The 57,484-nt window shown below is 47.4% G+C and carries 58 protein-coding genes, 1 tRNA gene and 1 riboswitch (2 of these 60 only partly in view); of the genes, 19 read left to right on the plus strand and 40 right to left on the minus strand.

Annotated elements, in window-relative coordinates; genetic code table 11:
• The 7 genes from ACG2F4_RS07005 to ACG2F4_RS07035 form a co-directional block, all read left to right on the plus strand.
• Positions 1-730: the 3' portion of a YpdA family putative bacillithiol disulfide reductase gene (locus tag ACG2F4_RS07005; protein WP_395259507.1), read on the plus strand. 227 nt of this gene lie to the left of the window's left edge; only the last 730 of its 957 coding nucleotides appear in the window; its start codon lies beyond the left edge, outside the window; its stop codon occupies positions 728-730.
• Between the two features lie 421 nt (positions 731-1,151).
• Positions 1,152-1,400: a phosphoribosylformylglycinamidine synthase subunit PurS gene (purS, locus tag ACG2F4_RS07010; RefSeq protein WP_395259508.1), complete on the plus strand. Its 249-nt coding sequence runs from the start codon at positions 1,152-1,154 to the stop codon at positions 1,398-1,400.
• A gap of 94 nt (positions 1,401-1,494) precedes the next feature.
• Positions 1,495-1,752 (plus strand): ATP-dependent Clp protease adaptor ClpS, encoded by a 258-nt coding sequence (locus ACG2F4_RS07015; RefSeq protein WP_395259564.1) that lies wholly within the window; start codon positions 1,495-1,497, stop codon positions 1,750-1,752.
• 2 nt (positions 1,753-1,754) lie between these two features.
• Positions 1,755-2,456 carry a phosphoribosylformylglycinamidine synthase subunit PurQ gene (gene purQ, locus ACG2F4_RS07020; protein WP_395259509.1) on the plus strand — a complete coding sequence of 234 codons (702 nt, stop codon included), beginning with the start codon at positions 1,755-1,757 and terminating at the stop codon, positions 2,454-2,456.
• 164 nt (positions 2,457-2,620) lie between these two features.
• Positions 2,621-3,379 (plus strand): LPS export ABC transporter ATP-binding protein, encoded by a 759-nt coding sequence (gene lptB, locus ACG2F4_RS07025; RefSeq protein ID WP_395259510.1) that lies wholly within the window; start codon positions 2,621-2,623, stop codon positions 3,377-3,379.
• A gap of 162 nt (positions 3,380-3,541) precedes the next feature.
• A complete protein-coding gene (locus tag ACG2F4_RS07030) occupies positions 3,542-3,871 on the plus strand; it encodes a rhodanese-like domain-containing protein (RefSeq protein ID WP_395259511.1) in 330 nt (109 codons plus the stop codon).
• A gap of 60 nt (positions 3,872-3,931) precedes the next feature.
• Positions 3,932-4,669, plus strand: a complete 738-nt coding sequence (locus ACG2F4_RS07035) for a ThuA domain-containing protein (RefSeq protein WP_395259512.1) — start codon at positions 3,932-3,934, stop codon at positions 4,667-4,669.
• Positions 4,670-4,701: 32 nt separating this feature from the next.
• Here ACG2F4_RS07035 and ACG2F4_RS07040 read toward each other — a convergent pair whose 3' ends face one another.
• The 9 genes from ACG2F4_RS07040 to ACG2F4_RS07080 all read right to left on the minus strand — a co-directional run bounded on the left by ACG2F4_RS07040 (position 4,702) and on the right by ACG2F4_RS07080 (position 14,860).
• Positions 4,702-5,913 carry a PQQ-dependent sugar dehydrogenase gene (locus ACG2F4_RS07040; RefSeq protein WP_395259513.1) on the minus strand — a complete coding sequence of 404 codons (1,212 nt, stop codon included), beginning with the start codon at positions 5,911-5,913 and terminating at the stop codon, positions 4,702-4,704.
• Positions 5,914-6,032: 119 nt separating this feature from the next.
• Positions 6,033-7,760: a gamma-glutamyltransferase gene (gene ggt / locus ACG2F4_RS07045; RefSeq protein WP_395259514.1), complete on the minus strand. Its 1,728-nt coding sequence runs from the start codon at positions 7,758-7,760 to the stop codon at positions 6,033-6,035.
• A 156-nt stretch (positions 7,761-7,916) separates the two neighbouring features.
• Complete coding sequence (locus ACG2F4_RS07050) at positions 7,917-8,375, minus strand: hypothetical protein (protein WP_395259515.1); 459 nt, start codon at positions 8,373-8,375, stop codon at positions 7,917-7,919.
• Between the two features lie 214 nt (positions 8,376-8,589).
• Positions 8,590-9,933, minus strand: coding sequence for a murein hydrolase activator EnvC family protein (locus ACG2F4_RS07055; protein WP_395259516.1), 1,344 nt, complete (start codon positions 9,931-9,933; stop codon positions 8,590-8,592).
• On the minus strand, positions 9,930-10,691 hold the full coding sequence (locus ACG2F4_RS07060) for a DUF4292 domain-containing protein (protein WP_395259517.1): 762 nt from the start codon (positions 10,689-10,691) through the stop codon (positions 9,930-9,932). The genes ACG2F4_RS07055 and ACG2F4_RS07060 overlap by 4 nt, the downstream gene beginning before the upstream one ends.
• A gap of 11 nt (positions 10,692-10,702) precedes the next feature.
• Positions 10,703-12,406 carry a tetratricopeptide repeat protein gene (locus ACG2F4_RS07065; protein ID WP_395259518.1) on the minus strand — a complete coding sequence of 568 codons (1,704 nt, stop codon included), beginning with the start codon at positions 12,404-12,406 and terminating at the stop codon, positions 10,703-10,705.
• Positions 12,407-12,508: 102 nt separating this feature from the next.
• Positions 12,509-13,249 (minus strand): helical backbone metal receptor, encoded by a 741-nt coding sequence (locus ACG2F4_RS07070; RefSeq protein ID WP_395259519.1) that lies wholly within the window; start codon positions 13,247-13,249, stop codon positions 12,509-12,511.
• Between the two features lie 132 nt (positions 13,250-13,381).
• Positions 13,382-14,248, minus strand: coding sequence for a fructosamine kinase family protein (locus tag ACG2F4_RS07075; protein WP_395259520.1), 867 nt, complete (start codon positions 14,246-14,248; stop codon positions 13,382-13,384).
• Between the two features lie 96 nt (positions 14,249-14,344).
• Positions 14,345-14,860 (minus strand): low molecular weight protein-tyrosine-phosphatase, encoded by a 516-nt coding sequence (locus tag ACG2F4_RS07080; protein WP_395259521.1) that lies wholly within the window; start codon positions 14,858-14,860, stop codon positions 14,345-14,347.
• A gap of 376 nt (positions 14,861-15,236) precedes the next feature.
• On the opposite strand from ACG2F4_RS07080, the gene ileS reads away from it, so the two are divergent.
• From ileS to ACG2F4_RS07095, 3 genes are read left to right on the plus strand one after another with little or no spacing between them, the layout of a single operon-like run.
• On the plus strand, positions 15,237-18,407 hold the full coding sequence (ileS, locus tag ACG2F4_RS07085; protein ID WP_395259522.1) for an isoleucine--tRNA ligase: 3,171 nt from the start codon (positions 15,237-15,239) through the stop codon (positions 18,405-18,407).
• Positions 18,408-18,424: 17 nt separating this feature from the next.
• Positions 18,425-18,835, plus strand: coding sequence for a TraR/DksA family transcriptional regulator (locus ACG2F4_RS07090; protein WP_395259523.1), 411 nt, complete (start codon positions 18,425-18,427; stop codon positions 18,833-18,835).
• A 25-nt stretch (positions 18,836-18,860) separates the two neighbouring features.
• Positions 18,861-19,583 (plus strand): signal peptidase II, encoded by a 723-nt coding sequence (locus ACG2F4_RS07095; protein ID WP_395259524.1) that lies wholly within the window; start codon positions 18,861-18,863, stop codon positions 19,581-19,583.
• Positions 19,584-19,766: 183 nt separating this feature from the next.
• Here ACG2F4_RS07095 and ACG2F4_RS07100 read toward each other — a convergent pair whose 3' ends face one another.
• From ACG2F4_RS07100 to ACG2F4_RS07120, 5 genes are all read right to left on the minus strand, one after another.
• On the minus strand, positions 19,767-21,035 hold the full coding sequence (locus ACG2F4_RS07100; protein WP_395259525.1) for a bifunctional 3,4-dihydroxy-2-butanone-4-phosphate synthase/GTP cyclohydrolase II: 1,269 nt from the start codon (positions 21,033-21,035) through the stop codon (positions 19,767-19,769).
• 6 nt (positions 21,036-21,041) lie between these two features.
• The gene (gene yajC, locus ACG2F4_RS07105; protein WP_395259526.1) at positions 21,042-21,353 is read right to left on the minus strand and encodes a preprotein translocase subunit YajC; all 312 of its coding nucleotides are present in this window, start codon (positions 21,351-21,353) and stop codon (positions 21,042-21,044) included.
• A gap of 476 nt (positions 21,354-21,829) precedes the next feature.
• On the minus strand, positions 21,830-22,582 hold the full coding sequence (locus ACG2F4_RS07110) for a class I SAM-dependent methyltransferase (protein ID WP_395259527.1): 753 nt from the start codon (positions 22,580-22,582) through the stop codon (positions 21,830-21,832).
• A 72-nt stretch (positions 22,583-22,654) separates the two neighbouring features.
• Entirely contained in the window at positions 22,655-24,778 is a 2,124-nt protein-coding gene (gene fadJ / locus ACG2F4_RS07115; RefSeq protein ID WP_395259528.1) for a fatty acid oxidation complex subunit alpha FadJ, read from the minus strand.
• Positions 24,779-24,925: 147 nt separating this feature from the next.
• Positions 24,926-26,230 (minus strand): acetyl-CoA C-acyltransferase, encoded by a 1,305-nt coding sequence (locus ACG2F4_RS07120; RefSeq protein ID WP_395259529.1) that lies wholly within the window; start codon positions 26,228-26,230, stop codon positions 24,926-24,928.
• A gap of 288 nt (positions 26,231-26,518) precedes the next feature.
• Between ACG2F4_RS07120 and ACG2F4_RS07125 the strand changes: the two genes are divergently transcribed.
• A tRNA-Val gene (locus ACG2F4_RS07125) sits at positions 26,519-26,593 on the plus strand.
• Positions 26,594-26,775: 182 nt separating this feature from the next.
• Here ACG2F4_RS07125 and ACG2F4_RS07130 read toward each other — a convergent pair.
• From ACG2F4_RS07130 to ACG2F4_RS07220, 19 genes are all read right to left on the minus strand, one after another.
• Complete coding sequence (locus tag ACG2F4_RS07130) at positions 26,776-27,177, minus strand: type II toxin-antitoxin system death-on-curing family toxin (RefSeq protein ID WP_395259530.1); 402 nt, start codon at positions 27,175-27,177, stop codon at positions 26,776-26,778.
• An 8-nt stretch (positions 27,178-27,185) separates the two neighbouring features.
• Positions 27,186-27,338 (minus strand): hypothetical protein, encoded by a 153-nt coding sequence (locus tag ACG2F4_RS07135; protein WP_395259531.1) that lies wholly within the window; start codon positions 27,336-27,338, stop codon positions 27,186-27,188.
• Positions 27,339-27,490: 152 nt separating this feature from the next.
• On the minus strand, positions 27,491-27,691 hold the full coding sequence (locus ACG2F4_RS07140; protein ID WP_395259532.1) for a hypothetical protein: 201 nt from the start codon (positions 27,689-27,691) through the stop codon (positions 27,491-27,493).
• Positions 27,692-27,693: 2 nt separating this feature from the next.
• On the minus strand, positions 27,694-27,978 hold the full coding sequence (locus tag ACG2F4_RS07145) for a hypothetical protein (RefSeq protein ID WP_395259533.1): 285 nt from the start codon (positions 27,976-27,978) through the stop codon (positions 27,694-27,696).
• 2 nt (positions 27,979-27,980) lie between these two features.
• On the minus strand, positions 27,981-28,463 hold the full coding sequence (locus ACG2F4_RS07150; protein WP_395259534.1) for a hypothetical protein: 483 nt from the start codon (positions 28,461-28,463) through the stop codon (positions 27,981-27,983).
• 382 nt (positions 28,464-28,845) lie between these two features.
• Entirely contained in the window at positions 28,846-29,463 is a 618-nt protein-coding gene (locus ACG2F4_RS07155; RefSeq protein ID WP_395259535.1) for a hypothetical protein, read from the minus strand.
• A 15-nt stretch (positions 29,464-29,478) separates the two neighbouring features.
• On the minus strand, positions 29,479-29,931 hold the full coding sequence (locus tag ACG2F4_RS07160; RefSeq protein WP_395259536.1) for a hypothetical protein: 453 nt from the start codon (positions 29,929-29,931) through the stop codon (positions 29,479-29,481).
• A gap of 114 nt (positions 29,932-30,045) precedes the next feature.
• Positions 30,046-30,207, minus strand: a complete 162-nt coding sequence (locus ACG2F4_RS07165) for a hypothetical protein (RefSeq protein WP_395259537.1) — start codon at positions 30,205-30,207, stop codon at positions 30,046-30,048.
• A gap of 4 nt (positions 30,208-30,211) precedes the next feature.
• Positions 30,212-30,559, minus strand: coding sequence for a hypothetical protein (locus ACG2F4_RS07170; RefSeq protein ID WP_395259538.1), 348 nt, complete (start codon positions 30,557-30,559; stop codon positions 30,212-30,214).
• Complete coding sequence (locus ACG2F4_RS07175; RefSeq protein ID WP_395259539.1) at positions 30,556-30,786, minus strand: hypothetical protein; 231 nt, start codon at positions 30,784-30,786, stop codon at positions 30,556-30,558. The genes ACG2F4_RS07170 and ACG2F4_RS07175 overlap by 4 nt, the downstream gene beginning before the upstream one ends.
• Positions 30,773-31,288, minus strand: a complete 516-nt coding sequence (locus ACG2F4_RS07180) for an HGGxSTG domain-containing protein (RefSeq protein WP_395259540.1) — start codon at positions 31,286-31,288, stop codon at positions 30,773-30,775. The genes ACG2F4_RS07175 and ACG2F4_RS07180 overlap by 14 nt, the downstream gene beginning before the upstream one ends.
• Before the next feature lie 83 nt (positions 31,289-31,371).
• The gene (locus ACG2F4_RS07185) at positions 31,372-32,079 is read right to left on the minus strand and encodes a hypothetical protein (protein WP_395259541.1); all 708 of its coding nucleotides are present in this window, start codon (positions 32,077-32,079) and stop codon (positions 31,372-31,374) included.
• Between the two features lie 19 nt (positions 32,080-32,098).
• Positions 32,099-32,392: a hypothetical protein gene (locus ACG2F4_RS07190; protein ID WP_395259542.1), complete on the minus strand. Its 294-nt coding sequence runs from the start codon at positions 32,390-32,392 to the stop codon at positions 32,099-32,101.
• 423 nt (positions 32,393-32,815) lie between these two features.
• On the minus strand, positions 32,816-33,928 hold the full coding sequence (locus ACG2F4_RS07195; protein ID WP_395259543.1) for a hypothetical protein: 1,113 nt from the start codon (positions 33,926-33,928) through the stop codon (positions 32,816-32,818).
• 179 nt (positions 33,929-34,107) lie between these two features.
• Positions 34,108-35,424, minus strand: a complete 1,317-nt coding sequence (locus ACG2F4_RS07200) for a DnaB-like helicase N-terminal domain-containing protein (RefSeq protein ID WP_395259544.1) — start codon at positions 35,422-35,424, stop codon at positions 34,108-34,110.
• Positions 35,421-36,221: a hypothetical protein gene (locus ACG2F4_RS07205; RefSeq protein WP_395259545.1), complete on the minus strand. Its 801-nt coding sequence runs from the start codon at positions 36,219-36,221 to the stop codon at positions 35,421-35,423. Before ACG2F4_RS07205 ends, ACG2F4_RS07200 begins: the two co-directional genes overlap by 4 nt.
• A gap of 399 nt (positions 36,222-36,620) precedes the next feature.
• A complete protein-coding gene (locus tag ACG2F4_RS07210) occupies positions 36,621-36,851 on the minus strand; it encodes a helix-turn-helix transcriptional regulator (RefSeq protein ID WP_395259546.1) in 231 nt (76 codons plus the stop codon).
• A 77-nt stretch (positions 36,852-36,928) separates the two neighbouring features.
• A complete protein-coding gene (locus ACG2F4_RS07215; RefSeq protein WP_395259547.1) occupies positions 36,929-37,687 on the minus strand; it encodes a hypothetical protein in 759 nt (252 codons plus the stop codon).
• A 2-nt stretch (positions 37,688-37,689) separates the two neighbouring features.
• Positions 37,690-38,925, minus strand: a complete 1,236-nt coding sequence (locus tag ACG2F4_RS07220) for a tyrosine-type recombinase/integrase (protein ID WP_395259548.1) — start codon at positions 38,923-38,925, stop codon at positions 37,690-37,692.
• Positions 38,926-39,410: 485 nt separating this feature from the next.
• Between ACG2F4_RS07220 and ACG2F4_RS07225 the strand changes: the two genes are divergently transcribed.
• Positions 39,411-39,857 carry a hypothetical protein gene (locus ACG2F4_RS07225; RefSeq protein WP_395259549.1) on the plus strand — a complete coding sequence of 149 codons (447 nt, stop codon included), beginning with the start codon at positions 39,411-39,413 and terminating at the stop codon, positions 39,855-39,857.
• A 79-nt stretch (positions 39,858-39,936) separates the two neighbouring features.
• Here the strand turns inward: ACG2F4_RS07225 and ACG2F4_RS07230 are convergent, their stop codons facing one another.
• Entirely contained in the window at positions 39,937-40,086 is a 150-nt protein-coding gene (locus ACG2F4_RS07230; RefSeq protein WP_395259550.1) for a hypothetical protein, read from the minus strand.
• 50 nt (positions 40,087-40,136) lie between these two features.
• Between ACG2F4_RS07230 and ACG2F4_RS07235 the strand changes: the two genes are divergently transcribed.
• The 5 genes from ACG2F4_RS07235 (at position 40,137) to ACG2F4_RS07255 (ending at position 47,615) form a co-directional block, all read left to right on the plus strand.
• Positions 40,137-40,478 carry a Fic family protein gene (locus ACG2F4_RS07235; RefSeq protein WP_395259551.1) on the plus strand — a complete coding sequence of 114 codons (342 nt, stop codon included), beginning with the start codon at positions 40,137-40,139 and terminating at the stop codon, positions 40,476-40,478.
• A 285-nt stretch (positions 40,479-40,763) separates the two neighbouring features.
• Complete coding sequence (locus ACG2F4_RS07240) at positions 40,764-41,351, plus strand: RNA polymerase sigma-70 factor (RefSeq protein WP_395259552.1); 588 nt, start codon at positions 40,764-40,766, stop codon at positions 41,349-41,351.
• 275 nt (positions 41,352-41,626) lie between these two features.
• Positions 41,627-42,571: a FecR family protein gene (locus tag ACG2F4_RS07245; RefSeq protein WP_395259553.1), complete on the plus strand. Its 945-nt coding sequence runs from the start codon at positions 41,627-41,629 to the stop codon at positions 42,569-42,571.
• A 126-nt stretch (positions 42,572-42,697) separates the two neighbouring features.
• Positions 42,698-46,141, plus strand: a complete 3,444-nt coding sequence (locus ACG2F4_RS07250) for a SusC/RagA family TonB-linked outer membrane protein (protein WP_395259554.1) — start codon at positions 42,698-42,700, stop codon at positions 46,139-46,141.
• A gap of 25 nt (positions 46,142-46,166) precedes the next feature.
• Positions 46,167-47,615, plus strand: a complete 1,449-nt coding sequence (locus ACG2F4_RS07255; protein ID WP_395259555.1) for a SusD/RagB family nutrient-binding outer membrane lipoprotein — start codon at positions 46,167-46,169, stop codon at positions 47,613-47,615.
• Positions 47,616-47,915: 300 nt separating this feature from the next.
• Here ACG2F4_RS07255 and ACG2F4_RS07260 read toward each other — a convergent pair whose 3' ends face one another.
• Positions 47,916-49,733, minus strand: a complete 1,818-nt coding sequence (locus tag ACG2F4_RS07260; RefSeq protein ID WP_395259556.1) for a metallophosphoesterase — start codon at positions 49,731-49,733, stop codon at positions 47,916-47,918.
• A 544-nt stretch (positions 49,734-50,277) separates the two neighbouring features.
• On the opposite strand from ACG2F4_RS07260, the gene ACG2F4_RS07265 reads away from it, so the two are divergent.
• Positions 50,278-51,231 carry a hypothetical protein gene (locus ACG2F4_RS07265; protein WP_395259557.1) on the plus strand — a complete coding sequence of 318 codons (954 nt, stop codon included), beginning with the start codon at positions 50,278-50,280 and terminating at the stop codon, positions 51,229-51,231.
• Positions 51,232-51,362: 131 nt separating this feature from the next.
• On the opposite strand, the gene ACG2F4_RS07270 is transcribed toward ACG2F4_RS07265, so the two are convergent.
• From ACG2F4_RS07270 to ACG2F4_RS07290, 5 genes are all read right to left on the minus strand, one after another.
• Positions 51,363-51,698, minus strand: coding sequence for a PRC-barrel domain-containing protein (locus ACG2F4_RS07270; protein ID WP_395259558.1), 336 nt, complete (start codon positions 51,696-51,698; stop codon positions 51,363-51,365).
• A gap of 99 nt (positions 51,699-51,797) precedes the next feature.
• The gene (locus ACG2F4_RS07275; protein WP_395259559.1) at positions 51,798-52,400 is read right to left on the minus strand and encodes a hypothetical protein; all 603 of its coding nucleotides are present in this window, start codon (positions 52,398-52,400) and stop codon (positions 51,798-51,800) included.
• A 139-nt stretch (positions 52,401-52,539) separates the two neighbouring features.
• Positions 52,540-54,174, minus strand: coding sequence for a chaperonin GroEL (gene groL / locus ACG2F4_RS07280; RefSeq protein ID WP_395259560.1), 1,635 nt, complete (start codon positions 54,172-54,174; stop codon positions 52,540-52,542).
• Positions 54,175-54,302: 128 nt separating this feature from the next.
• The gene (locus ACG2F4_RS07285) at positions 54,303-54,953 is read right to left on the minus strand and encodes a phosphoribosyltransferase (RefSeq protein ID WP_395259561.1); all 651 of its coding nucleotides are present in this window, start codon (positions 54,951-54,953) and stop codon (positions 54,303-54,305) included.
• Between the two features lie 239 nt (positions 54,954-55,192).
• Positions 55,193-56,176: a magnesium transporter gene (locus ACG2F4_RS07290; RefSeq protein WP_395259562.1), complete on the minus strand. Its 984-nt coding sequence runs from the start codon at positions 56,174-56,176 to the stop codon at positions 55,193-55,195.
• 2 nt (positions 56,177-56,178) lie between these two features.
• Positions 56,179-56,274, minus strand: a riboswitch (TPP riboswitch).
• A gap of 984 nt (positions 56,275-57,258) precedes the next feature.
• Between ACG2F4_RS07290 and ACG2F4_RS07295 the strand changes: the two genes are divergently transcribed.
• Positions 57,259-57,484 carry the beginning of a L,D-transpeptidase gene (locus ACG2F4_RS07295; RefSeq protein WP_395259563.1) on the plus strand. The gene runs 437 nt beyond the window's last position, so the window shows 226 of its 663 coding nt (coding positions 1-226); its start codon is at positions 57,259-57,261; its stop codon lies beyond the right edge, outside the window.

A 57,484-nucleotide genomic window follows, 5' to 3' on the forward strand; every position in this document is an offset into this window, starting at 1 on the left:
CCGGCGGGCGGCCGAAAGCTATGAGTTGCCGATTCACCTGTATGAAGAGGTCCGAAATATTGACGGCGAGGATGGCCGTTATACCGTGACAACGGACAAAGATGAGTATGCGGCCTCCAAGGTCGTGGTCGCAACAGGATTTTACGACATCGCCCGCAAGATGGATGTTCCAGGGGAAGATCTGCCAAAAGTCAGTCATTATTACGATGAAGCTCACGCCTACGCCTGGCAGGATCTGCTTGTTGTAGGGGCTGGAAACTCGGCGGTTGACGCCGCTCTCGAAACCTACCGCGCCGGGGCCAACGTAACGATGGCCATTCGCGGAGACGGCATCAAGGAGACGGTTAAATACTGGGTAAAACCGGATATCGAGAACCGCATCAAAAAAAATGAGATCAAGGCCTATTTTAACACCGAGGTGGCAGAATTTCGTGAAAAAGAGGTCGTCCTCGATACCCCGGAAGGCAAAAAGATAATTCCGAACGATTTTGTGCTGGCCCTGACTGGCTACAAGCCAAATTTCAACCTGATGGAAAAGTTTGGCATTGAGCTGACTGATGACGAAACGAGGATGCCGATCTATGACGATGACACCCTGGAGACCAATCGCGCGGGCATGTACGTGGCCGGAGTGGTCTGCGGGGGCATGGATACCAACAGCCTCTTTATCGAAAATACCCGGATTCACGCCAAGCATATTGCTGACGATATCCAACAGAAACTCGCATAGCCGCTGTGTTTATTGGATACAGGGACAAATAAACAGAGTGTAAAGAGGAAAAATTGCGGTCTGTATCCCCCAAATAACTACTAGGGACCGTTGCCGAACCTGCTATTTTGTTGGGAGGGAGTTGTACTACCGACCTTGGTGACCTTTTAACGGGAGTACAAATCCCTCAGAACGAGGAATTGAGGGTTTTACAAAGCCCTCGACTACACTAATTGTCCCATAACCAGACTGGCACTTGGGCTGTTGCCGTCCCAACATTTGTGAAAAAACCTGGCCCGGCCCTGCGGTAAAATTCAGGTTAGCAGCTAAGCATCAGAACTATTAACTTTGACAACTGATTTTCCCGAATTTTACAACCAAAGCATATATCTTCAGGTGGCGGACTTCACCTGGCAATATTGAATATTGAATAACCTTATTTATGTACAAAGCAACCGTTAACGTCACGCTCCGCAAATCGATTCTTGATCCACAGGGAAAGGCAACCCATCACGCCCTCCAAAACTTGGGTCTCAGTGAAGTGAATGAGGTCCGAATCGGCAAACTTATTGAGCTCGATATCGATGCGGAAGACAAGGAAAAAGCTCATGAAATTGCTGAAACAGCCTGCACAAAACTGCTGGCCAACGAGGTAATGGAAGATTTTGAAATAACGATCAATGAAAACTAGCGGAATGCCTATGGTAGATCCGTTCTCTATCGATTCGGCAGACAACCCCAGGCCCGATCCCGGTACTCCGGAAGAGACTCCCTCGGTCGAGGTAATGACAGAGGAAAAAGAGGAAGACAAGGAGAAGACACCCTGGCGCGTTATACTGTACAACGACGAAGAGCATACATTTGATGAAGTAATCAACCAGATTATGAAAGCAACCGGCTGCAGCCGTTCAAAAGCGGAAAAATTGACCTTCAAAGTACATAACGAGGGCAAGGCCAATGTGTATGAGGGATCGTTCGAAGAATGCTTCCAAGTGAACAGCATACTCAAGGAAATTCAACTAATCACCGAAATTAAAGGATAACCGTGTCTTCAACTTTTGGCGTAATCTCGTTTCCGGGTTCCAACTGCGACCATGATGCCTATCATGCGCTGGCCCATATCATGAATGTAGAAACTCAATTCCTGTGGCATAAGGATACCGACCTGTCGGGCATCGACTTTTTGCTGATTCCCGGCGGTTTCTCCTACGGCGACTATCTCCGCTGCGGGGCGATTGCCCGTTTTTCTCCCATCATGCAGTCGGTCGTGGAATTCGCCGAAAAGGGCGGCCCGGTACTGGGTATCTGCAATGGATTCCAGATCTTGCTGGAAGCCGGGCTGCTGCCGGGAGCCATGCTTCACAACAAGGAACTGCGGTATGTCTGCAAGCAGGTGCACCTGCGGTGTGAGTCAACAAACTCTATCTACACGCGCGCACTTTCAAAAGGGCAAGTGCTCAAAATTCCCGTTGCCCACGGCGAAGGCAATTACTTTATCGATGAAGAGGGACTGCGTGACCTGCAGGAGAACGACCAGGTGATATTCCGGTATTCCGATGAACAGGGGAACGTCAGCGAAGACACCAATTTTAACGGCTCGGTTGATAACATCGCCGGAATCTGTAACAAGCAGCGCAACGTGCTGGGCATGATGCCCCATCCGGAACGTGCCGTGGAGAACATGCTCGGCTCCGACGACGGCAAGCTTATTTTTGAGTCGATTTTAAGTGAAATGGTAGCGGTATAGCGAAAGGTCGACCACAGGTTATTTTTGAACCTGGTCTCGATACGTATCGCGTATTCCGTGTCCGGTGCAACCAAGCTCTTTTCTACGCAATACGCAGTACGCACTACGTTTTAAAAACACAGAAACACCTCTCACTTTAATCACCAAACCAGGTAAGCCAGGCAATGCCCGATTATTCAAAAAAGATGAAGCTTTACAGCCAGGGCCTGGTCAAGCGCTACCGGAAGCGCGAAGTGGTTTCGGATGTTTCGATCGATGTGCAACAGGGCGAAATCGTGGGATTGCTTGGTCCCAATGGCGCTGGTAAAACGACAACCTTCTACATGTTTGTGGGGCTGATTGAGCCCAACGAGGGGAAGATCTTTATGGATCAGAAGAATATAACCAATCTGCCGATGTACAAACGGGCCCGCATGGGAATCGGGTATCTATCGCAGGAAGCCAGTGTTTTCCGCAATCTTACCGTACGGGAAAACCTGGAATCGGTTCTCCAGTTTTTTGATATGTCGAAACAGGATATCCGCCGGCGTGCCGATCAGCTTATCGAAGAATTTGGGCTGGAACGGGTCGTTGACAGCAAGGGATACAGCCTGTCGGGCGGCGAGCGGCGGCGCACCGAAATTGCCCGCGCCCTGGTTACCGATCCCAAATTTATATTGCTTGACGAACCGTTTGCCGGGGTCGATCCTATTGCGGTTGAAGATATCCAGGAGATTGTAGCCCAACTCAAATACCGCAACATCGGGATCTTTATTACCGATCACAATGTGCATGAAACACTGGCGATAACCGATCGCGCCTACCTGATGTTCGAGGGCAAGATTTTAAAAGAGGGGTCGGCCGACTACCTGGCGGAAGATGAAGAGGCCCGGCAGCTGTACCTGGGCAAGCAGTTTCGGCTGGACCGGTATGACAACGATTGATAGTGGTGTGATCCAGGAAGAAATATGGATGTCGACCCGTTTTCCCGGTTCAAGCACGAAAAAAGCGGGGAATATATCACCGCTGGGAAATGATCCTTGCCTGGAACTATTTTTATAGCATCATTAAACAATCGCAAATATATATACCCGACGCATCACATTATGGAAGAGATTACCGTTCAACAACTGAAACAAAAAATAGATGACGGCGACGCCCTTTTGGTGCTGGATGTTCGCGAACCGTTTGAAAAATACCAATCCGATATAGGTTATGAGCAGACGGTATTAATACCGGTGGATAGCCTGCAAGACCGTGTTGGCGAGCTCGAGGAATACAAAGACAAGGAGGTCGTATGCCTCTGCCGGAGCGGATCTCGCAGTGCCAGGGCCTGCCGTTTCCTGGAGCAACAGGGATTTACCGATGTCAAAAACCTAAAAGGGGGGATTAATCAATGGGCTCGAGATATCGATTCCCGCCTGCCGATTTATTGATTTGGTTATGTTGCCCTGATTCCACAAATTTACCATTCATTTTAATCAATCCATGTAATTATGTATAAATCTGTTTCTTTTTTGGTCCTTTTTTTATTGGGAGCCGGGTCTTTCGGCCTTCAGGAAGCCGGGGCCCAACAGGCTGATGAAGCACAACTGCTTGTTTTTACCAAAACCGAAGGTTTCCGCCATGCTTCTATTCCGGCCGGTGTGGAGGCTCTCAAAGAGATTGCCGCCGAGCACAATTATTCAATCGATCACACCGAAGACGCCGCTCTTTTTACTGAAGAAAATCTGGCAGGATACCAGGCCGTGATCTTTCTCAATACTACCGGAAATGTTCTCAATGACGAACAACAGCAGGCTTTTGAGCAGTATATTACCGCAGGCGGGGGATTTGCCGGTATTCACTCGGCCAGCGACACCGAGTACGACTGGTCCTGGTATAACAAGCTTGTGGGCGCCTACTTCAATGGGCACCCGGCTGTACAGGAAGCCACCGTCCGGGTGGTCAACCAAGATCATCCATCTACCGAACATCTTCCTGAAGAGTGGGTGCGGACGGATGAGTGGTACAATTTCAAGAGTATCCAGGATCACATAAATGTCCTGGCGTTTCTGGATGAGTCGACCTACGAGGGGGGCACCAACGGAGATTATCATCCGGCCGCCTGGTACCATGAAACGCTGGGGGGGCGTGCCTTCTATACCGCCGGGGGGCATACCAACGAATGTTATGCTGATCCGGCTTTTCGTCAACACCTGGCAGGTGGAATTGAATATGTTCTTGGTGAATAACTAATAACTATGCATGTGTGGATCGGCGGTCCTCAGGAAGCCGGTACCAGCTTGTGAATTTTCCCGTCGAAACCGCAAATATAAAGTTCATTATCCTGGTCCACGCCGAAAGAGGATATCCCGAAGTCGGCTCTATACAGCAGGGTATTGACGGGATTATCCATATCCGAGAAATCTAAAGCCCATATACGCCCCGATTCGTAGTCGGCATAAATGTACTGGCCGGTGAGCTCGGTCAAAGAGGGACCGCGATACACAAAACCGCCCGTCACCGATCGGTCGCCGTTGCTCTGGGAGTATTCGAGGACAGGAAGTTCCAGGCCGGATTGGTCGCATCCTTCCCGGGGATCAAAACAGTGATTGCCCTCCATGGTATTCCAGCCGTAATCCCCCCCGTTTTCAATGATATCGATCTCTTCATAGGCGTTTTGTCCCACATCCCCGGTCCACAGCTGGCCTGTTTCGGCATCAAAACTGAATCGCCACGGGTTTCGCAGTCCATACGCGTAGATCTCTTCGCGGTATCCCTGGCTGTTGTCGTAAAACGGGTTATCCGGGGGAATAGCATAGTTCCTGTTTCCTTCCCGCCGGTCCACATCGATACGGAGGATGGTTCCCAGCAGGGTAGAGCGATTTTGACCATGTTCCTGGGGATCGCCGCCCGCCCCGCCATCTCCAACAGCGATGTAAAGATACCCGTCCGGTCCAAAGGAAACCTGCCCGCCATTGTGGTTGCCGTAGGGCTGCTCAAACGAGAGGATAACCTTCTCTGATGCCGGATCCGCCTGTTGCGGATTGTCGTCTGACAACGTAAACCGTGAAATACGGGTAGTCGAATTATTGGTGGTATAGTTCAGGTAAAAGTAGCCGTTCTGCTCAAAGTCGGGATGAAAGGCCAGCCCCAGCAATCCCTCTTCATTGCCCCGGTCATCTACACGCTCCTCGATATCCAGGAACGGGGTCTTTTCTGCTGTTTCGGCGGTATTTTCAAAAAATGTGATAACGCCCCGCTGTTCCACCACAAACAACCGGTTGCTGCCATCCGGGGGATACTGCAAGTCCACCGGACGTGTAAACGAGAGATGGGGAAAAGCCTCGGTCAGCTCATATGACGAATTGGGGTCCATGGTTCCCGGCCCGTTGCCGTCGGGTCCTGTTGACTCATTTGACTTGGCGCACGCAATGGTTGAGGCGATGACCAGGAATGCACTTAGAAAATAGTGGAAACTCTTTAATATATTCATGCTTATATAGGGTTACGTTGGGAAAATCACTTGTTTAAGTATCAATCTACAACTTATTCAGTATCCGCTCATTAAATTAGTTCAGCTTGGCAAAATAAAAGAGACGGTAATTTTTCTTTTCAATAGCCGGCTGCGTGACCATCCTTGCGCGATTCAGACGCGCCAAAATAGACGCCGTTTTCCGCATCATACATAATCGCCTGGTAGCCGCCGTAGCCACCCACGCTGTATTCCACATCATGGCCGCGCATCATGAGTCCACGAACAGACTCCCAGTCATAACCCGATTCCAGGCTGACGGTACCCCCATCCTGCAGGTAAGTATCAGCTGCACCGGTTGGCTGGGTGGAACCCGCATGACGCCACCGTGCCGCATCGCCGGCTTCCTGCAGGTTCATGCCAAAGTCGATGATGTTAGTCAGGATCTGCAGGTGTCCCTGCGGCTGCATTCCTCCTCCCATCACGCCGAAACTCATAAACGGGACGCGGTCTTTCATCACAAAAGCGGGGATAATGGTGTGAAACGGTCGCTTGCCGGCCTCATATACGTTGGCATGCTCCGGATCCATTGAGAAAAGCTCACCGCGATCCTGGAATACAAATCCCGTGCCCGGTACCACGATACCGGAGCCCATGCCGCGGTAATTGCTCTGGATCAGTGAAACCATATTGCCGGCCGAATCGGCGGTTGTCAAGTATATCGTGTCCCCCTCTTCCAGAATACTCATTCCGGGTTCTACGGTGTTGGCCGACTGGCTGTCAATCTGCTTTCGGCGCTGTGCGGCGTATTCCTCCGAAATCAGTTCAGCCACCGGTATATCTGCAAAATCCGGATCGGCATAGAGTTTGGCGCGATCTTCAAAGGCCAGTTTTTTGGCCTCCAGCATATAGTGAAGCGCCTCTTCGCTGCCGTATCCCATCGATTCCAGGTCATATTCTTCCAATATCTGAAGCATTTGCAGGGCGGCAATGCCTTGCCCGTTGGGCGGGAGCTCATACACATCATACCCGCGATAGTTGACCGAAACCGGTTCCACCCAGGTGGAACGGTGTTCCTGCAGATCTTTTTTACGGAGAAAGCCCCCGTGTTCCCGCATAAACCGGTCGATTTGGTCGGCAATTTCGCCTTCATAAAACGCATCGCGTCCCTCGCTGGCCAGGATGCTGAGCGTGTTGGCAAGGGTGGGTCGACGCACGATTTCCCCTTTTTCAGGTCCCCGTCCGTTGATCGTCATCTCTTCTCTGAAACCACCCGGGCGATCCCTGTGAATGCGGGCCCCTATATCCCAGTAAAAGGCGATGAGCTCACTTACGGGGAATCCCTCTTCGGCGTACTCAATAGCGGGTTGAAGAATTCGGTCCATCGGCATGGATCCCAGCTTCTCATGCATCTGGAACCAGCCATCGACTGCGCCGGGTACCGAGATCGGGAGAAATCCGTAGGGAGGAATTGATTCGCGGTCCCGTTTTCTCAATTCTTTTTTCATCTGCTGGTAGCTGAGTGCCAGCGGAGAGCGCCCGCTGGCGTTTAACCCGTAAAGCCGCTGATCTTCGGCGGACCAGATAATGGCAAACAGGTCGCCCCCGATACCGTTACCGGTCGGTTCCATTACACCCAGTGCCGCGTTTGTGGCGATGGCAGCGTCAACAGCGTTGCCGCCATTTTTGAGAATATCTAGCCCCACCTGCACGGCCAGCGGTTGACTGGTCGCCACCATGCCGTGTTTCCCGATAACTTCTGAGCGGGTGGCGAACGGTTCTCCGGTGAGCCGGTCGGGCTGGGCGTGCACCTGTAAACTGAGCAGCAACGAGACAATAAAGAGCAGAAAAGAGGTTCGTTTTGTCATACAAGCAGCAATTTGGTTGAAGAGCATCAAAAACAATAATACACAGGAAACGGGAATGATGTAAAACTTTTTGAGATCTGGCGGATCAATAAAGGGGAAATTGGTCTCCAAACCAACCAGATAAAAGGTTCCCGGCCGACTGCTATTCCGGGGCCGTCAATTTTTATTCAAATCATCGTGGGGACGCTGGAGATCTTCCGGTAACTGCTCCCCCTCTTCCCGCAGCTTTCTCAGGTAGTCTTCCCGTCGTTTCATCCCGGCTTTTGTGCCGTAATAAGCACCGAGATAGACGGCAAAAATGGCTGTCAGGGTAAATACCATCCGGCTTTCAGCAAGTGCCGTCTCCTTGGTATAGATCCAGACGAGGGTAGGCAGAACAAGAAGTGTAGCCATCACATAACTGGTGGTTGACGGGAACTTGAGTTTTTTGTTATACCGCCGGCTCATTCCATAGCTGAGATTGACGAATACCAGTCCATATGCCAACAGTGTTACATATCCTGTCCAGCCGGGATAATTCACATAGGTCAGAAAACTGTTGGTAAATATGATAAACAGGAGACCGAATACAAGTGAGGCGGTGACATAGGCGAAAGTACGATACCAGCTGTCCATGAATGAAAGTTCAATACTGTTGAATAGGTTGCCAGTTGAGAGGGAAAATAAGAAATGGGATCGGAAATGGATACCAAGACTTTTTGTGGATGGAGTTGCCTTATGCCTTCCTCACGTCTTTTTCGTTTTTGTGGCACAATCCAAACGTTCCCTCTGGAGAGGAAGAACCCAATGCATAAAGAGAGCTATCATTTTACCGCTGACCGCCCTTACACTATTTATTGGCCAGCCATGCTTCTGGATTAAGATTTGTGTTGCCTTCCCGAACCATGAAAAAGACCGATTCTCCCTTGGCCGAGTTTTGATCACCCGAAAGCCCGATGATGTCGCCGGCGTTCAATACCGCATTTTTGCGCACCATCACCTCGCTCAAGTTGCCGTAAGCGGTAATGTACTTGCCATGTTTGACCACTACGACATCTCCATAGCCCGGCAGCGGCTGCACCGCCACTACATATCCGTCATGGACCACGCGAACGGCATCTTTGGGCTTGGTCACAATTTCCACCCCCAGGTTTTCAGTGACGGTTCCGTAGACCGGGTGGCGGCGGCGGCCAAAATGTTCCGAAATGGTGCTGCTTTCCACCGGCCAGCGCAGTTGCCCCTTCTGGTTTGCAAACGATTGCTCCAGGGTAGAGAGCCTCTCATCGGTAATATAGCTTTCGGGTTCAACGGGTTCTGAATACTTGGCCATCTCCCGGTTTCGCTCGGCTTCATTTTCAATTGATTTGGCGGCCGCCAGCTTCTGCTTGCGTTCGGCTTCCAGCTCATTGATGCGCGCTTCCATCGCCTTCCGGACCTTTTCTTCTTCCATGATAAGGGAGGTCAGCGTGCGGTCCAGTTCATCTTTCTGCTGCTTTTTTTCAGCCAGCTGCTCCTCGATCTGCTCGCGGTCGCGCCGAAGGAGTTTCACATTTTCGGCCTGTTTATCCCGTTTTTCAGCCAGCTCCTGCTTTTCTTCGCGTATTTCAGCGAGTACAGCCCTGTTCTTTTTTCGGGCCTCCTCGAGCTGTGTTTTTGAGACCTCAAGCTGGGCGGTGGTCTCCCTGATCTCCCGCGTCTGCTTCAGCCGGTGTTCCTCAAACTTGTTCAGGTAATAGGCTCTTACGAGCATCTGGTTGACAGACCCGGATGAAAAGATGAGCGCCAGGTGCGATGTACGCCCGTGCTTGTAGACATACGTAAGCGTTTCTTTATAGTTTTCTACCAGTCGTTGCAGTTCCTTCTCGTTTTCCTCGATCTGTTGTTCATTGACGGTTATCTCTTCGCGGATATGGGTCAGTTCGGTTTCAAGCTTGGATATTTTTTGATCCTGAAGTGCAATGAGTCGTTTTAGATCTTCATACTGGTTATACAGTCGCTCATATTTCTCTTCCGCCAGCACCAGCCGCTCTTCATACTGATCGATCTGCTTGTTGATCTCGTCAATTTCCGATCGCGTGGCCTGCTGTTTTTGGATCAGCTCCTGGCGCATCTCCCTGTACCTGTCGGCCTGAGCCGCTCCCGCAAGGGGTATCAGCCACAAGAATGTAAATAGTATGAGCGTTATCCGTTTCATTGCGTTACAAGTTTTACGTCGCTCGGCAGATCAATGTCCAGGTCGAGTTCACCGGGATTAATCTCGAGCGACTGTATTAACAGCGCTACTTTTGACTCTGCATCCGCACTAAAGATAGTAACTCTCCGCGGAAGTTTGAATCCGTTGATAGTGCCATAGGCTTCATAGATAATCCGTGAATATGGCAGGTTGGCGCTCGTCGGCTGGTCGACACGGCGCACGTTGTAATTATTCTTGTCGATATACACTTTTGTTCCGCTCTTCATAACCACGAGGTAGCGGTTCTCCGACTCGTAGACCCGGAGGGTCCGGCCTTGACGGGGCACAAAATTGATCATCTCCAGTACATTGACCGAGGCCAGGTGGCCAATGCTGGTCACATTACGGTCCAGGACAGAAATTTTCCGGGCTGTCCTGTCCACCTTGTTGTAGATCAGCAGAGAGTCGCCCTCCGAGAGGAGCTGTCCCCCTTCGATACCCAGCGCATTTTTTATGGTGACAAGACTTTTCCCCCTGTTGCCCGAAAAATAGACAGTAACGCGCTCGGAATTTCCGGGTTCACTTACAATAGCCTTTCCCTTTCCCCGGATCGTGTTAAGGGATGCAGAATAATCCGGGAGATGGGCCAGCAGCGTATCGCCCCGTACGGGAGAACGCTCGAAGTCCCGGTCAGTATCTACCGTGGCAATCCGCGGAGAAGAACAGGCCGCGGAGAGGGCGACCAGGAAACAAACGGCAAGTATGGTTCTTGTCTGCACCAGGATATCCTTTAGTTTATTTTCTCTTTCAAATGGGTCCGGGAGGGATCTTTCTTTAGGGCCTTGTTCCACCATTGACGGGCCTGCTCGGGGTTACCCAGTTTCTGCATCACATCCCCCATGTGTTCAAGCACTTCTGCGCTGGCCGATCCGGTATCGATGGAAGCTTTGATATAGCGACGGGCCTTTTCGAAGTCTCCTTTCTTGTAATAGACCCATCCCACAGTATCGAGGTAGGAGGGGTTCTCCGGCGCCTGTTCAATCGCTTTGAGCGCCATTTTTTCAGCTTCATCCAGCCTTTCGTCGCGCTCCGACAGGTAGTAGGCGTAGTTGTTCAGCACGTTGTGGTTCTGGGGATCCAGCGACAACGCCTGTTCGTAGGCTTCCACGGCTTTGTCCCACTGGTCTAGTGCGGAGTAGGCATCGCCCATGGAGCCGTATATTGCCGATTTAAACGGTTTGCGGGAGGGCGTACGGGAGGCTTTTTCGAACCATTCAAGCGCCTGTTTCTCTTCCCCCTTGCCCAGATGGGCATTGCCCACAAAGTAGAGTACAAATGGATCCTGCGGGATATGCTCGTCCGCCTTTTTCCCTGCCTCAATTACAGCATCGTACTGCCCCTCGGCCAGCAGAAGCTGGATGCGTTGCCGCCAGGCCATATCGTTGCCCGGGTCCAGTTCATTGGTTTTGGCAAGCGCTTCCAGCGCCCGGCCGTTGTTATTTTCATTCAGGTGGTAGTCGGCGGCCAGGGCGTGAGCCGCCCCATATTCCGGTTCCGAAGCCGTAAACTTTTCCAGTATGCGCTCCAGAGATCGTTTCAGGGAAGGATTGTTGGGATCCTGCTGGTAGCGAGAAAACAGGTATTGAGTGACATCCAGCTTGGCCTGCCGTTCAATAACGGGATCCGAAACCACGTTTCCGAGCAGGGTGCCCACGCTGTCCCACTGGGTCTCCTCAACATATATATCGGCCAGCATGACCAGTGTTTTGGGATCGCGCCGGTTTTTTTCGAGGGCCTCCCTGAGCATCTGCTTGGCCTGATTTGTCTGGTTTACCTCCAGGTAATAGTTGCTGAGCATCTGCAGGGTGGAGAGGTTGTCGGGGTCGAGCCGGCGTATTTTTTTGAGCTGTACGATTGAAGAGTCCCGCATGTTCAGCTCATTAAAGTTTTGTAGCTTCTGCAGGTAAATACCGATATCAGGACCGGTTCTGTTCAGCAGCTGGTCATATATTTTATTGGATTCAAGATACTCACCATGCTGTGAGTATACGCTGGCCAGCTCCGACATCACATCAGTTGCGTTGGGGTGGTATTTGAGCGCCAGTTTGAGCTCGTCGATAGTTGCCTGGTTTCTGCCCGCCCGCCGGTATATGTTAGCCAGCTTCAGGTGGTACCATTTATTTTTGGGATTAAGTTTGGCCGCCTTTTTGCCATAAAAAGCCGCGTTGGAGAGGTCATCTACCGCCATGTAGGCATCGGCAAGGGCGTAGTTGAGCCCGGGATTGTCAGGCAGCTCCATGTAGGCAGTCGTCAGATGATCGAGGGCCTCCTCGTAGTTTTCATTTTCAAACTCCTCGAGTCCCTTGATGTACTCGGCATGGGCCCTGACCTGCTTCTTTTCGGTTGAATCGCCTGTGACCGGACTCTGCGCCTGGAGCGAAAAGGGAAGCAGCAGTCCCGCCATCAATAAATAGAATAGGTTTTTCTCGTGCATGGTTTGAATCATATTTGTAAAATCTGCCCGTAGATTTTTTTCAACGGTGACAAAAGGTTAATAGTACAACTTAGATGGCTGGAAATCTAGGAGAGTAGCAGATCAGGCAATAGCTTTTCTCCAGACGTTCAATTTTTCAAATGCCGGCAACATGCGCGAGCCGTACCAGCTAAACCATTCGCCTTCGACGAGCAGAATGCGGGTATCGGGCAGCTGTTCTTTTACTTCGTCTACATGTTTCTTTTTAAAAGGATAAGGCTCACTGCTGAGCAGAAGGAGGTCCGGGTCCCGCTGCCCGATCTGCTGGAGTGTTATTTGCGGGTATCGCTGCTGGTCGTCAAACACGTTGATCAACCGCCAGTGATCCATCACATCGCGGATGTAGGTATCCGCCCCGACCGTCATCCACGGGTCGCGCCATATGAGGTAGGCGGTGCGGAGCGGAGGTTCTTCGGGGCGCTGTTCCAGGGATGCGGCAATTTGGCCTGCCAGCTGATCCGATTCCACCTCTTTACCAAACCGCTTGCCGATCTCGTGGATAGTGATCAGGGCATCTTCAATGGTCGTAATATCGGTCAGCATGACCTTGACATCCTTTTCCAGGCTCTTGATATCCTCTTTCCTGTTTTCCTCCCGGTTGGCCAGAATAATGTCAGGCACGGCTTTTTTTATCTCTTCCAGCCTGGGATTTTTGGTGCCCCCGAAAATCGGGATATCCTTGATTTCATCGGCCGGATGAATGCAAAAACGGGTGCGTCCCACCAGTCGTTCTTTTAAACCGAGGTGAATCAGCAGTTCCGTCAGGCTGGGCACCAGGCTGACGATACGTTGGTAAGTGCTCATCCTGCTGTAGCTGTCGGGTTAGTGGTGATAGGGTTATCTGAAAACATGTAAATAGAATATGGAGCTTAAAAGTGATTGGTAGAATTTGAATTTATTCCTGTTTCCGATTTAGTCCGTACCGGGGCGGCCATATCAAAATTGCCGGACGACCGACACCACCTGCCGGGCGTAGTGTCCGCCGAAAAGGTTCGCATGCACCAGCAGCGGGTAAAGATTATAGATATCCTTGCGGCTGTTAAAATCCGGGCTCAGGGGCCACACGTCATTATATGCCCTGTAAAATTCGGGAGAAAATCCGCCGAACATCTTCGTAAATGAGATCTCCATCTCCCTGTTGCCGTAATAAACAGCGGGATCGTAAATTGCGGCTTTTCCATCGGAGTTGAAAAAATAATTGCCCCCCCAGAGGTCGCCGTGCAGGAGGCTGGGCGGTTCATCCGGAAAAATACCGGGTAACCGTTGGTACATGCGCTGGAAGGAAGAGTGAACAGAACCCGAAAGCTTGCCGGCATCTACCGCCATGCTCACCTGTGGTTCCATCCGTTCCTGGATAAAAAAGTCGATCCACTCATCATGCCAGTAGTTGGACTGCGGCAGTTTGCCGATGTAGTTGTTGTGATCCAGTCCATACCGGGTGTGACGTGTCTTGTGCAGTGCCGCCAGCTCCCGCCCAAATGCTTTTGAAGAAGCGGGGCTGCCACTTCCCTCCTCTATATATTCCAGCAGGAGGTATCCCTTGTCGCCGTTGTAGGTGGCCTGCTCAATAACGCGAGGCACAATCAAGTCCGTTTCCGCAGAGCGCAGAAGTGCCAGTCCCCTGACCTCCTTGGCAAACAGATCGGCCTCGGTGGCGGTATTCCATTTCAGGAAACAGCGGCCCGTATCTTCCAGTTCAATCAGTGCGGCCTGGTTGATGCTTCCGCCGGAAACGCGCCTGCTGGAAGTGATGGACTGGCCGGTCTGTTCGACGATATGGTCTTTAAGAGAATCTGGAATCATGTTGTTTTGTGGGTCTTGCGTCTTGCGTCTTGGGTCGTGGGTCTTGGGTCGGGAGCTTCAGCCCCAACCTTTAACTTTCGATCTTCACCCTCTTATTTAATCTTCAATTTGTTGCTCAAGCTCGTCCAGCAGCGACTCGCAACTGCGTTTGACCACCTGGAATACATTCTCAAATCCCCGCATTCCCCCGTAGTAGGGATCGGGGACGGCTCCGTCTCCCGGTTGGGGATCAAACGAACGCAACAAGGTAATTTTATCGGAAAAGCGATCCTTTCGGTCCAGGCTCTGTATATTTTTAAGATTATCGTGATCCATTGCGAGAATAAGGTCGTAGTATTCCAGGTCCCCGTATTCAAATTTCCGGGCTCGCGACTGGAGCTGGACGCCGTACCTGCCGGCCACCTGCCGGCTGTTGCTGTTGGGGGATTCTCCCACATGATAAGCCGAAGTTCCAGCTGAGTCGATTTCAAAATAGACCTCTAAATTCCGCTCGTTGACCAGGTGCTGGAAAACGCCCTCAGCAGTGGGGCTGCGGCAAATATTCCCAAGGCATACAAAAATGATTTTATACGGATTCTCTTTTGTTATCTCTTTCTCCAGGGCTGACTCCATAAGTCTGAAATATTTTCAGGTTCTTTTTTAATTCAAAATATGGCAAGCTGCACAAATCATCTTTTAACATCCCGCACAGGGTATAGGGATGCTTCACAGTCGTTCAAAGGTACGTTGCCAAATCAAAAAAATAAAAGCGATATATCGCTCTCTGCGTTCATCTACCTTGATTATTTATCTTCTAATCTGTTTTATTGGTCCACTGTTTCAACGATTTAGAATGAAATAATATGAACAGAACCGTCAAATCTTGTATCTTAATCGCTATTTTCACCTGAATGTTCAATAACCTGGAGTGATTTCACGTGGTAAAATGAACGTGAAACTTTGTATATTTCAGGTTTTATAAAAATAATTGTCGACCAAAATCGACCTTATGGCTAAACAGTTTGAAGAAGTAAAGCAGCTCAATTTTTCCAGGCTTGAAGTCGAAACGCTTAAGTGGTGGAAAGAGAATGAGATCTTTCGGAAAAGTGTGACAACGCGTGAAGAGGGAATCCCTTTCACCTTTTACGAGGGACCGCCCACAGCCAATGGCAAGCCGGGTATTCACCATGTGATGTCCCGGACTGTGAAAGATCTTTTCTGCCGCTACAAAACGCTCAAGGGGTATAAAGTAGAGCGCAAGGCAGGATGGGACACGCATGGCCTGCCCGTGGAAATTGAAGTTGAAAAAGAGCTCGGTCTCGAGGGACGATCCCAGGTCGAGGAGTACGGCATCTCCAAATACAACGACCACTGCCGCAAAAGTGTACTCAAATACAAGGATCTGTGGGACCGCCTGACGAATCGCATGGCGTACTGGGTAGATCTCGACGACCCGTATATTACGTTTGAGAATGACTATATCGAGTCTATATGGTGGGCATTCAAGACCCTTTTTGACAAGGATCTCGTTTACAAGGGATATAAAATTCAATGGTACTCCCCGGGCAGCGGAACCGTCCTCTCCTCGCATGAAGTGAGCCTGGGATATGAGGAAGTCCAGGATCCCTCCATCTTTGTGAAGTTTCAGCTGCGAATGTCGGAAGACACCTATTTCCTGGCATGGACGACCACCCCGTGGACAATCGTATCCAATATGGCGCTGGCAGTAAATCCGGAGCTGGATTACGCGAAAATAAAGCTTTCCGAGGGGGACCGCACCGAATATTACATCCTGGCCAAAGATTGTATTGAAGAGACGATCGATCATGAATACGAAATTGTAGAGGAGTACAAGGGCAAAGACCTGGTCGGCTGGACCTATGATCCCGTATTTGAATATGCCCTGGAAGAGCACGACCGGGATGACGCCTGGAGGGTTATCCCGGCAGAATATGTGACGACCGAGGAGGGAACCGGCGTGGTACACACCGCCCCTGCTTTTGGTGCCGATGACTTCGATACCTGCAAGGAGGCCGGCATCCCGATGTTTAACCCGATCGACGAGGATGGGAAGTTTACCGAACAGGCGCCTGATTTTGAAGGCCAGTGGTTCAAAGACGCCGACAAGGAGATCTCGCGCGCCATCAAGGACAAGTATCTGATGTACAAGCACGAGACCTATGTGCACAACTATCCGTTTGACTGGCGCAAGGGCACGCCGCTGATGTCGTACCCGGTGGAATCGTGGTTTATCCGCACCACTGATGTGAAAGACAAGATGGTGAAGTACAATGCTGATATAAACTGGAAACCCCCGAGTACCGGCAGCGGCCGATTCGGGACGTGGCTGGAGAACAATGTGGACTGGGCGATATCCCGCCAGCGCTACTGGGGTACCCCGATTCCCCTTTGGGTCAGCGACAAAGATCCGGAATATGTGGAATGCATAGGAAGTGTGGAGGAGCTCAGGAAAAAGGCGGGGCTCGCTGATGACGAAGAGATCGACCTGCACCGCCCACATATCGATGAGCTAACTTGGGAGGGCCCGAATGGCGGAACGATGCGGCGCGTGCCCGACCTGCTGGATGTCTGGTTCGACTCCGGCGCCATGCCGTTTGCGCAGTGGCACTATCCATTCGAAAACAAGGAGCGTTTCAAGACCAATTTCCCGGCCGACTTCATCGCTGAGGGAGTAGACCAGACGCGCGGCTGGTTTTATACCCTGCACGCGCTGGGTACCATGCTGTTTGATGAACCCGCGTATAAAAATGTCGTCTCCAACGGACTTGTGCTCGACGCGGAGGGCAACAAGATGAGCAAGTCGAAGGGGAACACCGTGGAGCCGTTTGAGGTCATACAAAAGTTCGGCGCAGATACGGTCCGCTGGTATATGATGAGTAACTCATCTCCCTGGGAGAACCTGAAATTCAGTGAGGAGGGGCTCCGGGAAACCCAGCGAAAGTTTTTTAATACACTGGTCAACACCTACTCGTTTTTTGCCATGTATGCCAATATCGACGGGTTTACCTACTCCGGTTCCCCGATTCCGGCCACCGATCGACTGGAGATGGATCGATGGGTGATCTCGAGGCTGAATACGGTGGTTAAAAAGGTAGATGAATTTCTTGATGACTACGAGCCCACCAAGGCGGCCCGCGAAATCGAGGGGTTTGTCGAAGAGCTAAGCAACTGGTATGTGCGTCGCAACCGCCGGCGCTTTTGGAAAGAGGGCAAAAGCCTGGATAAAACGGCTGCCTATCAAACGTTGTATGAGTGCCTGTTGGATGTTTCCAAGCTGATTAGCCCGATCGCCCCGTTTTTGGGAGAGTGGCTGTATCAGCAGCTCAATGACGTTACGAATGAAGATGAAGAGTCGGTCCACCTCTCTTTTTATCCTACTGTGGAAGAAACCGCTATTGACAAGTCGCTGGAGCACCGGATGGAGATGGCGCGCCAGATCTCGTCAATGGTGCTCAGCCTGCGAAATAGAATTGAGATCAACGTGCGCCAGCCGCTGCAGCGTATCATACTGCCGATCGAGAACGATGAGGAACGGCAGGCGGTAGAATCGGTCAAAGGTATTATCCTGGACGAAGTGAACGTTAAAGAGGTACAGTTTGTAGATGATGACTCCGGGATTGTCCGGAAATCCGCCAAACCCAACTTCCCCGTTCTGGGTAAAAAGATGGGTAAAAAGATGAAATCCATTACCCCGAAAGTTCAGGACTTAAACACTGAAGAGATTACCAAATTTGAACAAACTGGCTCTATTGAGCTGGATCTGGGCGAAGAGGGCGTCGTTCGGCTGGGCAGCGAAGATCTTGAAATTAGCCGTACCGGGCTTGAAGGCTGGTCGGTGGAAACGGAAAACGGCCTGAGCGTTGCGCTCGATACCGAACTTTCTGCCGAGCTCATCCGTGAAGGGCTGGCCCGCGAATTTGTCAACCGGATCCAAAATATGAGGAAAGAAGCCGATTTTGATGTTGTTGATCGCATTATGATCGGCTTTGAAGGATCGGAGACGCTTGAAAATGCCGTAGAGTCGATGGATGAATATATTAAAAGTGAAACCCTCGCAGAAAAGATAACCTCAGAAGAACTCGATGTATTTGACTTTGTAAAAACATGGGAGATTGGTGAAGAAGATTGTACAATCTCCATAAGACGAAACCCTAACTAAGACGAGAGTGCAAGCTTATGGCAGCTGCAAAGAAAAGTGACAATGAAAAAAAGGAGCGTATTTCTCCTTATACAGACGAAGAACTTGAATATTTTAAAGAAATAATTATAAAGAAAAGAGACGAGGCCACCCAGGAGCTGGAATCCCTGCAAAACTCTCTTAAAGAGAGTATGGAAAATGCTTCTGATGAATCGGCCTACTCGTTTCATATGGCAGACGCCGGAACAGATGCCCAGGAGCGCGAAAAAACGTATATGCTCTATAACCGGACCCGAAAGTTTATCCGGTACCTGGACGATGCCCTGAAACGCATAGAAAACAAGACCTACGGTGTATGCAAGGTAACGGGTAAAAAGATCTCCAAAGGTCGTCTTGAGGCCGTTCCCCATACCCAGCTCAGTATTGAAGCCAAGTTAAAACGTCGCTAACTATTAAAAGTGTTGGTTACGGTTCTTGAAAAGAAATAAACTCATTGTTCTCTGGATACCAGCCCTGGTCATTGTGACTCTTGATCAGGTTACCAAGCATTTGGTGCGCACCACGCCTTCTGTACAGAATTGGGATATTATCCCGGGCTGGCTCTCTTTTCACTATACCCAAAACCCGGGTATGGCCCTGGGTATGGACTGGATCAGCACCCCGGCAATCAGCTCAATTGCGATAGTGGCAACAATCGGCATTATTGTGTACATCCTCCGTTCCCTTGAACACGCGAACCTGGGATACCTGGCATGTATGGGACTGGTGCTGGGCGGGGCGTTCGGAAATATTATTGACCGCCTGGTTATGGGCTATATTGAGTCATATGGTGGAATTCTCGAAGGTCACGTCATCGATTTTATTCACTTTACCCTGCGCATTGACGGATATCCCGTCTTTCCCTATATCTTTAATGTGGCGGATATCGCAATTAGTATAGCGATAATCTCTCTCCTGCTTTTTCACCAGCGTATTTTGCCGGTTCCGCCCGAAGAGCGGTATGACGACGATGACCAGGATTCAGAGCGTGAAACCCCGGGCTCGAAACAAGCAGCGGCCCCGGCTGGTGGTGGAATTTCCATTGAACCTGGACCAGGAGACGTGGATATCGAGAGAGAAGAGAGGTCGTCAGATTCAGAGGGAGAGAGGTTTGCACCAGGTACCGATCCGGCGGATCAGCGCAATTCCACCGACTAACGGCAGGCAGTATCTTACATCATATTTTACAGGCATTGTATGTAACAGGGTGTAACGTGCCGCGAGATTTGCCCTCCGGCTGCGTTAAAGGGAAAATCGCCTGCTCAACGTACGAAAGTACATCTGCACGGCCATTTTGCCTTCGCCTTGCTGAAGAACAAATTTCTTGGTGAGAAATGCAGGCTAGTCGTCGGTGACAATACTCTCTAAAAATTCCGGACTGTGCGGGTCGATATCGTCCAGCTTCAGGTCGTGCCCCATCTTGTCGCGTTTCGTTTTGAGGTAACGGACATTTTCAGGGTAGGCGCCCACTTCTATGGGAACCCGTTCCACCATTTCCAGCCCGAAACTTTTTAGTCCAACACGCTTGACCGGGTTGTTGGTCATCAGGCGCAGCTTGGTAACATCCAGCGAGCGCAGGATTTGGGCGCCGACGCCATAGTCGCGGTGGTCCGGTTCAAAGCCGAGTGCCTCATTGGCTTCCACCGTATCCATGCCTTGTTCCTGGAGCTTGTAGGCCTTCAGCTTGTTGACAAGCCCGATTCCGCGGCCCTCCTGATTCATGTAGAGTACCACACCCTGTCCCTCCTTTTCTACGGTCAGCAGTGCCTGGTGCAGTTGTTCGCCGCAATCGCACCGCTTGGAGCCAAAAATGTCGCCGGTCATACAGGAGGAGTGTACGCGAACCAGCACGGGGTCGCCCTCATCCCATTCTCCCTTGACGAGTGCAAGGTGGTGATCTCCAGTCAGGCGCTCCTGGAAAGCGTGCAGGGTGAAGTTGCCATAAATAGTGGGCAGGTTGACATCCACAATTTTGCGCACCAGCGATTCATTCTGCATCCGGTAAGCGATCAGGTCTTTTATGGAGATCAGCTTCATATCGAACTCCTCGGCGATCTCCACCAGGTCCGGCAGCCGGGCCATCTCCCCGTTGTCCTTCATAATTTCACAGATCACACCGGCCGGTTTCAGTCCCGCCAGCCGGGCAAGGTCGATGGAGGCCTCGGTATGTCCGGCGCGGCGCAGAACGCCTCCCTCCGTACTGATAAGGGGAAAAATATGGCCGGGACGCCGAAATTCAGCAGGCCGGGCGTTATCCTTGATGAGTTCCAGGATGGTGTTGGCACGGTCGGAAGCCGAGATACCCGTGCTGTTGGTCTCCTTGTGGTCAACCGATACCGTGAATGCGGCTTCGTCGGGATCGGCCCCTTCGGTAACCATGTAGTCAAGGTCCATTTCATAGGCTTTTTGGCGGGTAATGGGTACGCAGATCAGCCCCCGCCCGTGCTTGGCCATCAGGTTCACCGCTTCCGGGGTGACTTTTTCCGCGGCCATAATGAAATCGCCTTCATTTTCGCGATCTTCGTCATCGGCGACGATGACCATGCGACCTTGCTTAATATCTTCGACAGCGGATTCAATGCTGTCGAAGGAGACGTTTTCGGACGTCATAATAACTCAGTTGTTCTTATTGGGATTTACGTCAGTAATGGAATTTTTGGTAAATCGTACTTTTACATCGGTATCGACCTCCGCCAATACTGAATCATCCTCAACACTTGTAACCTTGGCAATAATTCCACCTGACGTTACAATTTTGTCGCCCTTTTCAATGTTTGAAACTTTTTCCTGAATCTCTTTCTGCTTCTTTTGTTGCGGCCGGATAATGAAAAAATAGAACACCGCAAAAATAAGACCAATAAAAATCAGGTTCATCCACCCCGCATCTTCAGGCGATCCGGTTAACAGTAAAAAGAATAACGATAGCATATAAAATAAATTAGATTAAAAACTTCGCGTTTGTAATGGCCCACAAGATACTATTTTTGTGAGGATGGGACAATGTTGCTGGGAGCTCTTCTCTGCAATTCAATTCAAGATGGGACAAATACGCTGATGTTTTGTGGGTTAACGGGGGGGAATCTAAAATTTTCATTTTTTGAGATAAAAAATTTGTTCAAAAACAGCACACGGTCCAACGATAAGATCCATTCTGATATTTCAGGTTTAGCAAACAAAACGAGCAGCGAAAGGATGAGGTATGGCTGCATCAAAGCGCGGTAATACAGGGGTATAGTTGAATTTTCACATTGTTGTTTCTTTTAGAGGTCTTTGCAAAACCGTTGTTTTGGTAATATCGTCATTTTCGCGGATTCGAAATCCTCATTTTTGGGATATAAACTGCGGTTCCGCATCCGATTAGGGGTTGATCGTGACCAACACTCCTGGTTTTTCAAAGTCCTCTTTTATATATCCTTCCGGGCTATGTAAAATCCATAGCTGAAATAATCCTTGTATTTCTGGTAGTGTGCAATTTCGCTTTTGTATTCCTTGACGATCTCTTCAGCAATCTCAGAATTGTTATATCGTTTAAGAAAAGCAGAAAACCGCTCTTCCATGGGCTTGTAATAGTTGTCAATCCAACTATCCTGATCCAGGTAGAAATAGCCAGCGAGTGTAAAGCCATTACCTTCTAAAAAATTGATTTTGGTTGATGCCCTGGCCACTTCCGGATATTCCCGCATCCAAAAGTCTTCCAGTTCCCCGGGGCGGGAGCCCGTGATCCAGGTAATTTCGCTAACACATATATAGCCCCCTGTTTTTAAATAATTTTTCCATTTTTTAACTACGGCTTCAAATCCCATGTTGTAGATGGCCCCTTCAGACCAGATAATATCAAATTCGTTGTTGCCGAAAGGCAAATTGTCCATCGATTTTGCGAGGGTAGTCACCCTGTCCTGCAATCCCAACGCTTTGGCTTTATGCTCAAGTTTATCCAAAAACCCCGGAAATAAGTCGACGCCAACAATGTATGCCTCTGTATTTTGAGCAAGGACGATGGTATGAGATCCGGTCCCACAACCGATATCGGCAATCTTCAAGTCGTCGTTATTAGCCATCCCTGTGAGTTCCAAAGCCCTTATGGTCTCTTCTGTACTGCCCGGACCTTGTCGGGGCGCATCTTTATGGAAGTCTACAATTAGCTCTGATTCTGTCATTTTTAAATATTATCTCCATTTTGTCTGGCTGGAACGCTATATCCTCTGGCACTGCGAGTGCCGGCAGGTGTGCTACTCATAAAACGTCCCTCCTTTTGATGCTTTTCTGGTCAAGATCTCGGCAGGTTCAAATCGCGGTCCCAGTGTTTCCTGGTATTGTTGCAACTTACTGACGACTTTTGAGGCTCCACGCTGGTCGATATATCGAAAAGGGCCGCCTAGAAACGGAGGGAATCCAAGCCCGAGTATCGCCCCGAGATCCCCGTCGCCGGGGCACTCCAGGATCTGTTCCTGGAGGCACCAAGCCGCCTCATTGATCATGGCCAGCGCCATCCGCTGCTGGATGGTCTCTGTTTCCAGGTCTTTGCGGGTCGTTCCTCCAAAGAAGGCGTACATATCTTCATTCGGATTTTTCTTCTTCTTTTTACCCTCCGACTCCTCATACCGGTAAAACCCCTTCCTGTTTTTTCGTCCCTTGAAACCGGCATCCAACAATTCTTTCGGCTTGTTGCTGGGAGTTACCCCGCGAGCGGCAAACATCTCGTTTAATACCTCCGTGATGTGGGCCGCCACGTCGATGCCGACCTCGTCAAACAGAGCGGCGGGTCCCACCGGAAACCCGAACTGCTTCATGGCGGAATCGAGCTGCTCGATGGAAATACCCTCTTCCAGCAAGTTGAGAGCTTCGTTCATGTAGGGGGCGAGGATGCGAGTGGTGTAAAATCCGGGCCCGTCATTGACCACTATCACATGTTTCCCCTGGGTGATACCAACCTGCCGGGCGGTGGCCGTCACCCAGTCGGCGGTTTGTTCTGTTTGTATGATTTCGACAAGCGGCATCTTTTGCACGGGCGAAAAATAGTGCATGCCCACCACCTGCTCCGGGCGGGAAGAGGCCTCCGCAATCCTGGCAATGGGCAGGGATGAGGTGTTCGAGGCAAAGATGCAGCGCTCGGGTGCAACCTCTTCAACCTGTTTTACCATCTTCTGTTTTAGTTCCAGGTCCTCAAATACCGCTTCTATCACCAGGTCTGCATTTTCAAATCCATCGTAGCGGCCGGTTGGAGTGACAAGGCTGGAAGTACGGTCGCGCTCAAATTCCGAAATAATCCGTTTTTCCACCTTGTCCTGCAGGTTTTGCCAAATGGTCTGTTTGCCCCGGGCTGCCTGTTCAACCGACTGATCTTTGAGCAGCACGCGCAGCCCGTTATTTACGCTGACATCCGCAATTCCGGCTCCCATCAGTCCCGCCCCCAGAACACCCATTTTATCAATATTCCGGGCCCGGTCTTTATGGGGATTATTTTTGGCGTTTTGCATCCCAAAGAAAAGGGTAACCAGGTTTTTAGATTCGCTGGTGGCGGCCAGTCTGCCGAACGCTTTGGCCTCTTTTTTTAAGCCGGCCTCCAGTCCGTTTGTGTATCCCTCCTCTACACAGTCAATGATTGTTGGCGGGGCCGGATAGTTTCCCCTGGTATTTGATTGCGCCCGTTTTCGCGCTTTGGAGAATATGATTTTACGTCCCACAGGATTTCCCTCCAACAGCCTTTCTATGATACTGCGTTTATCTTTTCTGCGGAAATCACCGCTGTTGATGGTTGATATTGCTTTTACGGCGGCCGTCACAATGGCATCTTTATGAGTCAGTTCATCGATCAGTCCCATGTTGTAGGCCTGCCGGGGATAGATATTTTTGGCGGTCAGGAGATAGGTCAGTGATTTTTGCAGGCCAATGAGTCTCGGCAGGCGTTGCGTACCCCCGGCGCCGGGTAGTAATCCCAAATTGACTTCCGGCTGTCCCATGACGGTATCCGGATGGCTGGAGGCCACGCGATAGTGGCACGCCATTGCCAGTTCCAGTCCACCGCCCATGCATGAGCCGTGAATGGCCGCCGCCACCGGCTTATGAAACTGTTCGAGCCGCCGCAGCAGCTCATTGCCTGTGCGACTGAGTTCCTCAATCTCTTTTGGAGCTTGCTTTTTTTGCAGCATCTTCACATCCGCCCCGGCGATGAAGTTACCCTCCTTGCCGCTGACGAGGACAATTCCCTTCAGGTTTTGGTCCCCGGAATAAGTGTCCAGAAGGGCACGGAACTCCTCGATAAGCTGTTCGTTCAGCTTGTTTACCTTTTCCCCGGGCTGGTCAAGTGTTATAACGGCGATATCGTCTTGTCGTTCAGTTGATAAATAACTCATGATGCTATTTTATAGTTAGGGGACGTTGCAAAAGCTTCACTTTTCGGGCTGTCATTATAAACCTGAAAAATTAATGTGCCTTTCGGATATTAATCCAGAGATTGATTTATTCCATTTGCAATATCAATTGGTTTTACAGCCCTGTTTTTATTCCGGATACCGCTCCAGCAGTATAGCATGACCCAGTCCGCCTGCGGCACAGGCGGCCACGAGAGCCAGTTCTCCATCCTCCCTCATCAGCCGGTTCGAGGCGGTGGTAATCAGCCGGACGCCCGTCGCCCCGAAGGGGTGGCCGAGAGAAAGCGAGCCACCCAACGTATTGAACTTTTCCATCGGTATTTCCCCGACTTTTGCTGACCTGTTTAGGTATTGGGTGGCAAATGCATCGGAATTGAGTGCTTTCAGCACGGTAAGAATCTGGCCTGCGAAAGCTTCATGGAATTCAAAAACATCGATATCGGAGAGCGATATTCCCCGTCTATCCAGCACCTCGGGGACAGCGTAAGCGGGTCCAAGTAGCAGCTGTTCTTCGGGATCCTGCGCGACATAGGTATAATCCCGGAGGTAGACCTTGGGTTTGAGTCCCAGCGCCAGCGCCTTCTGTTCACTCATGACTAAAGAGGCTGAAGCCCCGTCTGTGAGAAATGAAGAATTTCCCGCGGTAACAGTGCCGTGTGGTTTAATGAAGGCGGGATTCAGTTTTTCCAGCTTTTCCATCGAGGTATCCTCCCGGAAGCCGTTGTCTTGTGTGATGATTTCAAAACTCGGGGGCACTGTTGCGGGCAGCAGCTCCTGATCCAGCAGCCCCTCCTCGGTCGCCTTGGCTGCCAATTGGTGAGAGCGCAGCGCATATTCATCCTGTGCATGGCGACCGATATTAAAATGGGCCGCCATGCGATCACAGCTTTCTCCCATGGTTTCTCCGGTAGAAAATTCGGAGATGGAGGGGATCTCCGGGAGCAGGTCCGAAGGGCGCAGACCTTTAAAAAAGTTCAGGTAGTCTCCAATGGATTTGTACTTGCGGGCATCCAGCAGTTTTTGGCGGAATTTTTTACGAAATCGAACGGGGATGTCAGACATCGTTTCCGTTCCGCCGGCCAGCACAATTTCGGCCTGTCCCGAACGAATGAGATTTACCGCACTCGTTACCGCCTGGTTGGAGGAAATGCAGGCCATCGTCACCGTATGGGCGGGCACGCTGTTTGGGATTCCGGCTCCCAGGGCCGCCTCACGGGCGACGTTGCTGGTGTTTACATCCTGGATTACGCACCCCATGATGATCCTGTCCAGCTGCTCAGGGATGATGGGGGAGCGTGCCATCATTCCTTCAATAGCCATGCGACCAAGATCATAGGCCGACAACCTCTTATACCCGGTTCCTGAGCGCTGAAACGGAATACGTCCTCCATCTACAAATACTGCAGTTCGATTGCTTTCTGAATCAGTTGTCATTATTCACCCCTGGTCGTCAATAGAATTGAAAACTTGTCACGGTTCCAATGTTGCGCTTTTCCGAGCCTTAATCAAGATAAACGTAACGCTGTTAATGCCAGAGTAATTTCCTGTTCTCCGCCACGGATAGTAAGTGTATAAACCCTGAATGGAATAGTTGTAATAATTTACCGACAAAATGTTTTGCCAGAGCATGAATAGTTCTTATATTTGTGCTCTCTTAAAAAGGCAGTTGAGTAACAATATTATGTACTCGGCTGCCAAGTGTTATTTTCTTATTGATACTCCGGGTGGTTAGCTCAGCTGGTTCAGAGCACCTGCCTTACAAGCAGGGGGTCACTGGTTCGAATCCAGTACCACCCACATTTACATAAGTCGTTGGCCCTGAATAGGTTAGCGGCTTTTTTATTTTGAAATATTGCGATTAAATGAAAACCATTTTGCAGATTTGGGCATGATTTGGGCACAGAAATAAAAAGTCCCCCCTCTTATTTTAATATCTACGATGCCCCGTTTCCCGCTCAAATGGGTGTTTTTTCTTGTGGCTATTCCTGAACTGGCTTTGCTCTTGAGGCCAGAAAATCAGCTATATCTTCATCCGTCTTTTCTTTCTCCAGGTAATCATAAACCAAGTCTGCCAACTCTGTTTCGTAAAATTCTTGAATCTCGTACCCATTGAGATACAGAAATATAATGGCGGCATGGGTTGCAGTTCGCTTGTTACCGTCCAGGAAAGGGTGCGCTCTCACAATGGCAGTAAGATAAGCGGCTGCCATTGCAAATAGGTCGGGGTATAAGTACTCTCCACCAAATGTTTGTTGGGGCTGCTGTACGGCACTTTCCAGCTTGTCTTTAGAAAGGATCTCCGGCGCGCCGCCTTTTTCTTTGATCTGTAATTCGTGAAGGTCTAAAACTTCTGATAGGGAAAGGAATCGCAGGTCTTCCATTCTGGCTATTATTCAGCCAGCTTTTCGAAGGATTTCTCGTGCTTTTGAAACGTTACTTTAGCCGCCTCTTTAAAAGATTTCTTGGACAGGCGCGGCTTTGCCTCTTTACGATCTACTCCAACATCCTTAGCGGGACTGTTATGTTTTTTCTTTTTAGGCATATTACTTGTTTTTAATTCTCATTAGATATTATAGATAATTAACGAGAGTAAGTAAAATTTGTTTCCTTCAGCAAGCCCCCTCTTACATACGTATCAAATAAAAACCCCGGCCGAAAGCCAGGGCTTTGATTGAATTGATATTTGGGTTTGCACTATTCCGGCATCTTGTCCAGCCGATCCCGGACCTCACCAATGAGACACTGAACATCTTCAAAAGCCCAATAAAGGGCTGTGCAGCCTTCATGTGCGCTCAAAACGCCATCAATGCAAAGCTCCAGGATATCAAGCTTTTTGTCCAAGGCCTCGTTGAGGTCAAGGTTGCTGATCTTTTTTAGCTGCTCTTCTGGGATCATGGCTAAATGTCAAGCTCTGAAATTTTCTCCAGGATCTTTCTGGCTTCCTTAGCTCGTGGATAATATTCAGATTGCCAGAATGTAACCATGGCCGCAAGGTGTTCATCGCTAAGTACACCTTGCCGGTCCATCTGCCAGCTCCCCCACATTAGCACCTCAAGGAGGCTATTTGCTTCTTGCAGGTTGCTGGCAATGTTATCATGGTATCCCTCACTTCCGAACTGGTCGCCCTGCAGTGTTTCTTTGATCTCTTTGAGCTTCTTAACGTCTTTTTCTGAAAGTTTCATAGTTAGCTTGCCTCCCGAAGGGTTTTGATTTCATTTCGGTATTCCTGGATCCGCTCGTATATATCGCCATTAAGCCATTTTTGCAGTTCATTTCTATCTGCCTCCAACTGCCTTGCTCTATCTAATAAAGCACTTTTATCAACTTTGCTTCCACGTGCAAACAGGGATAGGCTTTCTATAGATTTATTAAGCGTATATATGTGATCCAGTAGCCAACAAATCGCACTATCATTCATCAAGTGCATAGCACCTTCCAGAGAGTAACTTTTGTTGTCCAACTCAGAACTGCTCAAAATAACAGCTACCTCCAGCTTGCTGAAAACAGATGTAGAAAAGAGCTGATCATTCTCTGTTAGTGCCGGTACAACCTCTTCGATTAGACAGTTGTTAAAGTCGGTTTCTGAATTGGCTTCAGCAAGTTCCTTTAACTCGGTTATGAAGTTATCCAGTGCTTTCTGTAGGTCGGTTTTTTTTGTAGATTTCATAATAGATCTCCTTTGTGGGATTCAGAAAGCCTCTGTCTGCGTCCTCCAAGACTGGCAGGGGCTTTTGTTTTAGTGCACTTGAAATATGGGGCTTAAAGCCTGTTAGGGCAACTTTTTAAGAGGGATAATCGGTTTAAAACTTGTCAATATCACAAAGTGATATTCGCACTTTGGAGGGCATGAAACGGGATCTAGAAATATATTGGTGATTGCTCTCTTATATCACAGTTTTGACTTTTCAATATAACAAATACCAACCGGCTATTTTGTGCGAAACTGTCTATTCCCGGCTGTTTTCCGGGATAAAGAACACTACGCAGGCAGCACCTTTCGGCCAAGTTATTCCATTAATCAGATCCTTTAAGGGGCCAATTCTTAGCTATTACATATTGATTTCGGGAGGCCTTATAACCTCCATGAAAATTTTTCCACCAACATCCATTCCTTGCTCATTATAATTATTAACCATCTCTTCGAATGCTTTTTGGGTTGCATACTCTAAGTCTTGGTATAAAGGCCAATATTTTTCAGAAAGCAATCTGGGATAAGATGTTTTATCAAAACTACGATCCACAGCTAAACAGCCGGATTTTCCAAAATCGATATATCCTTGATCTTTGGGTTTTAATCGGGATTCGTTACATGAATTGAAAGAAAGGATTTTAATACGGTCGGTCTCATCATAACCAATTACATAAACCAGATACTGGGATCTTTCCCAAATATCTGTTACTCCATCTATGCCTGAAGCAGCTTTAAAAACTGTTGTTACTGCCTCTGAAACTTCATAGACAGTCTTGTACCCCTTTCTTTTAACTTCCCTTTTAACAGCATTAATCAAGCTTCCAGAAGAGCCACCCCACAAGATCCCTGTTTGCTGGTTAATCTTGAAAGCCTTTTTCATTTTCATGGAATGGATCTTCCCATTTCCCTTCAAGGCCATTCCGTCTGATAAAAGAACGGTTTTCTCCCGCGTTGTGGTAAAAGCAATCGCTGACATTATTCTTTGGAGACTTTAACTGTTAAGGGTAATATATTTCCAGCTGGATCCATCATACATTTCAGGTCTGTCAGCTGTAGTATTCCAAATTGCATCTCCCTCCTGGGCTGATAATGCATCTCTTTCAGTTTCACTCATCTTGGGAAGATTTAAAGGGGAATCATTCCCGATATTTACCCTTACCGGTGATTCCAACTGGATGACAGATGTTGATACGATCTTAAGGAAAGTTCCATCTGCCTCCAGGATCACGCCTCCAATAAGACCGCCGTATAATCTGCCAATATCATCTCCTTCCTGTCGTATTACATAGGCACGCTTCGGATCATATGTATTAGTTTGCTGGATTTGGAAGCCTTCCTCGTCAATAGTATAGTCTTCATTAGTGTTGGTGATATCCCCACCATCATCCATTGTGAGGACCCAAGAAGTGTCTAATTGTCGGGGTGTTAAACTGGATAGATCCATAATCTGTAATTTGTAGGTTTGTAGCTTAAAAACGGTTAGTAATTTTTAGTTCTAAGCGGCTCAAATTTTGCTTGGTATGGTACACCATTAGATTGTATCCCTATTATCGAAATTTCATTGATCCCGGCCGTTATCTGGTAAAAAGAACACAACATCGGCTGGGTTCTTCGGGTATTCGAGCTGATCCGGAGCTTCGGGATCATAAATGACAACCTTTTGCGGTTCCGCTTGCTCTTTTTCCTTGTTCTGCTGTCTTATAAATTCATCAAGTCGCATCGTATTAATTTTTAATTCCGAATTTTTGCCGTAGAAAGGCTTCAAACAAGTAAGGCGTATCATCCCCCTGCAATTCTTCCGGCCATTCCGGTTCCCTGTTTTCTGCTGCCAGGTTGACGATTACAGAATGGATCTGGGGCTCGATGTGGTTCTCTTTCTCGTATTGCTTCACACGTTCGAAAACCTGTAGTAATCGTTTGGCCTGAGGCTCCGAAAGCTGGTCAAGCTCTCCGAAATCCCAACCCTCCTCATCGCTGTATTCAATCGTAAAAATTTGATGGTTTTTAATCCGGTTATATTGCTCTTCGGTAACTTCGGAACTCAGTTTTTTTATTAGTTTATCAAGTCTCATAATATCATTCTTTTACCGTTGTTAGCTGCTTGCCGGCAAATCTTATTAAGTTCAATCTTTTCAGTTCGGCTCATTGGCCGGTTAGTTTCAGGATCTTTCTTATGCTGGATATCTATTTCCGTTAGTTCAATGATTCGTTCCAGCTCTTCATTTGTTAGAACCTCAAAGTTTAGTTTATCGGCATCCCATCGTTTCCCGGGATCTTCGATTAAATCAGTTAGTCGCATGTTCAGAAATTTGGAATGTTTGCATTTCGTCTAATAGCTCGTAGGCTTCGGCTTCATCAATTCGATTAAGCAATAATTCCTCAATGAAGGATAGAAAAAGCTTTACATCTTCAGCCGGGATAAGGCGTTCCTCTTCGATCTTTAAGGCAACGGCGCGCTGCTTTGCTCTTACAAGTCGGTCAACAATCTTTGACAATATCTCCGCTGATTCCAGGTCTCCAGATTCATTTTTTAAGGCGTTGGATATTAATCCCTCTAATAGTCGGAGCTCGTTATCTGCATTAAGCAGCTCTTCACTTGGTACGTCCTCCAGGTGGTCCAGTACATCCTTCAAGCTCTTGGAGGCATACCGGCTATAAATTCCGCTTTTCCACGTCTTAGAATCTTTCCCCTTTAAAGATTTCCCCCCGTGTAATCTGCATTTCCCGTTAGGCATAGCCCAATTATTGCAGCTACTTCCATCTCTGCATTTCGCGCCGCATCGCTGTTTATCATCTGCCATAGTTCATAGGGTGTTTAAATCGTAGGTTGATTGCATGGGGTGTTGGCAGCAAATTCCCTTGGAACCCACTGCCAGTACCTAAGTTAATCTGCTAATATTTTCCGGTTCACCTTCTGAAGCATCTCATAAATGGCCCATCCGAAGTATGATGTTGAGGGCTTCAATTCACGGCCGTTATTCTTGTGAATCCTGTAATATTTGTAGTCGCAATAGATTTCAGTCCGCACCGCGCCGGTGTCCACATTGCCGGTCTCTTCAACCTCTTCTATAAGGCTTTCCGCGGCCGCCTCCAGCTCTGCCATTGTCATATCCTCTGGCTCGTATGTGGTTTTAATGGCTGGTTCTAATTTGTTGGCAATGGTTAGGAATGTATTTGCAGCGTTTGCCCATCTCTGTTGAGCCTTAGCAATCGCTAACATCTTATCCAGTAGCTCTTCATCCAGATCCTCAAAGAGTTTCCGGTATTCCTTATTAGCCGAATCTGCTTTTTTTGCAAGCTCAATGCAGCGTTGCAGGCGTTGCTCCCTCACTTCTTTACTTTCGGCTTTCTCCAGTTCGGCGTTTAGCTCTTCCAGCTTATTGTAACGCTCCTGGATCGCCTCGGATATGATTTCCCTGTTTGTAGTAATATTGCTGATCTTCTCCTGGACTTCATCAGCATCTAACAGCATCGAATAATCATCCTTAATCTCGGAAAGCTGATCGTTCAACTCCTGCTTTTTGGATTCCAGCTCTTCAACTTCGGTTTCCAGTTGCTCAATGTCGGTTGTGATCTCATTCGTTGATCTCATAGGTGTAAATTTTTAATGGTTATGATTTCGGCTTTCTGCCTGAATTAGTTCGATTCCTATTTTTCCATGCTTCAAGCGCGGAAGTTGTACTTTTACCTCCGGACTTAGATGAAATTTGCTTAGTGAATTTCTTTGTGTTGAGGTCCTCATCTTTCTCTTTGATCTCTTCGTTTCCGGAGTCATAATCCCGGGCGTTCACTTTATCGATTAAATCCTGTTTCAGCTTCTGGTTATGCTCTTTTGCTGAAATTTGATCTTTGGTGTTATTCCTGCTGTTGTTTCCTAGAAAATTGATTGAATTAGATTTCATCATAAATTGATTGTTTAAGATTAGATTATAGAAATTTTGCACCTCGGATTTGTCTCTTTAATTCCTTGGCCATTTCGTCGGTTATATGTCGAATTTCTTCACGTGAAAGATCAGAAAAGCCGTTACTGTCAACGTTCACGTTTACATTCACATTATTTTGCCGGTGCTGATCAGTCCGGTCATCTTCGGTTATGCTCATCACCCGATATATGATCGCCGGAATCATTATTCTGGCTGTTGTTTCATATAAGAGTTATTGCACTTCTTCCTGGCATAATTATTTGATTGTATTTGGGTTGGATATTTTCTCCACGCGTGTTTTCAGTCATTCCAGATACGATTCCATACGCTTGTCAAGAGTTCCACGCTTCTTTTGTTGCTGCAATTTGTTGAGCTTTTTGATGTCGTACTTTTCTAAAGCCATCGCTATCCTTTTGCGAATCGTTTGTCAGCAAATTGATAGGCTAAATTCAAATATTTGTTAGCAGTATCAATCTGTCTTTTCATATGATAATCTGTTTTATCAGAAAACATTGTTTGCAGTTGATCTTCTGTGAAATCATTAGGTTCCTGTAATGGTTCACCGCCGGTTCCCCACTGGGCTGGATCTTCTATTATGACCGCCTCCGGATAGCAACCGCAATGGGGATGTGGAGTACTTGGGAAGTTTCGCGTGGGGAATACACCAGGTCCTAATCCGAACTGATCGGTTTCGTGGTATACTGTACATACGCATGGACTGGAAGGAAGCCCATAGTGCCGGCCAGAAACCTGCCACTTGGAAGCCTTTACAATAGGGCTTCTGTCCTGTGCTAAAAGATCAGCTTCCCTATGTGCCGTGTTGATTTCGGTTACAACTATCCTTCGGGAATCATAAAGGATCTGGCTAGCATCCCGGTAATCCATCACATCAATTTCACCGGTCCGGAGTGCCTTATTGATGTTAGATTTCATCAGACGGCCATCTTCAACTAAGCCTAAAACGGTATCATTATTTCTTGAAAGGATCCCGGCCAACTCTTTCGCCGCGCGGTCGGCACTAACTCCACGTCCAACTGCTGAGGCAAGATAGTCATCAATATCAGTAGCCGCCCTTTGTAATCCACGCTTTATAACTGATTGGTAATTTTTGGCATTTAATCCACGCCTTAGCATCATAGTTTCTAACGCTCTGTCTGGGATATCATTAAACGAAACGGAAAAGCTAGAAACACCTGCTGCTGTAGTGGTTCTTTCAACAGCGATAGCGTGGGCTTCGGCCGCACCCTCTGTTATTTTCTTTTTTCCTCTAGAGAACAACATTCCAAGCTGATCCCCTAGGTCGTTAAATCTTCTAGTGATTAACCTTTTTAAATCGTTTGCACGTTCTGCTGTTATGGCTTCCCTTCCAATATCCTTGTTAATATCTGATATCATCCGAGCATAGAGAGACATCAGCACTTTGTACGCCTCTTTTGGCACGCCACTACGAGGATTCAACACTTTGTTTCGTGCGTTATGTATGGCTTTACGGTATTCTTCTGCGTAATCTTCAGGCATAATCTAATTTCACAGTTATGATTTGTTATTAAATAATCTTGCGATAGAGGTCACGAACACTGGCCTCAAAGGGTTATTTGAACCATTTGTTTGTCCTGATGTTTGTACTAGTTCATTTTATAATGCTATTTCAGGTATTAAATGGCGTTTTATAATTTCAATTTTACCCTATAATGGACTCAAAAAGGTGTTTCTACTTGATATTCCTTTTGCTTTGAGTGTTTCCGTTGGTGGTGTAATCCATTGTTATTGTGGATAAATCTCACGTAAGGACGGTACATCTCTCCCTCCCTTACAATCCGCTGCCTGATATACACGCTATTGCGATGAACAATCGAACCGTCAGGACCTTGAACACCTGTCAGTTCTCCAGTTTGGTAATCAGTTTCACAGAGCTCATCAACCCGGTTGGGCCGGAAGACATTGAAGGCCATAAAGGCATCCTTTTCGATAGCACTGGATCCATAGATGTCAAAAGCATTAGGCTCCTTTTCCCAGCCGGATCGGTACTTGGTGGCTTCCCGGTTCACCTGGGCAAGTAAGGTGAAAAGAATATCTTCGGAGGTAGCCAAATTTGTAAGCAGGTTGGTGCAGCTTACGATCCGGGATGTCTCATTGTTGTAATCAATGCCCTGGACCGGGATACGCTGTAAATAGTCCACAACGGCAAAATCAAGGCCCCGGACTGCATTCCAGTATTTTATGATGTTGATGATATCGTGCAGAGAAGAACAGCCCTGTCCTTGATCCACAAAGATCATGTTTTCGATGTTGTCAGTCTCCATTTGCCGCTCAACCCGGTCCATGATATTGCGGTCGATATCTTCCATCGTGATATAGATTCCGTTATATCCCTGATCAAGGTAGGCAGCGCTCTCCCACTGAGCTACGTAAGATTTGCCATGCTTTGTTTCTCCAAAAATCACCTTGGTTGTTCCCCGATGTGAACCGTAGTTCTTATAAAATTTGGTATCAAAAAACTGATTGCCCGTATACAGTCGCTCGTAACGCGGCTTGTCGGCATCTCTCTGGCGGATCTCGGATGCCGTCAGTCCTGGAATACTTGCGGATTCCAGGTTTTGCTCTTTAATCCGCTCCAATTCAGCAAGGCTCTCACTGGAATTTTTATCTCCTTTCTCAATATCGATAGCCAGGCTCTTTACCTGTGGGAGAATGGTTCGGGAAGTCTTACGGTCGGAAAGTTCCTCGATGTACTCCTCAGCCTTTGCAGGTGCCGTCTGCTTTGTAACAAGACTGCTGAGGTTTTCTATATCCCGATCAATCCAATTTTTATTTTCTTTGAGCCAGACCTCTACAGTCACCAGGTCCACTTCTTTACCGGATTGATGAGTGGCCTCAATTGCCTGGAATATTTCTTTCCGGATATCCGTGAAATGATCTTCGGTAAGCTTCGGCATGGCTACCGGCACGAACTCCCAGCTCATCAGGAGTGTGGCTAGTACTGTTCGCTCATATTCTGGAATCTTCAAACTCATTGGGGTAGTGGTGCTTTTAATCTGTTAGTCTTCTTTTTCTTCTCGGCTTTTGCTTTCATTTGCGCATCAAGGGTTTCAAACTGATCCCTAAATTTTGCTGTACTTCGAATATTGGCCTTCCAGAACTCATGACTTATCGCCCAGTCCCAGAGCTTACGGGCTTTAGGAATTTCAACTTCATCCTGCTCAACTAATAGCCGTAGGGGATCGTACCAAGTGTCAAATTTGGCCTCATGAACTGTCTTATGATCCGGGTAGTTTTCTTTAACCCCTTGCCAGCAGTACACCGTGAATCGTTTGAGCCTTTCATCCTTGGGGAAATCTCCAATTTCCAGATCTCGCAAAAACGGGGAACTCTCTTTTTCTTTATTACTTAATTCATTATTACTTCTATCTATATTACTAGTGTGGGATTTTCCGTTTGCGGATGATCCGTTTACGGTTGAACCGTTTGCGGATAACCCGTTTCCGGTCTCATTTGCTTTAAACCCCTTTTTTGCCAATTCGGGAGTTTCAAATACTTGATATTCTACTGGTTTAAAAAGGCCATCGGATCCACGCTCCTGGTGCTTCCGTATGTATCCCTTTTCTTCTAGCTCTCGCAGCCCTGTACGGCATGAATCCCGGCCGTCCGTAGCGTGTTTTTGGAGATCATCAATCACCACCTCCCAGTTATCGGGCTTTGACAATAGGTAGGCCAGGATCCCTTTCGCCTTCCAGGAGAGGCGATCATCTTCAAGGGAACGTTTATCAATTTGCGCAAAATTGTTGGTGCGCTTTTTTATCTTGATGATCATATGCCGCACCTCTTTGCCGAGTCTTTCATGAGTTCTCGAAATTCAATAGGTGTAGGGTTCATTTTCCTCACATACTTTTTATCCTTCTCATACCGGTGATAAGGCGTACCTCCTCCAGATACACGCATAAAATTTGCGCATAGCAATTCCTGGAGGAGCTCAGGATCCTCTAAAAGATTTGGTTCCGGGTTTACTGTCGTTTCTGATCGGGGCATGGCGGGCTCTTTTTTTGAGCGGCGCCATTTCCCTTGGAAACGGTCCGGTGGTTAGAATTGCTGTTATACTTGTTTTTGTCGGTGGGATCGGCTAGCTTTGAGCTGTTAGTAGTCGTTTTTCCAAGACAATACAACGATTTGCTCAAGGCCAATCCGTTTCGCCTACGGGTTGGCTTTTGTTTCTTCATGCTGCTGCTACCTCACTATCAGATTCTTCAGTATGTTCTCCCATCTCACCGTTGATATACTTTTCTACTTCAGAACGCTTGAAACCAACGGCACGCGGCCCAATCTGGATCTTCTGGACTGGGAATTTCCCTTCATCCATCCAGCGGTACAAGGTTGAGATGTGAATGCCACCAAGCAGCTGGCATACCTCCTTGGGTCGCAACAATTGCAGGTCGGAATTGGGCATAACTTATAGGGCTTTTCTTTTTGTTTTGATTAACTACCTATAAGCTATTGAGATTAATTGCAGAGAGTAAGGAGAAACTAATTATCCAATTGATCCAAAATATCCGAAACCAGATGTGAATAATTTTTTCTGAGTGTTGAATCACCTACTGATGCTACATTTTTATCAACTAGTACTGTGAGTTCTTCCCAAAAATCTGTCTTTGTTCTAACATGATCACTATTTAAAGCCTTTTTCGCGTACTTTCTTATCCTCTCTACCTGATCCGAGTCATCTTCATTAATAGCTGGGGTTCTCCCTGGGCCGCTTCTCTCCTCATTCAATAGCTCATCTTTATCAATGGTTGAATTAATTTCGGGAGGATAGTTTGCAACTATAATTTCTTCGATTAAATGTGACACTATTAAGGTATGCATGGAAAAATATCTATAATGCCTAATGTGATCTACTAATCTATTTAGCCTGTCATTAAGATCATCCCCGAGCCCAATACGATCTTCAATATTAACTTGCTTCTCCAAACCATTTATTCTTAAAGGTACTATATCCTCATATTCTAAAACTTTAGAGGCCTGCAGAATCCCTTGAGCAAATTCTACTCCCTCTTCGTATTTTTCGATTAAAGGCTTGATTCCTTTGATATCTTGCTTAGTCAGTTCTGAATACTCTAATTCAAATTCTCTGCTTTTTTCTGAAATATCGATCAAATGATTAGCTGCGGCCATTGGAGAAATTTTTTCAGCAGTTTTTTTGTATTGCTCTTTTATTCTTTTCTCAACTTGGTTAATAATTTCACTTTCACTCAATTCTAGGTTTTGATTAATTATTTCAATCATACTTATCCTATTTTTGTAATATTAGCCTTAGTCTCTCCATCTAAAATATTTTGTAAGTGGTTACTCCACCGGTTCATGGCCTGCCTCTTCTCCTTCATATATCCGTGCCGGTCATAGATAGCGGTTACCTGATCATCTCCTGCCAGTCCTTTGTGATTCAGAATCTTTCCCAATACGGTACGATCCACGTTTAATTTAGCCATATAGGTCGCCACTGTACGCCTTAAATCATGGGGCCGGAAGTCAGACACTCCGGAATCTTTCTTCGTGTACCTTACGGCACGCTTAACCGATTGCAGCGGCTGGTTATCCAGTTTGGGTGAGGCAAACACATAATCAGAATCGCCGGTAACGGGTCGCATCTTCTCAATGAGATCCAAGGCCATATCAGATAGGGGAACCAGGTGCTCTTCTTTGTTTTTGGCAAGGGCGGCCGGAATGGTCCACACATCGCCGCGAATATCTTCCCACTTCATCTGCATGGTTTCAGTTTTTCGTTGTCCGGCAATAAGCAGCATTTTGAACACTGATTGTGTAGGCTCATTGAGCTGCTCAAAGTATTCCCAAAGATCCTGAATTTCTTCGGGCTTGTAGTACCGGTTTCGTCTTTTTTCAACCTTGCCACCCTTTTTGGTCTTGTTGTACTTGGGGATGCTGCTTACCAGGTTCACGTCTGCCAGGCCCCGATTAACAGCGAACGAAAAGATTTTAGAAAGCCGTGCCCTTATACGATTTGCCATTACTGGCGCGGGTTTCTTTCCATAGGCTTTATCATCTAACATGCTAATAATCTGATTTTTACTAATCTCTTTGATAGGGTACTTGCCTAACTTGGGAACCAGTTCTACATCAATGATTCTCTTGTATTCCTCTCGTGTAGTCTCCCGCAGGGTTGGCAGATACTTCTCTTTAAACTCCTGGGCAACTTCTTTGAAGGTTTCGGGATCGGTTTCTCGTTTACGTTTCTGGCGTTCCGCTTGAGGGTCGATCCCCATATCAACCTTTGCCTTTATCTTAGTTACATCCTTTCTGGCCTCTTTCAGAGATTTAGCGGGAAACGTCCCAATCTTTATTCGCCGTTGCTTACTATTGAAATAATACCGATACGTAAATGTTTTTGTGCCAGCCTTCGATAGTCGAAGCTGTAACCCCTTTTCGGTTTCATCATAATAGGTGGTTGGTTTTTCAGGTGCGTTTAACGCTTCGATAAATTGATGTGTCAGCTTCTTTTTAGGCATATCACCGCTTGGTTAGTTAATCCTGTGCCCAAATCTGAATTTGGGCACGATTTGGGCACAAGAATAGTAGGCACTTGGTCTAATAAATGCGAACTAATAAGAACTATCTATGGTTTAATATACTTTCTTATCCCTTGATATTCAAAGAATTAGGCTATTTTAAGCGAAAATAAAAGAACTAATAAGAACTTTGACTGAAGCAAGTTGGATATGCCTTACAAGCAGGGGGTCACTGGTTCGAATCCAGTACCACCCACATTTACATAAGTCGTTGGCCCTGAATGGGTTAGCGGATTTTATGTTTTTCTATACTCTCCTATTTTATACCCTAATTCCATTTTGGGGTTACACAATACCTTGCTTACCGTTATTTAGCCTCTCGAATAGGTGAATTTCTGTGCGTACTTGTATAACCCGGACTGTTCATTATTTTAATTAATCGTTGGCAAAATAGAGAAATAGAGACAAAACTAAACTATGGCAAGATGAGACAATTATTTATTGTAATAATCCTATCTTTTATGACTGCTTCATGTGCAGGGCCGGAGACTGTGGCAAGGGATGAAGTTGTTAACGTAACAGGATATGACTTTTCAGAATATACCGATCAAGGTTTTTTAATAACACCTGAACAGTATCTAGGGGAGTATCAGTCTATCGGACTAATAACACTAACCCAATGGCCTGCCGTAAGAAAAACGACTAGGCGAATTCCTGATTCAGATAGTAATACCGGATATCGAACCGTGGAGGAATTTTATCCTGAAGATATAAATGTTGAAAAGGCCATTGATGAAATTTATAAAGTAGCTAACGAAATGGGAGCAGATGCAATAGCTCGGTTTGATGTTACTTCCACCTCACGAATGAATGGCGATTTAAGGGTTCAAGGAGTAGAAATATCGGGCTTTGCTATTAAAAGGGACAACTAAGTCTCATTCCGATTCTAAGGACCTATCTTTTCGCCAGGGGTATCCTGCCATTGCTAAATTGAGCGGGTTTTCGCAGTCCCTACGGGTAAAGCCTGAAACTGAATATCTGGCCACCCACAATATGATCGTTGTCCTCATAATAGCGGATCATCTCGGTAAAGGCGCGGTGGGAAAGCTCTTCTGGGTCGGTGGTTAGCTTGTTGCTCTCTTCCAGCAGCAGGTCAAACATACTGTCGAGGCACTATTGGATTTGGTGGCTTGAAGCACCAGCGGCAGCGCATGCGATTTAAAGGAACCAGTTCCTCCAAAATTGATGAAAAACTGGATATGGCTTTTTCCCATCTGGTTATAGATCCAGGGGATCCCATCGAAAATGCGATGCGATTTTACCAGCGCTTTGTCTATATCCACCCTTCTTATGATGCTAATGGCAGAATCGGGCGGGTAATTGTATCTACCTATCTCAACTTGTTTGGCTATTACGTCCAGTGGGGAGAATTCGATGGTCCTAACAATAGCAAATTCATCAATAAGTTGAATGCTTGTCACGAGAGAATGGAAGCGGCCATACTTTTGAAGAGTATTTTGGGTATCTCCTTTCTTTTTTCAAAAAGTATGTGATATCCGTAGATGAGTTGAGTGATTTTGAAAGGGAATAAAAAGAATTTTGACTTACTTCAAATATTTGAGTCAGATTTCTTGACCCTTTTTAGGCAAAAGTGTTCCTAATTAAACGAAAACCAAGAAATCTGAGCAATCCTAAAATTTTGCGGTAGGTTTGGCTAAGTCCGACCATCACTTTAGCCGTAACATATTCTTAATCTAATTATAATAGTTACAAAACCGAGTTTCCCATCCGATGTGTTAATATTTACTGCGTGATTTCACCGTCAGTAAATATGGAAGATGGACAAACACAGCGATATCAAAGATTTAGCCAGGCGCCTGCGGATGTCAGACCAGCAGGCCTTTTCAGAACTATATGAAATCTATCACGGCAAGCTCTTCCGGTTTGCCCTGAGCTACCTGAATTCTGAAACGGAGGCCGAAGATGTAGTACACGATCTGTTTGTAAAGCTTTGGGAAAAACGGAACCTGATTCAGCCGGATCAAAATTTTGATTCCTACCTTTTTACCTTATCAAAGAATCATATTCTCAATGTGATCAGAAATAAGAGAGTACGGCGCGAGTGCCACGATGAAATTCGCAGCTCAGGCTTAATTCCCCGTAATCCAACCCTTCAGCGTATTTCAGAAGCAGAGTATCAACATTTATACGACCAGGCACTGGCACAGCTCCCAAAACGGCGAAAAGAAGTATACCTGCTAAGCCGGCAGGAAGGTCTCACCTATAAAGAAATTGCCGACAAGCTGGATATATCCAAAAATACGGTAGAAGTTCACATGGTCAGGTCTCTCAAATGCATTCGGCAGTCCCTGCTCAAAAAGGGCGATAATCGCATCCGGACGTTAATACAGCAACAATATTCCTGACGAATTATAAGGCAACACCATTCTCTTTTATTCCGCAGAAGGCGGCTGAAACGGATCCGGCTGGAAAATCACCGGATTTAAACCCAACACTCCTATCTGCGTGAATCTACCTGATTCGCATTAGTATGAATGTTTAATGCAAATGGGAATAATGCAGCAATTCCCTGTCTGACATAGCACTTCCTCCCCCGGTGTTAAATAATTGTTAACTGCGTAATGGTTTTTGGCTGACTGTGTGTATAACCAGTAGCTAACATGAAACCAATACGCTACGAATGACCACGCACCACGATAATATACACAAGCGACGCTGGGAAAAAATAAATGCAGATCCCCTTGAGGATGTGCGTCGGAAGCAGATAAAGAACAGAATACGGCAAACACTTTCATTCGAAGAAGATCCGGTGAAAGCCACTTCTATTTTTTCCCTTCGCAGATCGTACATGGCCGCTGCATCGTTGCTGATACTGGTGTCCGTATGTGTGGGACTATTCATCAATTTTAATGCATCATCCAGCGAACAAGTAATGGCAAAATACAGCACAACGGTAGGAGAGACCCTATCCATCACGCTCCCCGATGGCTCTAACGTTTGGTTAAATGCTGAGAGTAACTTAAGGGTACAAGCGGGTTATAACGAGCAGAACCGCCGGGTGGCCCTGGAAGGAGAAGCCTATTTTGAAGTTGCCCCTGATCCGGATCGCCCGTTCCAGGTACAAAGTGACGATTTGCTAACCCAGGTGCTTGGGACCCGATTCAATATTCGATCCTATCGCTCTGATCCCGTACGTCAAGTAACTGTCACAGAAGGTAAGGTCCGGGTTAAAAAAGCGACAAAAAATGAAGGAATAAACGTTGAGAAGCAATCTACGGTAGATCTTGGAGTGGGGGAGCAATTGGAGATTTGGCCCAGTGAAGATCGGCTTATTAAAAAGAAGGTTGCCAAGGCTGATCGCTTCACATCCTGGCGGAAAGGTATTTTGCTTTTTGAAAAGACCACATTACGGCAGGTGGCTGATGAACTTTATCGCCGTTTTGGAATTACAATGCTCTTTGCGGATCCCGAGCTCACCAATACGCGCATTACCGGTCGCTTTGATGATGAGAACTGGGAAGAAATCATTGAGATGATCTGCATTTCCACAAATTTAGGCTACAAAACCGTTGATTCAACAGCAACAATCCATCGAACAAAAACAGAAATGAAAGGAGGACAATGATGGCATAGACACTACATAAAAAAGCCGGATGTGCGGTAACACACCCGGCTGAATAACTCAAAAAACAGCAATAGTAATTACTGTTTACCCCTATACGGGGTGAGCTTGCAAAATTAAAATTAAACTATGAAAAAGTTATTATCCAAATCAATTCTATTTGCCCTGGTTTTACTTTTTTCCACTCCGGGGTATGCCCAGCCAACACAATTTAATGAACTGGCTCAATACCAGTTACAGATTCCGGGCCAAGACCAGGTTCTCACCATAACCAAGCAGAAGGTATCATTCGTAGCAGCCATCCAGAAGTTAGAGCAGCTAACGGGTTTATCTTTCATCTATAGCCAGGATAAAATTAATCTTAACAAAAAGGTCTGGCTTAAAGCAGACCAACAACCCCTGAATGCCGTCCTCGATGAATTATGTGGCCAAGTGGGCGTTTCATATCATCTTCGATCCAACAAGATCATACTTTCAGCTGAAAACGAGTATTCACATATTTCAGCTTTGTTTCCATTCAGTGGGCAGGTACTGGACGGCGATTCAGGACTGCCACTTCCGGGCGTAAACATCCGTGTGAAAGGTACGGACCGGGGAACAACGACTGACAGTGAGGGTACCTTTTCGTTCAATGATCTGTCGGAAGGGGATCTGCTAGTCTTTAGCTTTATCGGTTACCAGGATAAAGTGGTGAGGATTCAAGATTCCGAAGAAATCACAGTGCGCCTCTATCCGCAGGCCAGTGAGCTTTCCGAAGTGGTGGTAACCGCTTTGAATATAGATCGGGAGCGCACCCGGCTGGGCTACTCCATCCAGAGTGTGAATGGAACCGATCTTGACAACAGCAGCGAAACAAATGTCGTGAATGCCCTGAGCGGGAAAGTCTCCGGCATTAAGGTGACCAGTGCCGGCGGGGGCATCGGCAGTTCATCTCGTATTGTCATCCGTGGCGAAAATTCCATTACCGGGCAGAACCAGCCATTGTTTGTGATAGACGGCGTGCCGGTGGATAACAGCAACATCAAGTCTGGAACGGGCAGCTTTCGTCCGGATGCCGGGGGCAGCAAATCTGCTATAGACTACGGGAATACCATTAGCGATCTGAACCCGAACGATATCGAGTCGATAAGCGTGCTCAAGGGACCTAATGCGGCCGCACTTTACGGCTCGCGTGCCGCTAACGGTGTGGTACTGATTAAAACCAAGACCGGACAAGGTGCCGAAGGAATTGGGGTTACAGTTGAGTCCGGAGTGTCCTTTCAGCAACCGATGATTCTGCCGGATTATCAAAATGAATACGGCCAGGGCGTCGGGGATAATTTTGAATTCGTGGACGGTCGCAATGGCGTTAACGACGGTTCCGATATCAGCTTTGGACCGCCCCTGGATGAGGGACTTGAATTTGTTCAGTTCAATTCCAACGGCGAGCCAGCACCGTGGATATCTCATCCCGACAATGTGAAAGACTTTTTCGAGACGGGCACGAAGTATTCAAACAATATTGCCATTACCGGCGGAGGAGAGCAGGCTGACTTCCGGCTGTCGTTCACCAATACCGAAGAAACGGGCATGGTCCCCAATACGGACTTGGGTCGGAATAATATTTCACTAAATGCAGGCACCCAACTAACTGACCAGTTTAACGCCCGGGCTTCCGTAAACTACGTAAAAACAAGCAGCGGAAACCGTATGGGAGGCGGTTACGACGATCAAAACGTGATGAAACAGTTTTTGTGGTTCGGCCGGCAGGTTGATATTCCCGCCCTGAAAGCCGAATACCAGGATCACGGTAACGAAGTGAACTGGAATACCAACTACCACAATAATCCGTACTTTATCGTAAACGAAAATACCAATGCACTGGACCGAGACCGCCTGTTCGGAAATCTTTCCCTTTCCTACAACGTAACCGAATGGCTTACAGCCCAGGCAAAAGCGGGCATCGATTTTTTCAACGATGTTCGGACGATCAAAAGAGCTTATAACGGGATTGAGTTTCCGGAGGGCGCGTTCACCGAAGATGTCTATAAAATATCGGAGCAGAATTATGAGTTTTTGCTTCGCGGTGAACAGAATATTTCCGAATATTTCTCACTCGATTTTTCGGCCGGCGGCAACTGGATGAAACACACCATGCGGCAAAATCTGGTGCAAGCGCGGCAGCTGGCGGTTCCCGGGGTCTATAATGTGGGAAATGCAAAAGGGATCCCCTTAGCCCAAAATCGATATGAAGAAAAACAGATCTACAGCGTGTACGGTCTTTCGGAGCTGGGATTCCGCGATTACCTGTTCCTGGAGGTGACGGCCCGAAACGACTGGTCGAGCACCCTGCCGTCCGATAACAACTCCTATTTCTATCCGTCCGTATCACTGAGCGGCGTGCTCACCGAGATGTTTGATATCTCCGATAATGTGCTTGATTACGCCAAGCTGAGAGCCAGCTATGCAGAGGTCGGTTCCGACACCGATCCCTACCAGTTGAACCAGGTGTACAGTACCGCTGTCTCCAACTGGGGTGCCATCACTACAGCATCAGAATCGAACACGATTCCCAATAAAGGTCTTAAACCCCAGATTACCACTTCCTATGAAATTGGGGCCGATCTCCGCTTTTTGGATGGAAAACTTGCTTTTGATGTGACCTGGTACGACATGTACACAAAGAACCAGATCGTCAGTTCAGGCATCTCAAGTTCTTCAGGATACAAGTCACAAATATTTAATGCCGGTAAAATTCAAAACAGAGGAATTGAAGCGTCTGCATTTATTCAACCGCTCAATGCTTCAAGTCCATTCCAGTGGGATCTGACCGTCAACTATGCCCGCAATCGGAATGAAGTGCTGGAGCTGGCCGAAGGGGTAGATCGCCTGCGGCTGCCAAGTGGACGTCTCTTCAGGCTGGACGTTGTAGCAGTTGAAGGCGAACCTTTTGGTTCATTTTACGGTCGTGGTATGAGGCGCACCGAAGATGGTGAAATTATTTTCAAATCAAACGGTCTGCCAGATCTCTATGACGAGGGACGGATCCAGGGGAATTACCAGCCTGACTGGACTGGCGGTATCTCCAACACCTTCAGCTACGAGGGTCTTTCGCTGAATGTACTTATTGATGGTAGCATCGCTGGAGAGATTTACTCCGGCACCAACGTGATTGGCCGTCGTGCCGGTGTATTGGCCTCTACGCTTGAGGGGCGCGAAAATGGTATCGTTGGAGACGGTGTCGTCGAGAATCCCGATGGATCGTACAGCCCGAATACCACCAACGTTTCGGCCTCTTCCTGGTACCTGGGATATTACGGGTATCACAACACTGAGATGAGTATTTTCGATGCCAGCTATATCAAGCTCAGGGAAGTGACGCTGTCATACAATCTGCCGTACAGATGGCTGCAAAACCTGCCAATCAAGTCAGCCGACGTCTCTGTTACAGGGCGCAACCTGTTGTTGCTGCACAGTAACGCTCCCAATATTGATCCTGAAACGGCCATTGCCAATGATATAGCGCAGGGACTCGAGTTTGGCCAGATCCCTTCCGCACGGTCCGTCGGCTTCAATATTTCCCTCTCACTCTAACGATTTAAAAACAAGTTTATCAATCATGACTACTCAAAAATCTTTATTTCTTGCTGTACTGTGTCTTGTCGTGTTTATATATGGATGTGATGAGTCACTGACGGATGTAAATTCCAATCCCAACAGCCCGACAGATGTAGATCCCAATATCATTCTACCGTACGCCATGGAGAGTGCCGTAGACCTCTACCAGGGGGCAGCCGTGGGTATGGAGTTTGGAAACCTTATCGTCCAGCACTGGGCCCGCATCCAGGGAACGGACAAAGATCGCTACATATACAGTAACTCTTCATTCAGTAGTTTTTGGGAAGGTGGGTATTCCGGTCCGCTGATGGACTTCCAGCGCATCCAGAAGCTGGGAGAAGAGCAGGGAAATCCCAACTACCAGGCCGTGGGTATGATTATGAAAGCCTGGTACTTTTCGCTACTAACAGATTCGTTTGGCGATATCCCGTATAGCGAGGCCCTGCAGGGTATTGACGGTGGCGTTACCCAACCGGCGTTTGATCGCCAGGAAGTTATCTATACCAATCTGCTGCAGCAGTTGGAAACGGCAAGTTCTATGATCGTAACCAACGATCACGAAATCAGTGGTGATATTCTTTACAGCGGGGATATGAGCAAATGGCAGAAGTTTGCCAATTCCCTCCGTTTTCGTCTGTTGATGCGTATTTCCGGGAAGGAAAATGTAAGCAGCAAGCTGGCAAGTCTGGTGCAAAACGACAATATGTTTGACTCCAATGAGGATAACGCCCAGCTGGTGTACCTTTCCAATCCGCCCAATCGACATCCCATCATTGAGCTGCCCTCCGGCCGACGCAACCAGTTCAGGGTCAGTAAAACGCTGGTTGATCGCCTCAAACAGCTCAACGATCCCCGGCTGGAAGTATATGCGGATACCACGCAGTACACTTCGGCAACCAAGCCACAGGATAGCCTCTATGTAGGCGTGCCGAACGGCCTTATGCCAGAGGATGCTGCCAAGTTGGGTATGGACCGCACCTCAAAAATCGGGTCGGCATTTCGTAAGGCTGAGACGCCCGGCGTAATAATGACTTACGCTGAACTGAATTTCCTGATGGCCGAGGCCGCCGAAAAAGGATTTATTTCCGGTTCGGTGGAAAGTTATTATGAGAAAGGCATTCGGGCGTCCTTTGATCAACATGGAGTTACCGGGGTCGACAGCTACCTTTCCGAAGCTGAGGTTGATTTTGATCCCGCAAATGCCCTGCAGCTGATTGGCGAACAGAAATGGATCGCCCTCTACGGACAAGGTTTAGAAGCCTGGAATGACTGGAAACGAACCGGCTTCCCTGAACTGGAGCCATCCATCGCCAATGACAATGACGACCAAATTCCGGTCCGCATGGAATATCCCTTCTCGGCACAAATCACGAACCAGCAGAATTATGATGAGGCGATTAGCCGACAGGGAGAAAACAGTATCAACACGCATGTTTGGTGGGATGAATAAGCTGGACTAAATCCAGAGCCAAACACTCAAAATTAAGGGGAAGGATGATAGCTCATCCTTCCCCTTTTTCATGTTTAATAGCTGCCTAAACGGAAAATATCTTAAATGTGAAGTATTGGTTCGCGGAAATGACCAACTCCAGACCCAGGAAATTACCGTCTAGTGTGTATTAAAAAACTAATAATGTGGAAATGAAATCCCATTTTGGAATGCGATAAACCTCAATATATAAGCTTGATAGGGTTCGGTTTTTCTATTCGTAAAATGAACACCCAAATCCAGAGTTGTTGGGGTTTTGCCTTATTTTGTTATAGTCAGTTCATCAAGAACCTTTCGATCATTGTCAATAGCCTGGAATAAAATTGTATCAGCCCGAACTTGCCAGCGTGTAAAATGATGAGTAAATAATACTGTATCCATTTTGGGGTAATCAGAAAGTTCCGGTTTTGTAGTAATATTACCACCCGCTCCTCCGGTCACAATATAATACGTAGTTTGATTCCCATATTGTTTGATCAATCGCTCGTACGCATGACTGTGCCCCGCAACCACAAAATCGATATTGTACTTTTCGATAAGAGGTTCCAAGGCCTCGCGAACCGAAACTTCCCCGTGGTAGCCCGGCCAGCCCTGTGCATATGGTGGATGATGCAGCACAATAAAATGCCATTTAGCATCAGTCCAAAACGGCTTCTTTAGTTCACTGACCAGCCACTTGTATTGGTCAGAATTTGGTTCAATGCCCACCGGAAATGTGTTATGTGGATCAAGTGCAATAAAAGCAGCATTACCACTGGACCAAGAGTAGTAGGTTCTGGGTGGTTCGTTACCATTACGGGCATATTTATGAAAATCCTTGGCGATCATGGAATCGTAAAAACCGTCATAATCGTGGTTGCCTGGCACCAGGTATACCGGGGTGTGAGCACTCATCGGGTGCAGGGTTTGCAGTAGCCGTGTATACTCTTGAGGGCGCCAGGCTTGGTCGGCCAGGTCGCCAACACCTACTGTGAATTCAAGCGGATGCGCCTGCATGGCATGTACCACCTGGTCAAAAGTTTCCCACCCGCTCTGGCTGTCGCCCCAGATAGCAAACTCAAAGTGAGTGGTGTCCCTCGGAAGTTTAAAGGGATATACCCTGGAGCGATTTTCATGCTGTTTTATTTGATAGTAATAAGTTTTGCCGGGCTCCAGGTTTGATAGAGATATCTCATGCATTCTATACGATGAATCACTTTCTATGGTATTATTCATAAGTTCAGGGTCAGATCCCCAAATAACCTGGTGCGATGTGGGGATATCTGTTTCCCACAAGATCGATAACTTCCCTGGACCAACGTGCTGCAGATAGGGTGGGGTTTCAAAATAGGGCAGATGTTTGAGTGCTTTTTCAGCACTTGCCACAGTCTTTTCGGTTGGATTGTTTATTGCTAATAAAATAGTGTTGACTGTGGTATTAGACAGTTCTTCAAACTGAATCGCCTTTTCAACGAATAGCTCAACTCTTCGGTATAATTTTCGATAGCGTTCATAGTGCATGAATTCCTGATGGTTGTAAGCGTGTACAGAGTTGAGTCCGCCGTGCATGGCATTATTCAACACGCGGATTACCAGCTTTTTAGGTGAAGAGCTGGCGGGGAAATGAAAAAAGCGTCCGCGATATACCGATATGCGTTGCCCGCCGTACCAGGCCTGCGCACCATCATCAGCATTGATGCGGAGGGTGACGGGGCGCGGGAATGCAATTTGGGTGACGTACCACATTGGGCTATCCGGCTCCAACAGTCGATGGCGTATCGTCACAGGTTGCAGTGAACCCGGCAGGTCGTGAAGGGTTACATCGAGTCGCTCAGAAGAAGCTCCCTTGGCGTACAGCCAATTTATATCTGAAAAAATATTCAGCCGATTTGGGCGACTTGGAACATCAAGTTGCTTGAAGGCTTTTTTTATTTTATGAATTTCAGCAGAATTCGATTCTAGAGAAGCTTCGAATACAGATTTATCTGTACTTTTACCCAGTTGCTGATTCTGACAGTTAGCGGTAAAATGGAGAAAAAGAACTAAAATCACTGGGAGTACTATCGCGATATGAGTATTACGTAAGTGTTTTGAAAACATGGTTAGGTTTGTGTAGAACGGTTAATTTTGAACCATTCTACACTTAACATGAGGTATAACCACTACACTTTATACTAAAAATCACATTACTTTTTATGGATCTACTTATGCCACATTTTCGACGCCCCATCCCATCCGAAAATTTGCAGTACCAACTGAATTAGCCAGTAGAGGTGCCGTTATTACTTAAGACGATGCAAAACTGGCTCAAACAAGGCTATATGGACGAGGTCGCCACCAAGATCGGCCCACTAAGCAATAACTGCGGTGACTCCGTAAGGAGAACCGTCAACTCAAGCAAAGGCGACAGCTTGGTTTGCCAAGGAGACCGACGCAACTCTTGAGAACTAACTCATCACGTTCAAGAACGTAAAAGGGTATTTTAAAAAAACAATCTATCCCAATCTGTCCCATTCTTTAACACCCCATTGCACCCTGTTCCAGCCCATCCCGGGGTATTTTTCCTAATTTGAATTAGTGTTACGTTGATATCAGTTATTGGTCACACTGACGCAATAACCCCATGCCAACGAACACGAAGCCAATGCCTGAAACGCTGGAAAATAAGCCGAACGAACCCCAAGAGCGGGACTACGCCACCTTCCTGCTAGAGCTGGAGCAAGGCCTGCCGATTTTTGGGCGCATTACCGGTACTACTAACGGGCTCCAGCAAGTAGAGAAAGAGCTACCGTTCAACTTCCGGCAGCCCTTCAATGTGGTAAAAGCAATATTCAAATTAGAACCGGGCCTGTACTCTCTGCACACCGGCATCGACGAAGATATTGTGATCGGCTTTCGCATTGACCCACCCGAGGATCAGCCCGATACTTTGGGCCAAGAACCTGCTGCCGCCAGCAGAACCGCTCCTGAAAATTATTACCAGCAACGCGCCCTGCGGCTGGAAGGCGAGCTGCATGACGCCGACCGCAAGATTCGCCAGCTCGTCGATGAAATCATGGGGCTCAAGCGCCAGCTCTCCGAAGACAAAACGGCTACGCTGCTGACCCACCAGCGGGAGCTGGCCGACCTAAAGGAATCCCACCGCAACGAGATTGACCGGCTCAAGGAAATGCACCGAAGTGACCTCAAAGCTCTCGAAAAAGAGCTCGCAGAACTGGAAAAGGTGAAATTCCGCATGGAGATGGAGCAGCGGGCCGGCGGCCGGGACGCGGGCAGCCGCATGCTGGATATGCTGGAGGAGAATGCCCCCATGTTTTTCACCGTGATCTCCCAGCTGTTTGCTGGCCAGGGAGGACAAAAGCAGCTATTACAACCACCGGCTGGTACTCCCTATATCAGCGAAGAGGAGGCCCAGGCCCTGGCCAAGGCGCTCAAAACCGAACTAGAACCGACCTCTCCCCAGCCCCAACAACCTGATTCCCACCTCGCTTGCAGCCAACTACTAAGCTGTACGAGCACCGACGTGGGTCCCCATACCCGGCGATTGCTCACCGATGTCATCAGCGAGCTGCAGAAGCTCGTCAAAGCCAACCGGTGATGATATCCTGGTATTGAAGGCGTCTTGAACCGGGCTTCTCAACTGGTAACCAGCTGTACTCGGTGTGAGGAGATCCGCGAGTTAATGGAGGCTCAGATAAATAACACAATAAAGCTTTGTTAAAATAATTGCTATGTATATAGATGGAACTCTGAAAACCACGGCGCATCCTGATCCACCTCATATACACGTTGATACTTCGTAAAAGTATGTGTGGTACCTGTGATATCTGACAATCGTTCTACGCTTGATAATTTTTGTTCTTCGATTTCAAAAAAAATGCCATTCTCCTGATTATTCTTAAGTCTCATCAAACTGTTGGGAATCGCAAAGTGACGATGCATTTTACCCACGAAATCCGCATAGCATAACATAATATAGAGTATCATCCCATCCCCCGGGTCAATCATGATATTTTGAATAACTCCGACATCCTCTCCATCCCTGTTCTTTACTTTCCTTCCCATGATATTCGTTACTAATTGAATAGAACTCCTCATCACATTTTCCCTTTCGATATTATTTCACCCTATCACCCTATTTGGGGGGGGGTGGGATATGAACGACTACTTCAACAATTCATCTTGCACATTTATGATTTTGTGGCGACACCGAGCAACCCAATGGGACTCCTTTTTGATAAGTTGCTTATCCTTTAAGGCTTTTTTCAAGATCCATCTGATGTTCGGATCATTTGATAACAGCCAATGTTCAAACATCGGCTTTCCCTGCTCCGGGCAAGCAAGGATGGCACTGCTCCAGTAATAACCCAATGCTTTTTTCAATAATTTATATTCCCGGGTAGATGCTTTCGCTCCGGCAATACTGTTCATTGCTTTTTCAAGTAAGTGGAAAGTCTCTCTTGCATAACTGGGATCCCGTAAAAATTCCTCCCTGCAAATACTCGTTAGGATTGCTCTTTGTTCATACATATTTCCATTAATCCAGTCTTTGCCGATAATAAACAATTGGCCCAAATCATGTTTCCCAATAATCTGTAGTGCTTTTTTTACGGCCTCCCGAATTCGCCAGCGTTCATCGGAAGCGGCTCTTCGTAAGAGCTCAACGGCATTTTCCTTCCCTTCAATGACTAGTCGTCCCAGGCCCAACACGCCACAAAAAGTCAGGAACTCTTTAGGGGAGTTCTGTGGGGCATCTTTCTCCGACATAGATGCGTATTCCTGAATTACATGTATGCCATCCATATTGCTAAGGTTAAATATGGTAAATCGTTACTCACATCTTATTCGAAATATATTGCAAGCGATGTAGATGAATAAGGTACCCAAAAAACCGATTACTCCTGTTTTACTCTAGCATACCATCTTCCAGGGCGGCTTCATCACGGAAGCTTTTGGGCTTTTCTTCGACTTCAGTCATCGTCGCTTCGGTAAGCAGTAGTGTCCCGGCCACCGATACGGCATTTTCGAGCGCGATTCGAACCACTTTGGTCGGGTCGATAATACCGGCTTTATACAGGTCGACAAACTGGTTTTGCGCGGCATCAAAACCATAGTTCCCATCCCCGGCCATCATCTTTTCAACGATTACCCCGTCATCGACTCCCGAATTTTCAGCAATCTGCCGGGCGGGTGCTTCCAAAGCCCTCCGCAATATGAGGATACCCGTTTTTTCATCTCCCTCTGTTTTTTTGGCCTCTTCCTCAACGGCATTAGTTGTTCTCAACAAGGCCAGGCCGGCACCCGGTACGATCCCCTCTTCAATGGCCGCCTTGGTGGCGCTGATGGCATCTTCGAAAGCTTCTTTCCGGCTTTTGAGCTCCGTTTCGGAAGGTGCGCCCACCCGGATAACGGCGACACCACCCGAGAGTTTGGCCAGTCGTTCCTGCAGTTTCTCTTTGTCGTAGTCAGAATCTGATTTCTCGATTTGCCTGCGAAGCTCGTTGCATCGCCCTTCGATGGCCCCTTTATCTCCACCTCCGCCGATAACCGTTGTCGTATCTTTGTCCACCAAAATGCGCTGTGCCGAACCCAGCATCTCCGTAGTAATATTCTCAAGCTTCATGCCCAGCGATTCCGATATCAACTGCCCGCCGGTAAGCAGGGCGATATCCTGGAGCATGGCCGTCCGGCGGTCCCCAAAGCCCGGTGCTTTAATGGCCACGCAGGATAGGACACCCCGAATTCGATTCACCACAAGGCTGGCCAGGGCTTCCCCATCCACATCTTCAGCGATCACCACAAGCCCGGTCTGCTGTTTGGCCATCTCTTCCAACATGGGAAGCAAGTCTTTAATATTGCTGATCTTTTTGTCATACAGCAGAATTCGGGGATTCTCTATTTCAACTTCCATCTTCTCGGCATCTGTCACAAAGTATGGGGAAAGATATCCACGGTCGAATTGCATACCCTCTACGACTTCAACCTGGGTCTCCGTACCTTTGGCCTCCTCCACCGTAATCACTCCTTCAGGCCCAATTTTATCGATAGCCTCGGCCACCAGGTCGCCAATGGCACTATCGTTATGCGCCGATATGGTGGCCACCTGCTGTTTTTCCTTGTGTGTTTTTACCGGTCTGGAAATTTCTTTTAATGCCTCAACAGCAACGGCTAATCCCCGGTCCAACCCTCTCTTCAACTCGATAGCACTGGCCCGGGCAGCCACATTTTTGAGTCCCTCGGCAAAAATAGTATAAGCCAAAATTGTTGATGTAGAGGTCCCATCCCCCACCAGGTCACCGGTACACTCGGCAGCTTCTTTCAACACCTGAGCCCCTAGATTCTCTTCGGGGTCTTTCAGGTCCATTTCTTTTGCAATAGTTACGCCATCATTACATACGAGCGGTTTTCCCCATTTTTTGCCAATCAACACTGATTTGGATTTCGGACCCAGGGTTATGCGAACGGCATCATAAAGAGTGGTAGCTCCTTTCAAGAGTTTCTCCCTGGCTGAAGTCTGAAAAAGTAGTTTTTTGTAAGCCATAATGTTCTCCTTGTTAAATTCATTACTCAAATAAATTACGATAGGAAACAACAGATGGGTATAGGCTTTGAAACCAAACGGCATGTAAGAAATGTTCTTCTAGCTCATGTAAGGGAAATCCCTGCCAATTAGGCTGGAGAAGATTTTATTGTTTGATTACGCCAGTTACTCAGGTAGCGTTGCACAGCTTCATCACTAAGGTTCGTAAAATTACGATATCCCTGTGAAACGGCTGCTAAATATTGATATTTATCCAGTATAACCACTTCATCTGCTTCGGCCTCAAGTGCAGTGAGCCTGGTTAGTCCCGAAACCGGAGCTGCTATTACGATCTTTTTGGATTGGTGCTTTCGACACATTCTAAGAGCAGCAAAAATGGTCGCTCCAGTGGCAATACCGTCATCCACGAGGATGACTACACGATTCCTCAGGCTGGGCAGTTCCTTTCCATTGCGGTACTTCAAAATGCGTCTTTGGATTTCCTTATTTTCCTTTGCCTGAACATTGGTAATAATATCTCTGGTAAGATATTGGTTTGACCACGGGTCAAGGTACAGGCTTCCATCCTCTGCAAGTGCTCCAAAGGCAGCTTCGGGCTGTTGAGGATAGCCGAGTTTACGGGTGATGATTACATCAAAGTCGCATTCCAAGGCTCGTGCTACATAATACCCTACTTCCACTCCACCGCGAGGAATAGCCAACACGACAGGCCTTGCCGATTTGTATTTTTTGAGGGCCTTGCCCAGCTCTATACCTGCCTCTTTTCGATTCTCAAACATGACTGTTTTCTCCGATGAGAGTTAATCTATTAATGCATCAAGCTGCGCATTAATAACTTTAACTTCCTTAAAACGAGTTACCAACCCTATAGGTGCTTCTACCAAATGGTTGAGAGGGGTTTTCCTACACAGGATATTCAGGCGAAACTCCCTTGTAATGGCCTGGCGTTGGAGGTTGAGGGTGGGGTACCGTCCAATAGCTATTCAGAACATGATGGCCGTGGTGATAAAAAAGTAGATCAGGATAGACAGCACGTCCTGGATGACGGTTGCGATGGGACCATTTCAAAGGCCGGATCAATATCAATCAGGTTGAACAGAACCGGCAGTACCATGGCAACTAATGTGGCCGTGGAACAGGCTGCAAGCAGGGACAGACTCGTTCCAAACGCCAGTTGTGGATCACTCCAGTTCCAAAGGAGAAATGGATATGAAATCGCTGCCAATACAATCCCTATGGTTATGCCGGTGAGCAACTCTTGCCAGAGCACATTCTTGATGGTCACTCCCACGGAGAGCCCACGTACAATAATTGCTTCCGTTTGCGTACCCACTGCGTCGGCCAGGTATACAATTCCTGGAATAAAAAAGGCAATGGTTAACTCTTCCTGAAGCCTGGACTCAAATCCACTCACCACCTTCGCGGCAATAAACGCTCCCAAAAGCCCAAGTAACAACCAGGGCAGCCGGTGCCAAAAGCGTTTGAAAATTGGTTCCTGCAGCGCGGTTCGTGCTTTGTTCGTATCCTGCAAGAATCCACCCACCCGGCTCAAATCCTCTTCGTGCTCTTTTAGCAGGACTTGTAGTAGCAGATAAGGCGGAATCAAGCCGATAAATTCTCCCTCTTTGTTTACCACCGCCAGGGCCGATTCCTTGTGGTGCACCGCGGTCCATGCCGCCACTTCCTGGTCTACTCCCGGTCTAATCGTCGGGGGTTCCTCATCCATAATATCTCTTGCCATCAAGTGATCACCAGCGGAATACAGATCTTCAATTCGTATCAATCCCACAAACCTGGGGCCATCACAAACAATGATATGGGAGGCACACTCAAAGGCTTGTTCTGTTAGTTTTTTCTGGATGTCGATGGCATCGAGATCGGGAGAAACAATCGGTACAGAGGTAGTCGCAAGATCGGTTGCTATTTGTAAATTGGACTCTATAATGTCTAGAGGAACGGGAGAAGATATAGCCACCGAATTGCGGTATATATTGGAGTTCAAATCAAAAAAGCCAACGGTTTCCTTGCGCCGGTATTACCCGGGTCAAGTTCAAGGGGTATGTTCTCAGCCCCAATAAAGGGGCACCCTCAACCACTGGCTTTCAATGCCGGCACTATTCAAGTGTCGGCAGAAGTTGGCCGTTTGTACACACTTTTGAGATTTCCTTGAACCGGAAGTTCTCGAAAAGAAGCCCTCGGCCGTTAATTCAGGGGTTGCCGTTAGCAACACCATAGTGCCGCTCACGACTGTACAAATTCAATATTTCAAAGACTCTCTTTAAGAACTATTGAAAATATAGAACCTGCCGATAAACCTATTTGTAATGTTTTTTCGTCAGCCAGTGTACAACTTTCACCTACACAAACAAATCAAAATAATGCGTTGTTTTGTTTAGACAGCCTTATCGAAATAGAAGAGAAGGATTTTTCATTGAGAGGTTTACTACCACATCCAAATGCATAGGCACATGATTGGATAGACTTAAAAATTCTATTTGGTCAGAGACCAGTCGAACTATGAAGTTTTCCACGGCCAATGGTGTCCAGAAAGTGATACAAGTAAGAGCCCCGCATGTAATAGTTCACTTTACAAAATTCCAAGGATTTATATCACACGCCTTGTCAATAAAATAAGCACTTCTTGATATCAAAATATTGTGAAATTTTAACCAGCAAGATAAACACCAATAAACATAAAGTTATGAACCGCTTAACTGTTTTGTTGTTTATGTACCACTTGATGAAGTGGGAAAAGAATTTATGCATTCATCGAGTTCAGGATGAACAGATGAGAAACCGATATCAGAGGATGGGGTGGTTTGCGAAACGTCTGCAATACCAGGGAAACCAATTAATGATATATCTCTGATATGAGATCAATCATATAGATAGATCCATGCACATGACAACATTCCGAAACATATTTTTTCTGTTAGTAACGGCTACGCTTCTTCTGATTTTCTACAACAAAAAAGAACCCACAGTTTTTTTTAGAATATTTCCGGAATCAAGACTTCTTCAAGCAACTCTCAGCCCCTCCACTTTTTTAAGGATACGGTAAAGGTCAAGGACTATTTTAAGGTGATGGACAAAATCGTATTTCGATTTGACTCATTGCTCACCTACCCGATTTCTGAGCACTTGATCATTCGCAATAAATCCTGGATGATCGATTCACTGGCGGCTACCGATTATTATGACTTAAAGGAGCGGGGAATTACCAGCCTGAAACTGCTTTTCGAACAGACCTGGCTTGATCTGAACATACCTGAATTCAAACTCCGCATTTGGCAAAACGATAGCGTGATCC

Origin of the sequence: Halalkalibaculum sp. DA3122, from assembly GCF_043951865.1 — a bacterium.
GTDB lineage: Bacteria > Bacteroidota > Rhodothermia > Balneolales > Balneolaceae > JAMQKA01.

Coding starts and splice junctions, on each gene's coding strand:
- purS (WP_395259508.1), top strand. CDS start 1,152: ATGTACAAAGCAACCGTTAACGTCACGCTCCGCAAATCGATTCTTGAT.
- ACG2F4_RS07015 (WP_395259564.1), top strand. CDS start 1,495: ATGACAGAGGAAAAAGAGGAAGACAAGGAGAAGACACCCTGGCGCGTT.
- lptB (WP_395259510.1), top strand. CDS start 2,621: ATGCCCGATTATTCAAAAAAGATGAAGCTTTACAGCCAGGGCCTGGTC.
- ACG2F4_RS07030 (WP_395259511.1), top strand. CDS start 3,542: ATGGAAGAGATTACCGTTCAACAACTGAAACAAAAAATAGATGACGGC.
- ACG2F4_RS07035 (WP_395259512.1), top strand. CDS start 3,932: ATGTATAAATCTGTTTCTTTTTTGGTCCTTTTTTTATTGGGAGCCGGG.
- ACG2F4_RS07040 (WP_395259513.1), bottom strand. CDS start 5,913: ATGAATATATTAAAGAGTTTCCACTATTTTCTAAGTGCATTCCTGGTC.
- ggt (WP_395259514.1), bottom strand. CDS start 7,760: ATGACAAAACGAACCTCTTTTCTGCTCTTTATTGTCTCGTTGCTGCTC.
- ACG2F4_RS07050 (WP_395259515.1), bottom strand. CDS start 8,375: ATGGACAGCTGGTATCGTACTTTCGCCTATGTCACCGCCTCACTTGTA.
- ACG2F4_RS07055 (WP_395259516.1), bottom strand. CDS start 9,933: ATGAAACGGATAACGCTCATACTATTTACATTCTTGTGGCTGATACCC.
- ACG2F4_RS07065 (WP_395259518.1), bottom strand. CDS start 12,406: ATGCACGAGAAAAACCTATTCTATTTATTGATGGCGGGACTGCTGCTT.
- ACG2F4_RS07070 (WP_395259519.1), bottom strand. CDS start 13,249: ATGAGCACTTACCAACGTATCGTCAGCCTGGTGCCCAGCCTGACGGAA.
- ACG2F4_RS07075 (WP_395259520.1), bottom strand. CDS start 14,248: ATGATTCCAGATTCTCTTAAAGACCATATCGTCGAACAGACCGGCCAG.
- ACG2F4_RS07080 (WP_395259521.1), bottom strand. CDS start 14,860: ATGGAGTCAGCCCTGGAGAAAGAGATAACAAAAGAGAATCCGTATAAA.
- ileS (WP_395259522.1), top strand. CDS start 15,237: ATGGCTAAACAGTTTGAAGAAGTAAAGCAGCTCAATTTTTCCAGGCTT.
- ACG2F4_RS07090 (WP_395259523.1), top strand. CDS start 18,425: ATGGCAGCTGCAAAGAAAAGTGACAATGAAAAAAAGGAGCGTATTTCT.
- ACG2F4_RS07100 (WP_395259525.1), bottom strand. CDS start 21,035: ATGACGTCCGAAAACGTCTCCTTCGACAGCATTGAATCCGCTGTCGAA.
- yajC (WP_395259526.1), bottom strand. CDS start 21,353: ATGCTATCGTTATTCTTTTTACTGTTAACCGGATCGCCTGAAGATGCG.
- ACG2F4_RS07110 (WP_395259527.1), bottom strand. CDS start 22,582: ATGACAGAATCAGAGCTAATTGTAGACTTCCATAAAGATGCGCCCCGA.
- fadJ (WP_395259528.1), bottom strand. CDS start 24,778: ATGAGTTATTTATCAACTGAACGACAAGACGATATCGCCGTTATAACA.
- ACG2F4_RS07120 (WP_395259529.1), bottom strand. CDS start 26,230: ATGACAACTGATTCAGAAAGCAATCGAACTGCAGTATTTGTAGATGGA.
- ACG2F4_RS07130 (WP_395259530.1), bottom strand. CDS start 27,177: ATGGAAGACCTGCGATTCCTTTCCCTATCAGAAGTTTTAGACCTTCAC.
- ACG2F4_RS07135 (WP_395259531.1), bottom strand. CDS start 27,338: ATGCCTAAAAAGAAAAAACATAACAGTCCCGCTAAGGATGTTGGAGTA.
- ACG2F4_RS07140 (WP_395259532.1), bottom strand. CDS start 27,691: ATGATCCCAGAAGAGCAGCTAAAAAAGATCAGCAACCTTGACCTCAAC.
- ACG2F4_RS07145 (WP_395259533.1), bottom strand. CDS start 27,978: ATGAAACTTTCAGAAAAAGACGTTAAGAAGCTCAAAGAGATCAAAGAA.
- ACG2F4_RS07150 (WP_395259534.1), bottom strand. CDS start 28,463: ATGAAATCTACAAAAAAAACCGACCTACAGAAAGCACTGGATAACTTC.
- ACG2F4_RS07155 (WP_395259535.1), bottom strand. CDS start 29,463: ATGTCAGCGATTGCTTTTACCACAACGCGGGAGAAAACCGTTCTTTTA.
- ACG2F4_RS07160 (WP_395259536.1), bottom strand. CDS start 29,931: ATGGATCTATCCAGTTTAACACCCCGACAATTAGACACTTCTTGGGTC.
- ACG2F4_RS07165 (WP_395259537.1), bottom strand. CDS start 30,207: ATGCGACTTGATGAATTTATAAGACAGCAGAACAAGGAAAAAGAGCAA.
- ACG2F4_RS07170 (WP_395259538.1), bottom strand. CDS start 30,559: ATGAGACTTGATAAACTAATAAAAAAACTGAGTTCCGAAGTTACCGAA.
- ACG2F4_RS07175 (WP_395259539.1), bottom strand. CDS start 30,786: ATGCGACTAACTGATTTAATCGAAGATCCCGGGAAACGATGGGATGCC.
- ACG2F4_RS07180 (WP_395259540.1), bottom strand. CDS start 31,288: ATGGCAGATGATAAACAGCGATGCGGCGCGAAATGCAGAGATGGAAGT.
- ACG2F4_RS07185 (WP_395259541.1), bottom strand. CDS start 32,079: ATGAGATCAACGAATGAGATCACAACCGACATTGAGCAACTGGAAACC.
- ACG2F4_RS07190 (WP_395259542.1), bottom strand. CDS start 32,392: ATGATGAAATCTAATTCAATCAATTTTCTAGGAAACAACAGCAGGAAT.
- ACG2F4_RS07195 (WP_395259543.1), bottom strand. CDS start 33,928: ATGCCTGAAGATTACGCAGAAGAATACCGTAAAGCCATACATAACGCA.
- ACG2F4_RS07200 (WP_395259544.1), bottom strand. CDS start 35,424: ATGAGTTTGAAGATTCCAGAATATGAGCGAACAGTACTAGCCACACTC.
- ACG2F4_RS07205 (WP_395259545.1), bottom strand. CDS start 36,221: ATGATCATCAAGATAAAAAAGCGCACCAACAATTTTGCGCAAATTGAT.
- ACG2F4_RS07210 (WP_395259546.1), bottom strand. CDS start 36,851: ATGCCCAATTCCGACCTGCAATTGTTGCGACCCAAGGAGGTATGCCAG.
- ACG2F4_RS07215 (WP_395259547.1), bottom strand. CDS start 37,687: ATGATTGAAATAATTAATCAAAACCTAGAATTGAGTGAAAGTGAAATT.
- ACG2F4_RS07220 (WP_395259548.1), bottom strand. CDS start 38,925: ATGCCTAAAAAGAAGCTGACACATCAATTTATCGAAGCGTTAAACGCA.
- ACG2F4_RS07225 (WP_395259549.1), top strand. CDS start 39,411: ATGAGACAATTATTTATTGTAATAATCCTATCTTTTATGACTGCTTCA.
- ACG2F4_RS07230 (WP_395259550.1), bottom strand. CDS start 40,086: ATGTTTGACCTGCTGCTGGAAGAGAGCAACAAGCTAACCACCGACCCA.
- ACG2F4_RS07235 (WP_395259551.1), top strand. CDS start 40,137: ATGCGATTTAAAGGAACCAGTTCCTCCAAAATTGATGAAAAACTGGAT.
- ACG2F4_RS07240 (WP_395259552.1), top strand. CDS start 40,764: ATGGACAAACACAGCGATATCAAAGATTTAGCCAGGCGCCTGCGGATG.
- ACG2F4_RS07245 (WP_395259553.1), top strand. CDS start 41,627: ATGACCACGCACCACGATAATATACACAAGCGACGCTGGGAAAAAATA.
- ACG2F4_RS07250 (WP_395259554.1), top strand. CDS start 42,698: ATGAAAAAGTTATTATCCAAATCAATTCTATTTGCCCTGGTTTTACTT.
- ACG2F4_RS07255 (WP_395259555.1), top strand. CDS start 46,167: ATGACTACTCAAAAATCTTTATTTCTTGCTGTACTGTGTCTTGTCGTG.
- ACG2F4_RS07260 (WP_395259556.1), bottom strand. CDS start 49,733: ATGTTTTCAAAACACTTACGTAATACTCATATCGCGATAGTACTCCCA.
- ACG2F4_RS07265 (WP_395259557.1), top strand. CDS start 50,278: ATGCCTGAAACGCTGGAAAATAAGCCGAACGAACCCCAAGAGCGGGAC.
- ACG2F4_RS07270 (WP_395259558.1), bottom strand. CDS start 51,698: ATGGGAAGGAAAGTAAAGAACAGGGATGGAGAGGATGTCGGAGTTATT.
- ACG2F4_RS07275 (WP_395259559.1), bottom strand. CDS start 52,400: ATGTCGGAGAAAGATGCCCCACAGAACTCCCCTAAAGAGTTCCTGACT.
- groL (WP_395259560.1), bottom strand. CDS start 54,174: ATGGCTTACAAAAAACTACTTTTTCAGACTTCAGCCAGGGAGAAACTC.
- ACG2F4_RS07285 (WP_395259561.1), bottom strand. CDS start 54,953: ATGTTTGAGAATCGAAAAGAGGCAGGTATAGAGCTGGGCAAGGCCCTC.